Raw genomic sequence first — 57,671 nt, forward strand, 5'->3', positions numbered from 1 at the left:
GGCGGCGATCGGCGCACGCCGGATGCGCTGAAGGCCGAAGCCCATGCGATGACCGACAACCTGTTCGAAAGCTGGATCCGCACGGCCGGCGCGATCATGATCCCCGGCGGGCAATTGTCGCTGATCGCCAGGCCCCAATCGATCGCCGAGATCGTTATTGCCTGCGGCCGGCGCTTCGGCGGCATCGAAATCACCGCCATCCATCCGCGCGAGGGTGAAAACGCCGTGCGTATCCTGGTAACCGCGATCAAGGGATCGCGGGCGCGGCTGTCGCTGCGCGCGCCGCTCATCATGCACGAAGAGGGGAGTCACAAATTCTCCCCTCTCGTCGACGATTTCAACAACGGCCGGGCGGCCTATGCCAGGGTTCGACTCTCACCAGTTAGCCGGTGACGAAGTCGAAGAGCAGCTTGACGTTCAGCCCGGCGATGACGACTGCGATCACATAGGCGATGCCGCTCAGCCAGCGCGGTGCTACGAGCTCGCCCATCTTTGCCTTGCTGGCGGTGAACATCACGAGCGGGAAGACCGCGAAGGAAAGCTGCAGGCTGAGCACGACCTGCGTGAGGATCAAAAGCTGCGCCGTGCCCTGGTCGCCATACCAGATGGTGACGATCGCCGCCGGCACGATGGCGATGGCGCGGGTGATCAGCCGGCGTATCCACGGCTTCAGCCGGATTTTGAGGAAGCCTTCCATGACGATCTGGCCGGCAAGCGTCGCCGTCACGGTCGAGTTGAGGCCGCAGCAGAGCAGCGCGATGCCGAACAGAGTCGGCGCGATGGCGAGACCCAGCAGCGGCGACAGCAGCGAATGCGCCTCGCCAAGTTCGACGATATCAGTCCGTCCATGCGCATTGAAGGCGGCAGCGGCCAGGATCAGGATCGAGGCGTTGACCAGCAGCGCGAAACAGAGAGCGACCGTCGAGTCGATCGTCGCATAGGTCAGCGCCTCCTTCTTTTCGGGAACCGTATGGCCGTACGCCCGCGTCTGCACGATGCCGGAGTGGAGGTAGAGATTGTGCGGCATGACCGTCGCGCCGAGAATGCCGAGCGCGAGATAAAGCATCTCAGGATTGGTGACGATCTCGGTGGTCGGGAAGAAGCCCGTGATGACGGAGCCCCATTGCGGGTCGGCAAGCAGTATCTGCACGCCGAAGCAGATGGCGATGACGCCGAGCAGCGCGATGATGAAGGCCTCGACCCAGCGGAAACCAAGCTTCTGCAGGAAGAGGATCACGAAGACGTCGAGCGCGGTGATGAGAACGCCGAGTTCGAGCGGAATGCCCATCAGCAGGTTGAGGCCGATCGCCGTGCCGATCACCTCGGCGATGTCGGTGGCAATGATGGCGATTTCGGCAAAGGCCCAGAGCGGCACCGAAACCCATTTCGGATAGGCGTCACGGCAGGCCTGCGCAAGGTCGCGGCCCGAGGCGATCGCAAGACGCGCGCAGAGTGATTGCAGGACGATCGCCATCAGGTTGGAAAGCAGTGCGACGGTGAGCAGCGCATAACCGAATTTCGAGCCGCCGGCGAGCGAAGTCGCCCAGTTGCCGGGATCCATGTAGCCGACGGCGACCATATAGCCCGGCCCGGCAAAGGCCGCCGCTCTGCGCCACCTCGAACTGTGACGCCCGGTTCCGACTGAGCGATAGACATCCGATAGCGACGCCTCTCCGCGTTCGTGCCGCCAGCCGCTTGTTGGATTGGGATTGAGGGCGTCCATGCCATTTCCACCTGTTTATCGTCACCGCACTATGACTAATTTGAATGATAATGCAAGTCATTCGCAACAAGAAAATCATCCTCGATGTTTTGCAAACGCGGCCATTGCGTTTGTCGTTCCAGCGCATACATGGATGCCGATCGTAGATTGACGATCGGGCGAACCGAAACGAAGGATGGGAAATGGCCGGATTCTTGAGAAAATTGCTGCCGAAACGGTTCCGCAAGGATGGCGTCACCATCCCGGTCGTCAAATTGCAGGGTGCGATCATCAGTGGCGGCGGCCAGTTCCGGCCGACCCTCAATCTCGCCAATGTCGCCCCGATTCTGGAAAAGGCCTTCGCCAGGAAGGACGCGCCGGCGGTTGCCATTTCGATCAATTCGCCGGGGGGCTCGCCCGTCCAGTCCCGGCTGATCTTCACCCGCATCCGCGAGCTTGCCCGCGAGAAGCAGAAGAAGGTTCTGATCTTCGTCGAGGACGTCGCCGCCTCCGGCGGCTATATGATCGCGCTTGCCGGTGACGAGATTATCGCCGACGCCACCTCGATTGTCGGCTCGATCGGCGTCGTCTCCGGCGGTTTCGGCTTTCCCGAACTTCTGAAGAAGATCGGCGTCGAGCGCCGAGTCTATACCGCCGGCGAGAACAAGGTGATCCTCGATCCGTTCCAGCCGGAAAAGGAAAAGGACATCGAGTACCTGAAGAGCCTGCAGCTCGAAATTCATCAGGTCTTCATAGCGATGGTGCGCGAGCGCCGCGCCGGTAAGCTGAAGGATGATGCGACGGTCTTTTCCGGGCTGTTCTGGAGCGGCACCCGCGGCCTCGAACTCGGCCTCATCGACGGCCTCGGCGACATGCGCCAGGAGCTGAAGCGGCGCTACGGCCAGAAGACGAAGCTGGAGCTCGTCACCGCCAGCCGCGGCCTGCTCGGCCGCCGCATTCCCGGCGTGTCGCCGGTCTCGCTCGAGGGGGCGGGATCCGGTCTTGCGATGGGACTTGTCGAAGCGGCCGAAGAGAGAGCATTGTGGAGCCGCTTCGGACTTTGAGAGGAGCAAGAGAGGGGCATGGCACAGCTTATCACCATCCTGGTCCTGGTCTTTTCGGCCTGGTGGCTCTACCGCCGCTTCGTCTCCGATGCCCGCAAGCTCGCCGAAAAATCGCGCCGCGCCGAGAAGGAGCGCCAAACCGGCGCGATCGGCACGTTGGTCAAGGATCCCGTGACCGGGGAATACCGGCTGAAACGGGATGAGGAATAGGTCGCGGCCGTCCGCCCTTCATCCGCCTGCCGGCACCTGCTCCCCGTTCCGAAGGGGGAAGGGGACATAATGCCGCGACCTCTCCGTCCCTCGCTTGCGCAGCAGGGCACATCCCTCTCCCCGCGCGCGGGGAGAGGGTTAGGGTGAGGGCAGCCTTTGGGCAGTGTCTCTCGACATGCCCTCCCGCAAAACCCTTGACCCCTGCGGCCCACCATGGCACCTGTCGCGCCGATAATCCCTAAGCAATCGGTGCCGTTTCATGTCAGCCATCCCAGACCATATGAACCCGAAGCGCTCGTTCCAGGCGCTGATCCTGACCCTGCATAGCTACTGGGCGGACAAGGGTTGCGCGGTGCTGCAGCCTTACGACATGGAGGTCGGCGCCGGCACCTTCCACCCGGCCACCACGCTGCGCGCCCTCGGGCCGAAGCCGTGGAAGGCGGCCTATGTTCAGCCGTCGCGGCGTCCTTCCGACGGCCGCTATGGCGAAAACCCGAACCGCCTGCAGCATTATTACCAGTACCAGGTCATCCTGAAGCCGAACCCGCCCAACCTGCAGGAGCTCTACCTCGGCTCGCTCGCCGCGATCGGCCTCGACCCGCTGCTGCACGACATCCGCTTCGTCGAGGATGATTGGGAAAGCCCGACGCTCGGCGCCTGGGGTCTCGGCTGGGAATGCTGGTGCGACGGCATGGAGGTCTCGCAGTTCACCTATTTCCAGCAGGTCTGCGGCATCGAATGCGCGCCGGTCGCCGGTGAACTGACCTACGGTCTCGAGCGCCTTGCCATGTATGTCCAGGGCGTCGACAATGTCTACGATCTGAACTTCAACGGCCGCGAGGGCGACGAGAAGATCAGCTATGGCGACGTCTTCCTGCAGGCCGAGCAGGAGTATTCGCGTCACAATTTCGAATTCGCCAATACCGAGATGCTGCATCGTCACTTCGTCGACGCCGAGAAGGAATGCCGGGCACTGCTCGATGCCGGCGCGCCTGACGACAGCGCCAACCAGCGCCTGCACAAATGCGTCTTCCCGGCCTATGACCAGTGCATCAAGGCCAGCCACGTCTTCAACCTGCTCGACGCCCGCGGCGTCATCTCGGTCACCGAACGCCAGAGCTATATTCTGCGGGTGCGCACCCTTGCCAAAGCCTGCGGCGAAGCCTTCCTGCTTACCGATGCCGGCGGCGCCAATCTGTCGAAAGAGGCGGCGTGACGCAAAAACCGGCCAGCCGTATCGTCCATATCAACGGCTGGCCAGGCACCGGGAAGCTGACTGTCGGGCGCTTGCTGGCAAAACGGCTCGGCGCGCGGCTCATCGACAATCACATGCTGCTTAATCCGGCCGAAGCTCTTTTCGCCCGCAGCAACCCTCTGCATGCATCGCTGCGCGAGCAGGTTCGGCGAGCGGTTTTCGACCATGCCGTGCGGGCCGATCCGGCCGAAAGCTTCGTCTTTACCGATGCTCTTGCGGATGACGCGGATGATCGTGCGACGTTCTCCTGCTATCTAGATCTGGCGGCAGCGAGAGGCGCGGATCTGGTCGCGGTTCTCCTCGATTGCGCGCCGGAGGAGAATGCCAGGCGCCTCGTCGCGCCCGGCCGATCGGAGGCGCTCAAGCTGACGGATACGGCGAAGCTGCAGCAACTCCGGGCAAACTATAAACTGTTGCGCGGACTGGCTGAGCAAACAGTCGAAATTGATACGACGGAGCTTTCACCGGAAGGGACGGCGGCCCGAATTCTCGCGCATCTCGGTTTTTGACGATAGCCGGGAATCCTGCGTGGTCTTTGCATAAACATTGACCTCGTTGCAGGGGTTGGCGATGAGCCAAGACCCGCGCGAAGCCTTCCTGCTGACCGACGCAGGCCGCGTCAATTTCTCGAAAGAGTCGGAGTAAAAGCACCTCGAAAAAATCACCGCTTCCGCGCCTGCGCTCCTTTTGCGCGAACCGCTCGACCACTATCTTATCGCTGTTTCGATCAGGTATAGATTTGGTCTGTCTTTTGAAGAGCGGTATTCTTTATTTAAAAATCGCGTTTGAAAACTGCGCAGCCCGTGTGCCGCGGCTGTTATCATGGCTGACACCATGCGCAGTTCTTGTTCTGCTGACCTCGTGCAGCGATTTTGACAATGAGTTCGCCGTCCAGTCGGCAAACACCACGATCGAAGTCTCCACCGACGGCACCGCCTTTTGTGTCCGAAAGTTTCGACATCCTGGTCAAGAGGGCGGCAAATTACGGCGGCGTTTACGTTGACATCCCTCAACGTTTCACGGATGCGTCAGGTCGTGCTCACTGGCGAGATTTCAAACTTGCCGCAGCTCGGCGTGACGGAGAAGACGAATACTATTCCCGGGAACATAATGTGCCGGGCCGCTCGATTTATATAGGGGCGGAGCACTGCAAAAGTTGCTCTGCAGATCTGCCCACCGGCCTTACAAAGATCCAGATCGCTTATTGGCTCGGACGCCTCGTTCGTCAGGAAGGCGACCACGAGATTCTCTTCCTGCCGGCCTATATGGGCCGCGTGCACGGCCAGGCAGCGAGAAAAACGCTTACTTTGAAGCTGCCGCCGGGCGGAACGTTGCGCCCTTCGCAACAGGACCGGGCGGCGGCCTATGACGTCAGGCGCAGCGCACCGAATGAGCTCTTGGTGTCTATTCCAGCAGGCAAAGGGGACAGAGTCCTGCCCGATATCGAGATCGAATATCCCGCAGGGACCTTTGTGATTGTAACAAGCGGCAAGCGGATACAGTGGTGGCTTTCCGATCACTTTCTCCCCTTCATAAGCATTTTAGGGCCGCTGATCGTCGCTCTGGTCGCTATCCTCAAATTTCGACCGTCCTGGCTTGTGCCTGCACCATTGATAACTGTCGACACCAAAATAACGCAAAACTTATCCCCCGCTCTTGCGGCCTATTTGTTCCGGAATTGGAAGGCAGATGCGGCAAAAGCGGCCTTCCTGGCGTCCGTCTGCCAACTCGCAGTAAAGCGAATGCTTCGCATTTCCAGCCTGGATGAGGATGCGGAGGCTTCGAACTTAATCACAAAGCAAGAGCGCAAGAAGGGCAAGCCGGGTCGTTCCAGGTGGTATGCTCTTCCGGCTGCGACGCGCTTGGTATTCGGCCAAATTGAAGGAGAGCGGCCTGCCGGCGATCGGCGCAGAGTTAAAAATGCCCGGCCTGGTGTGAGGGATGAATTGCACAGAACAGTCACTGAGGAATATCAGAAGATCAGAGGCATAGATCGCTGGAGCTTGGCGGCTGCTGCATCGATTTTGGCTCTCGGCATTGCCGTCGCCTCTTTTTCGGGCCTTTTTCTTTTTTCCGCGGCCATCTCAGGGTTATTGCTCACTGTTTTTCTCGTGGTTGCTATGTTCCGCCATCCAGAGCGGTTTCCCGTGGCCACCGGTACCTTCGAGCAGTTCAAACAGGCGATGAGTTTGATAGTGGGTCTTCCGATGATGGCGATTGTTGCACTTGTCTATATCGGCACGACTGAGGTGATCAGCGAGCAGTGGCCATATCTAATGGCGATCTTGCTGCACATTGTCGGGGTGATCGCCGTCTTAGCGATGCTGCGCATACCGACGGCGAAGCAGCGGCAGATCCGCAATAACATGCTCGTTTTGAACCGCTATTTGCGCGGCAAGATAGATGGCCCTGCAATGTCGGTCGAATGCTACGAGCATTATCTGCCTTTCGCCGTTGCGCTCGACATCGAACATCGTTGGACTGAACGCTTCAATCTCTGGCAAGAAGGCCAGAAGATGGATGCCTATGCTCCCGATTGGCTGATAACCCCTTAAACATACGGATATTCATCAAAGTCTCGTCAAACCGGCTGTAGAATTGTTTCGCCAAGATGACTTTGCGGTGCCGAATCACTAACGTGCGTTCATCAAATCGGGGAGCCCATCTGCATGTTTGTGATACTCGCTATTGTCGTCGTCATCGCACTCTATGTCGTCTTCATCTACAACGGCCTGGTGCGCTCCCGGCAGATGGCGGAGGAAGCCTGGTCGGGCATCGATGTGCAGCTGAAGCGCCGCGCCGATCTGATCCCGAACCTGATCGAGACGGTCAAAGGCTATGCCGCCCATGAAAAGTCGACGCTCGAGGAGGTGGTTGCGCTGCGCAACAAAGCGCAGGCCGTGCCATCCGGCGATGTCGCGGGCAGGGCGCAGGCGGAGGGGCTGCTTGGCCAGGCGCTCGGCCGCGTCATCGCGCTCGCCGAGGCCTATCCCGATCTCAAGGCCAACCAGAATTTTGCCGAGCTGCAGGATGCGCTGGAAACCATGGAAGGCGAGCTGCAGATGTCGCGGCGTTATTACAACGGTGCGGCCCGCGATCTGAACGTCAAGGTGGAAAGCTTCCCCTCCAATCTCGTCGCCGGCCAGTTCGGTTTTGCCAAGCGGGAATATTTCGAAATCACCAATGAGGCCGATCGTGCCGTCCCCAGCGTGAAATTCTGACGATCCGGCATTTTGCCTTCGCCAGAAAGCGATTAAGAGCAAGGCAGATTGCGGCCGGTGATGGTCGCTCCATGGAAGAGTCAACGATGACACGCACAGCCAAACTCACGATCATCCCGCCTGCCGGGCCGCTTTCGGGCCGCGCCATGCCGCCGGGTTCGAAGTCGATCACCAATCGCGCACTGCTGCTCGCCGGCCTTGCCAAGGGCACGAGCCGGCTGACGGGCGCGCTGAAGAGCGACGACACGCGTTATATGGCCGAGGCGCTGCGCGCCATGGGCGTTGCGATCGACGAGCCCGACGACACCACCTTCGTTGTCACCGGCAGCGGCCGGCTCGCGCCGCCGAAGGCGCCGCTCTTCCTTGGCAATGCCGGCACGGCCACACGCTTCCTGACGGCGGCGGCCGCTCTCGTCGACGGCACCGTCATCGTCGACGGCGACGAGCACATGCGCAAGCGCCCGATCGGCCCGCTGGTCGAGGCTATGCGCGCGCTCGGCATCGATGTGAGTGCCGAGACCGGCTGCCCGCCGGTCACCGTCCGGGGCACCGGCCGCTTCGAGGCCGACCGCATCCTGATCGATGGCGGGCTGTCCAGCCAATATGTCTCGGCGCTGCTGATGATGGCGGCCGGCGGCGACCGTCCGGTTGACATCGAACTCGTCGGCGAGGATATCGGCGCGCTCGGCTATATCGATCTCACCACGGCGGCGATGCAGGCCTTCGGCGCCAAGGTCGAGAAAACAAGCCCCGTCACCTGGCGCGTCGAGCCGACCGGCTACCGCGCCGCCGATTTCGTCATCGAGCCGGATGCGTCCGCCGCGACCTATCTCTGGGCGGCTGAAGTGCTGAGCAACGGCAGGATCGATCTCGGCGTGCCGAACGATGCCTTCACCCAGCCGGATGCCAAGGCCTACGAGACGATCGCCAGGTTCCCGCATCTGCCCGCTGTAATCGATGGTTCGCAGATGCAGGATGCCGTCCCGACGATCGCCGTGCTTGCCGCCTTCAACGAGACGCCGGTTCGTTTCGTCGGCATCGCCAATCTGCGCGTCAAGGAATGCGACCGCATCCGCGCCCTGTCCACGGGGCTCAACAATATCCGAGAAGGCCTGGCCGTCGAGGAGGGCGACGATCTGATCGTCCATTCCGATCCTGCTCTCGCCGGTCAGGCGCTGCCGGCGGCGATCGACACCTTTGCCGATCACCGTATCGCCATGAGCTTTGCACTCGCCGGGCTGAAGATCGACGGCATCACCATTCTCGACCCAGATTGCGTCGGCAAGACTTTCCCCGCCTATTGGCGGACGTTTGCCGCGCTTGGCGTGACCTATCGGGATAAGGATTGAAGCAAGGCGCAGCCGCGGCAGCCGGCGGGGAGACAGGGATGGAGCGTCGGTTTTTCGGTTTTTGCCTGGCGCTGCTCCTGATGATCGCCGCCCCGGCAGCCTTTGCGGCCGAGGTGATCGACGGTTTCGCCTCCGACATTGCGCTCGAAAAGAGCGGCGCGATGACGGTGACGGAAACGATCACCGTCATCGCCGAGGGCAACCGGATCAACCACGGCATCTTCCGGGATTTCCCGCTCTATTTCACCGATGCAGGCGGCCATCGTCGCAGCGTCGATTTTGATGTGCTGTCTGTGACGCGCGACGGTGCGGACGAACCCTGGCACACGGAATCAATATCAGGCGGCATCCGCATCTATGCCGGCTCGGCCGAGGTGACGGTGGCGCCGGGGCTTCATCGCTACGTCTTCACCTACCAGACCAACCGTCAGATCCGCTATTTCGACGATCACGACGAACTCTACTGGAACGTCACCGGCAATGGTTGGATCTTTCCGATCCGGTCAGTGACCGCAACCGTGAACCTGCCGCCCGATGTCAGCGCGACTGAGACGACCTTCTTTACCGGCCCGCAGGGCGCCAGAGGAAAGGATGCCCGTGTCAGCGAAAGCGGCTCCCGGCTTGTCTTTTCCACCACCGCGCCTCTGGGGCCCAACGAAGGCCTGACCTTTGCGATCCGCATGCCGAAGGGCTCGATCGATCCGCCGGGCGCGGACATGGAAAGCACCTGGTGGCTGAAGGACAACCGCAATTATTTCATCGGCTTCGGCGGCCTGATCCTGGTTTTTGCCTACTACCTCAGATCCTGGCTGAAGGTCGGCCGCGACCCCGCCCGAGGCGTCGTCGTGCCGCGCTGGGATGCGCCTGACGGCATCTCGCCGGCGCTGGTCAACTATATCGACAATAAGGGCTTCTCCGGCGGCGGCTGGACGGCGCTTGCCGCAACCGCGCTCAATCTTGCGGTGCGGGGCTATGTCAAGCTCGAAGACCTCAAGGATTCGATCATCATCCGCGGCACCGGCAAGCCGCTCGGTAAAGAGAAATTCCAGGCCGGCGAAGCCGAACTGCTGAAAGTCGCAGGCGGCGAAGGCAGGACTCTGACGATCGACGAGGCCAATGGCGAGCGGGTGAAAACGGTCGGCCAGTCCTTCCGTTCGGCGATCGAGAGGGAGCATCGCGGCAAATATTATAATACCAACATCGGCTATACCACAGGCGGCGTCGCGCTGAGTGCGGCCGCCTTGGTGGCGCTGTTCGTCTTCGGCTCGCTGGAGCCCGATACGATCGCACTCATGCTGATCCCGATCGCTATCTCGGTTTTCATTGCCGTCTTCGTCGCCGGTTTGGTCAAGTCGCTGCACCACGGCAGATCGCTGTTTTCCAAGGTCATGGCCGTCATCGCCGCGGCGGTCGGTGTTTTCGTCGGCGTCAGCATCCTGGCGATCATGGTGCTGATGTTTGCCTCGTCGTTGGTGGAACTGCACGAGACGCCGATGCTCTTTGCCGTCGGCGGCATCGTGCTGCTCAATGTCCTCTATTTTTTCATCATGGGCGCGCCGACCCCGCTCGGCGCCCGGATGATGGACGGCATTGACGGCCTGCGACAATATCTGACTCTGGCCGAGAAGGATCGGATGAACATGGCCGGCGCCCCACAAATGTCGCCGCAGCATTTCGAGACGCTGCTGCCCTATGCAGTGGCGCTCGGCGTCGAAAAGCCCTGGTCGCGCACCTTCGAGACCTGGCTTGCGGCCGCTGCCGCCGGCGCGGCCGCAGCCTACGCGCCCTCCTGGTATTCCGGCGATTTCGACGGCGGCAGTTTTTCCGACCGCGTCGGCGGTTTCTCCTCGTCGATGGCGTCTACCATCGCCTCGACGATACCCTCGCCGCCGCCATCCAGCTCATCCTCCGGCTTTTCCGGCGGCGGCTCCTCCGGCGGGGGCGGCGGCGGTGGCGGAGGCGGGGGCTGGTAAGCTTTCCCGCTTGACCTTTCGGCGCTTGGCCCTTAACCGCCAGGGACAAAAGGAAAGGGTGGCGCATGAAGGTTCTGTTGATCGGATCGGGCGGACGCGAGCATGCGCTTGCCTGGAAGCTGGCGCAATCGCCGTTGATGAGCGAATTCTATGCCGCACCCGGCAATCCCGGCATTGCCGAACACGCCATCCTCGTGCCCGTGAATATCGACGATCATGATGCGGTCGCCGCCTTCTGCCGGGAGAAGGCCATCGATTTCGTCGTCGTCGGCCCCGAGGCGCCGCTGGTCGCCGGCCTTGCTGACCGGCTGCGTGCGGATGGTCTGGCGGTCTTCGGCCCCTCCGCGGCAGCCGCCCAGCTCGAGGGCTCCAAGGGTTTCACCAAGGATATCTGCGCCCGCTACGGCATCCCCACAGGCGCCTACCAGCGCTTCAACAACGCGCCGAAGGCGAAAGCCTATATTCGCTCTCAGGGTGCGCCGATCGTCGTCAAGGCCGACGGCCTTGCCGCCGGCAAGGGCGTGACGGTGGCTATGACGCTCGACGAAGCGCTTGATGCCGTCGACGATTGCTTCGAGGGCGCCTTTGGCGCTGCCGGCGCCGAAGTCGTCGTCGAAGCCTATCTCGACGGTGAGGAGGCGAGCTTCTTTTGTCTCTGCGATGGAAAACATGCGCTGCCGCTGGCGACCGCCCAGGACCACAAGCGGGTGGGCGAGGGCGATACCGGCGTCAATACCGGCGGCATGGGCGCCTATTCGCCGGCGCCCGTGATGACGGCCGAGATGGTCGAGCGGACGATGAAGGAAATCATCGAACCGACGATCCGCGGCATGGCCGAGAGCGGCCATCCCTTTTCCGGCGTGTTTTTCGCCGGACTGATGATCACCAAGAAGGGGCCGGAGCTCATCGAATACAATGTCCGCTTCGGCGATCCCGAATGCCAGGTGCTGATGATGCGACTGAAGAGCGACCTGCTGCCGCTGCTGCTCGCCACCGCCAACGGCACCCTCGATCAGGTCAGCGCCGAATGGAGCAACGATCCGGCCCTGACTGTGGTCATGGCCTCGAAGGGCTACCCCGGCGCCTATGAGAAGAACACGCCGATCCTCTCCCTGCCGGAAGCTGGCGACGGCGAGAAAGTGTTTCATGCCGGCACGGGCCTGAAGGACGGCGCGCTGGTTGCGACCGGCGGCCGCGTTCTGAACGTCACCGCGACCGGCGGCACGGTCGCCGAGGCGCGCGACCGCGCCTACGCCCTGCTCGACAAGGTCCGCTGGGATAACGGCTTCTGCCGCCGCGACATCGGCTGGCGGGCGATCGAGCGCGAAAAGGCGTGATATCAGGTGTAAACCGGCGCTTTCGTTAAATTTTTACTCTTTCCCCTGACGGGATGGAAACAAAGCTGCGTTAAAACACTCTCATAGTGAGACGGAGCAGCCTTCATGCGTCAGATTTTCCTCGGTGCGGCAATCCTGCTGATGGCGGGTTCGGCAATGGCCTCCTCGATCGAGGTCATTGGCAAGGCTGCGCCGCGCGCTGCCGAGGGCAGCATCGTCACCGCAAGCTGCGCCGATTGCCCGCCGCTGCAGGCCGAGATTACCAAGAAGGATTATATGGTGCCGGAATTGAAGCCCGGCGCCGTCCAGGCGACCGAGGTCCGCGATGTCGGCGGCGAAAAGAAGATTTATCGCACCGAAGCCTGGATGGGCGGTTCGCCCGTCCTCTTCGTCAGCAAGGCAACCCCGGAGGCGATGATTGCCGTCGCCTCGCCGGCCCCGGCCGCAGACGGAATTGATATGAATGCCACCGCCGCCGTCATCGGCAGCGATGCCCGGCCGATCGCCGCCGGCATGGCCGAGCAGCCGGCGCCGCTGAACGTGTCCGAATTCAAGCTGCGGTTCTAAAAACCTTCCCGCTTTTTCGGTCCTATTTGCGTGAAGAAAAAGTTCCCTGCCCCTGCCCGATCAAGGTTTCGATCGTTGGGGTTCCACGTCAGGTGGACCGGATGCACCCTCGAAGAGAAGCGGGGGTGCATTCTGTTTCGGCCTAGCCTTCGGCGGCCGCGCCGCTTTCAGGTCCCTGCGCCACGCGTTCGATCAGCCGCTCGATCTCGCGATCGGAAAACACTTCGACACCGGCCGCTTTCAGCGCCGCCGCCGTCACACCGAGGCCGGCGAGCCTGCGACCTGAAAAGCTGCCGTCATAGATGAATGCCGAGCCGCAGGACGGGCTGCCGTCGATGAGCAGCGCATAGCGGCAGCCGGCCTGCCTTGCGAGCGCCACGGCGTTCCCCGCCGCCTGCAGGAATTCTTCCGTCACGTCGCCGCCGGTGATCTCGACAACCCGCGCCGTGCCTGCCAGCACCTCTTCGCCCGTTGCCGCGCCGGCGATCTCCGCCGGCGGCCGCGGCACCGGCATGCCCGCCGACATTTCCGGACAGATCGTCACCAGCCGCCCCTCGGCCAGCCAACGCTCGATCGCCGGATGCACTATCGGCTTCGCGCGGCCATCATAGCGGACGGCGTGCCCCATAAGACAGGCGCTGACGAGAATCCTGTTTTGCATGCCTTTTGGATAACGCCACTGCGGCGACAATGCTAGCTTTGGACGACTGGTATTGCGTGATCATTCCGCGGCGGTGGCCCGAAGATCCTGACCGCACCAACGATCGCCAGAGGCATGGGTCCTCGGCTCAAGGCCGAGGACGACGGAGGGCGGGAGTCAGTTCCGCCAAACGCACCGGCATAGTGCGTCGCACTTCTTTCGCTTTCCGGAGCACGTGTGCCTCGATTGCCCTTACTCTCGATAGGACGGCACACCTCTCCTCCGTCGTCCTCGGGCCTGACCCGACGACCATGCCGCAAGCACTGCGTTCGCATCACCACAGCGTCAGATAGAGATCATCCCATTCGGGATCGATCGACTCGACCAGATCGATCTTCCATCGCCGGTTCCAGCGTTTCAACGACTTCTCGCGCTGGATCGCACTGCCGATATCCCAATGCTCCTCGTACCAGGCGAGGCGGGTGCAGCCATAACCAGGCAAAGCCCGGCGTCAGCCCTCACGATGTTCATAGATGCGGCGCTCCAGATCGGATGTCACGCCGATATAGAGCGTACCGATTTTCTGGTTGGTGACGATGTAGACATATCCCGTCATGCCGGCAGAGTGCTTGGTCGTGGATCCCAGGGTCAGGCCCGAGTGTGACGGAGGGTGGGGAGGGCGCCGGGCAAGAGGGGAGACGTCTGGCGGAATTGACCGAGCGCGTGCAGAGGCACGACAAGAGCGGGAGGTATCGAGGAGATCCAGCAAAATGGCGAGCAGATTTGGCGGCGATCGCGTGGCACAAAGGGCGGCATTACCGATAAATCACCGCCCACTTGCGGTCCTTGCTGCCAACGCTCCCCCGCCCTCCGTCGTCCTCGGGCATGACCCGAGGACCCATGGCCGCATCTATTGCGTTTCCATTAAGGGCCAGCCGAAAGCCGGCTCTCACCCCGAAATCTTCGAGAAATCCGCAACCGTTCCCGTCGCTTCGCGGATCAGCCGGAGCAAAGCGAGGCGGTTGGCGCGGATGGCGGCGTCCTCGTCATTGACCAGCACTTCATCGAAGAAGCGGTCCACCGGGCCGCGCAGCTTGGAAAGCGCTTCCATCGCCGAGCGGAAATCTTCTCCAGCCACGGCGCCCGCCGCATCCTTCGAGGCGCTTGATATGGCGGCGAACAGTTCCGTCTCGGCGTCGAGTTTCAGGAGCGCCGGCGAAACGCCGTCGGCGATGACAGTTCCCTTCTTTTCCTCGGCGGCGAGCAGCTGTGTCGCGCGCTTGGTGCCGGCGAGCAGGTTCTTGCCGTCCTCCGAGGTGATGAAGGCGGTCAGCGCTTCGACGCGACGCGCCACCATCAAGAGGTCGTCGGCATCCGGCGTCAGTACAGCATCGATAAGATCGTGGCGTGCGCCTTGGTCGCGCAGATAGACCTTGAGACGGTCGTGGAAGAAGGAGAGCAGATCGCCATCCCTCGTGGTCGCCAGAAGCGGCAGGCGAACCCTTCGTTCGAGCAGGATCCGGACGACGCCGAGGGCTGCTCGCCGCAGCGCAAACGGGTCCTTGGAGCCGGTCGGCTTTTCGTCGATCGCCCAGAAGCCGGTCAGCGTGTCGAGCTTGTCGGCAAGCGCCAGAGTGATTGCTACCTTGTCCTCCGGCACCCGGTCGGACGGGCCCTGCGGCTTGTAGTGGTCTTCGATCGCTGCAGCGACTGAGGCGTTTTCGCCCTGCAGCACCGCATATTTGCGGCCCATCAGGCCCTGCAGTTCCGGGAACTCGCCAACGGCTTCGGTGCGCAGGTCGGCCTTGGCGAGCACGGCGGCGCGATCGGTGAGCGCGGTATCGGCGCCGGTGACAGCAGCCAATTCCTTGGCCAGCGCCCGGATGCGGGCGACACGCGCGCCTTGCGTGCCGAGCTTGGCATGGAAGGTCACGTCGAGCGCGTCGAGCTTGGCCATGCGCTGATCGAGCGGCTTCTTCAGGTCGAGGCAGAACTTTGCCGCAGAAGCGGCGAGCGTCTCGAGATCCGGCAGGTTGCCCTGGTCGCGCTTCCAGAAATGCAGCGCGTCTGAAAGCCGGGCCCGCACAACCTTGCCATTGCCGTGGACGATTTCCTTGCCGCCATCATGCGCCTGGATGTTGGAGACAAGGATGAACCGGTTCGACAGCGTGTCTTCGCCCTGCTTGCGCGTGACGAAGCACTTCTGGTTGGTCTTGATCGTCAGCCGGATGATTTCCGAGGGGATGGAGAGGTAATCCTCTTCGAAGGAGCCCATCAGCACCTGCGGCCATTCGACGAGGCCGGAGACTTCCTCCAGCAGGCCCTCGTCTTCCACCAGTTCGAGCCCGTTGGCAAAGGCGATATCGCGCGCGTCGTGCAGGATGATGTCCTTGCGCCGCTCGGCGTCGAGGATGACTTTCGCCTTTTCCAGGCTCGCCGCATAATCGTCGAAGCGCCGGACAGTGATCGCCTCGGGCGCGTGGAAACGATGGCCGTATGTGATGTTGGAGGCGGTGATGCCGTCGATCTCGAATGGGATGACGACTGTCTCCTCATGCTCGGGGCCGAAGGTGCAGACGATCGACTGCAGCGGCCGCACCCAGCGCAGCGCGCCGGACTTGGAGGAGGCCTTGCCCCAGCGCATCGACTTCGGCCAGGGGAAATCGCGGATGATGCCGGGCATCACCTCGGCGACGATTTCTTCCGCCGCGCGGCCGGGCTTGGAGATGACCGCGACGTAAAAATCGCCCTTCTTCGGATCGCTGACCACCTGCGCCTCGGAAACCGACGAAAGGCCGGCGCCGCGCAAGAAACCTTCGATTGCCTTCTCATTGGCGTCGGTGCGCGGCCCCTTGCGCTCCTCGCGCACATCGGCCGAGCGCGCCGTCAGACCGTGAATGTCGAGCGCAAGCCGCCGCGGCGTCCAATATTCACGCGCACCTTCATAGGATAGCCCTGCTTCGACAAGCGCATCGGTGACGAGCTTCTTCAGATCGCCGGCAGCCTTGCGCTGCATGCGGGCCGGAATCTCTTCGGAGCGGAGTTCGAGAAGAAGGTTTGGCATGTCACACTTTTCCTTGCGCCCGCGGGCAGGGCGATCCAAAACGTTGCTTCTGCTATCAAAGAATGCCGCATCTGCACAACCGCAAAAACGGAAGAGAGCGAAGGGTCGGATGAGGGGGCCCACGGCACAATGCCGATGATCCCCATCCATTAACTTCCGCTGTGGAAACCACAGTCGGGCATTGCCTTGTCGCTTTTCGCCGCTATGGTCCCGCAACTTTCGTCGACACAGGAAATCCCATGGCCGCTGACCTCCGCTTTCTCGCAGCCCGCATTGCGGCCGAAATCAACGCTCGGCCGGATCAGGCCAAGGCCGCCATCGAGTTGCTCGACGAGGGCGCCACCGTGCCCTTCATCGCGCGTTACCGCAAGGAAGTGACCGGCGGGCTCGATGACACGCAGCTGCGCAATCTCGCCGAGCGGCTGGTCTATCTGCGCGAACTCGAAGCCCGGCGCGCTGCGATCGTCGAATCGATCACCGGTCAGGGCAAGATGACCGACGAGCTGATGGGGAAAGTCGCCAGCGCCGAAACCAAGGCCGAGCTCGAGGATCTCTATCTGCCCTACAAGCCGAAGCGCCGCACCCGCGCCGAAATCGCCCGCGAACGTGGTCTTGGCCCGCTTGCCGAGGCGATCCTCGCCGACCGCAGCCGGGAACCGGCGGCGCTCGCCGAAGCCTTCGTCACCGCTGATGTGGCCGATGCGAAGACGGCGCTCGAAGGCGCGCGCGACATCATCGCTGAAGGCATTGCCGAAAATGCCGATCTGCTCGGCAGACTGCGCGCCCATATGCGCCAGGCCGCGCTGCTGAAGGCCAAGGTCGTCGACGGCAAGCAGGCGGCGGGCGAAAAGTTCTCCGATTATTTCGACCATTCCGAACGCTGGGCGACCGCCCCCGGCCACCGCGCGCTCGCCATGCTGCGCGGCTGGAACGAGGAGGTGCTGACGCTGACGATCGAGGCCGATGCCGAGACCGCCTCACCGATGAAGCCGGTCGAACGCATGATCGCCGCCGCCTACGAGATCGGTGCCAGCCGCCCCGGCGACCGCTGGCTGATGGAGGTCGCGAGCTGGACCTGGCGCGTCAAGCTGTCCATGTCGCTGTCGCTCGATCTGATGCGCGAACTGCGCGAGAGGGCGGAGGAGGAGGCGATCCATGTCTTCGCCCGCAATCTCAAGGATCTGCTGCTTGCCGCCCCTGCCGGCTCGCGCGCGACGATGGGTCTCGATCCCGGCATCCGCACCGGCGTCAAGGTCGCCGTCGTCGACGGCACCGGCAAGGTGGTGGCGACCTCGACCGTCTATCCGTTCCAGCCGAGGAACGATGTGCGCGGTGCCCAGATCGAACTCGCGTCGCTGATCCGCAAGCACAATGTCGAGCTGATCTCGATCGGCAACGGCACCGGCAGCCGCGAGACCGAAAAGCTGGTGGCCGACATGCTGGCCGAACTGCCGGCGCCGAAGCCGACCAAGGTCATCGTCTCGGAAGCCGGCGCCTCTGTCTATTCCGCCTCGGCGACGGGCGCAGCCGAGTTTCCCGATCTCGACGTGTCGCTGCGCGGCGCCGTCTCGATTGCCCGGCGTCTGCAGGATCCGCTCGCCGAACTCGTCAAGATCGAGCCGAAGTCGATCGGCGTCGGCCAGTATCAGCACGATGTCGACCAGCAGAAGCTGTCGCGTTCGCTCGATGCCGTGGTCGAAGATGCGGTGAACGCCGTCGGGGTCGATCTCAACACGGCGTCGGCGCCGCTGCTTGCCCGCGTTTCCGGCCTGGGGCCCTCGATCGCCGACGCCATTGTCCGTCACCGCGACAGCGAGGGCCGTTTCGAAACGCGTCGTGATCTGCTGAAGGTCGCGCGGCTCGGCGGCCGCACCTTCGAGCAATGCGCCGGCTTCCTTCGCATCCCGAACGGCAAGGAGCCGCTCGACGCCTCCTCCGTCCATCCGGAGGCCTATGGTGTGGCCAAGAAGATCGTTGCCGCCTGCGGCCGCGATCTGCGCGCGCTGATGGGCGACAGTGCCGTCTTGAAATCGATCGATCCACGCCAGTTTATCGACGAGAAATTCGGCCTGCCGACGGTGCGCGACATCATCGCGGAACTGGAAAAGCCCGGCCGCGACCCGCGCCCGAGCTTCAAGACCGCAACCTTCGCCGAGGGCGTCAACGAAATTTCCGACCTGAAGCCCGGCATGGTGCTGGAGGGCACGGTGACCAATGTCGCCGCCTTCGGCGCTTTCGTCGATATCGGCGTGCATCAGGACGGGCTGGTGCATGTGTCCCAGCTTGCCGACCGTTTCATCAAGGATCCCCATGAGGTGGTCAAAGCGGGCGACGTCGTCAAGGTTCGGGTGGTCGAAGTTGACGCCAAGCGCAAGCGCATCGGCCTCTCGATGCGCCGCGACGATGGTTCTCAGCCATCTCAGCCGCGCGGTGATTCTCGCGGAAATCAGGGAGGCCGGCCGCAGAATGAAAGGCGGCCTGCGGCGCCCAAGCAGGAGAGCCAGGGTGCATTCGGCGCAGCACTCGCCGAAGCCATGAAGCGAAAATAAGAGCTTAGCCGCCATTTCGGCAAAAATGCAACAGTTTGGCAGCGTTCTTTACAGAGTGCTGAATCCGGCGCTTGTAAGGCGAAAGAGATCGCCTAAGTTGGTGTGACCATCCTGTCACATTTGCGAGGCGTCCATGGCGTCGGCTTTCTTATCGATCGTCCAGCAAATCATCCGCAAGGGTTCGTTGAAGCTTACCCTAGCCAATGGCGAGACACACGTGATCGGCGACGGCACCGGCGACCTGGTCGTTGCCCGGCTTGCCGATCAGGAGGCCGAGGACGCCATCCGCCACGACCCGACGATGAAGCTCGGGGAAATGTACATGCAGGGCCGGTTCATTATCGAACAGGGCAACATCTATGATTTCCTGTCGCTGGTGAAACAGAACACCACCAACGAAATCTTCGATTTCAAGATGGCGGCACTGCTCCTCGGCCGTATTGCCTTGCAGCAGCTGAAGAGCCGACTGCCGGTCAATCGCAACAAGCACAATGTCGCCCACCACTACGACCTCTCGGCAAAGCTCTTCGATCTGTTTCTCGATGAGGACTGGCAGTATTCCTGCGCCTATTTCGAGCCGCCGGGTATCAGCCTGGACGAGGCCCAGCTCGCCAAGAAACGCCACATCGCCGCCAAGCTCCTGCTAAAGCCAAACCAGCGCATCCTGGAGATCGGCTCCGGCTGGGGCGGTATGGGCATGTATCTGACGGAGGCAACCGAAGGCGCCGAGTTCACCGGCATTACGCTCAGCGAAGAGCAGCTCAAGGTCTCCCGCGCCCGCGCCGAAAAGCGCGGTCTTGCCGAACGCGTGCGGTTCGAGCTGCAGGACTACCGCACCATGAATGGCCGTAAGTTCGACCGCATCGTCTCGGTCGGGATGTTCGAGCATGTCGGCATCGGCAATTACGGCAATTTCTTCCGCAAGGTCTCGGATCTGCTCGACGACAACGGCGTCATGGTGCTGCATTCGATCGGCCGTCCGAAGCCGAGCTTCGGCACCAATGCCTTCATCGAGAAGTATATTTTCCCCGGCGGCTATATCCCGTCGGTCGGCGAAGTCGTGCCGCCGCTCGAAAAGGCCGGGCTGCTGGTCAGGGATATCGAAATCCTGCCCATGCATTATGCCTATACGCTGCGCCATTGGCGCGAGCGTTTTGTGGCGCGCAAGGCCGAAGCGGTAGCGCTGTACGACGAGCAGTTCTTCCGCATGTGGGAGTTTTATCTCGCCGGCTCGGAAATGGGATTCCGCTGGGATGAGCTCTTCATCCTGCAGATTCAGATCGCCAAGCACCAGTTCGTCGTTCCGGACAACCGCAATTACATCGCCGAGAACGAAGCCAGGCTGAAGGAATTCGAGGCGAGGCGCCCGCCGCTCGAAAAGGTGACCTTCTGAGCGGCGCCGGCCGGACCTGATGAAAGGACATGCCGATGAGCAGTGCTTTTCCCGAGATCTATCTCGTCCGGCACGGTGAAACCGAATGGAGCCGGTCCGGGCGCCATACCGGACACAGCGACATTCCGCTGACGGCAGTGGGCGAGGCGGCCGCCCGCAAGCTTGCCGAGCGGCTCTCAGGCCCCTCCTTTTCCGCCATCTGGTCGAGTCCGTCCGCACGCGCCCGCAAGACCTGCGCACTCGCCGGCTTCGGATCGGGCGCAGTGATCCGCGACGATCTCGCCGAATGGGATTACGGCGCCTATGAAGGCATCACGACGAAGGAGATTCTGGCGAAGCGCCCCGGCTGGCAGCTCTTTCGCGATGGCTGCCCGAACGGCGAAACGGCCGCCGATGTCGGCGCCCGTGCCGACGCCGTCATCCAGGCGCTTCGCCAGGTGGCGGGCAGCATCCTGATCTTCTCCAGCTCGCATTTCCTGCGCGTGCTCGCCGCCCGCTGGCTCGGACTGCCGCCGGAAGGCGGCGCGCATTTCGTACTGGATACGGCTTCTATCAGCGTGCTCGGTTACGAACACGATCTGACGGAGCCGGTCATTCGCCGGTGGAATCAGAGATAAGATGCCGTCAGCCGTGTGGCCCCCTCCCCGAGGGGAGAAGAGGGAGCAAGGCGCGCCAACACTGGCCAAATGAACCCTTTTGCCCAAGAGGCACTGCATCCAATGGCGTCGCTGACGCAGCGGCAATCTCCCTCTTCTCCCCAGCGGGGAGAAGGTGGCCCGAAGGGTCGGATGAGGGGGCCACACGGCACCACTTTCATTAGCGCCCTTTGGTCGCCGTGGTTAACATTGGCGTAACGACCTCACGATAAACGTAGCCATCGCCGCCCTCCGCGGCTTTGTTTTTGCGTTTTCTGGAGTGCGGACGTGTTTCATCGGTCAGTCGTATCGATCTCTTTCCTTATTGCCTTTTCATCGATCGCTCCCGCGGCCGCACAGGACAGCGGCCAGCATTTCTGGTCGGGCGACTGGTATCTGAGCGTCGGCGTCGCCGGCTTTTCCGCCCCGAAATTCGAGGGTGCGTCGCATAACGAGTTCAAGTTCAGCCCGCTGATTTCGGTCGGCCGGCAGGGCGCCGGCCCGCGCTTTTCCTCGCGCAACGACAATCCCTCCTTCGCCCTGATCGACAAGGGCGCCTTCCGCGCCGGCATCGTCGGCAGGTTCGTGCCCTCGCGCGATGCCGATGACGATCACGACCTGAAGGGCATGAAAAAGGTCAAGTGGGGTGCCGAGGCCGGCGGCTTCGTCGAGGTCTATCCGACCGATTTCCTTCGCGCCCGAGCCGAGGTCCGCCAGGGCATTCGGTCCCATGACGGCGTCGTCGCCGATCTCGCCGTCGATGCCTTCACCGATATCGCGCCCGATCTGCAGCTTTCCGGTGGCCCGCGCGCGACATTTGCGACGAGCGGCTACTACGACGCCTATTACGGCGTCAACGCCAAGCACGCGGCGGCAAGCGGCCTCGATCCCTACAAACCCTCATCGGGCATCCAGTCCTACGGCGCCGGCGCGGCCCTGACCTGGAAGGCGACGGAAAACCTCTCGGCAAGCTCATTCCTCGAATATAAGCGGCTGGCCGGTCCCGCCGCCGACAGCAGCCTGGTGCGCGACCGCGGCTCGAAGAACCAGGTCCTGATCGGCGTCTCGGCGACCTACAAGTTCAATTTCTCGCTGCAGTGAGCCAGCGTAATCGCCCGAAGCGGTTCCGGGAACGATCTGCATCAACAAAGAACCAAAGTGCCGCGGCGATCGCTCCTTGACCGGATCGCCGGGCCGCCGCTAGATGAGCGGCATGCAAGACTCCGACCATTTTAACGATCGCGTCTCCGACGCGCCTTCCGACAACTGGGTCTACCGGATCCTGCCGCCCTGGCTCTGGCCCTATGCGCAGCTCGCCCGCTGGGATCGCCCCATCGGCTGGCAGCTGCTGATGTGGCCGTGTTTCTGGTCGGCGACGCTTGCCGCCAATGCGGCGATCGACGAAGGGGTCTATTCCGGCGGCCTGCTGGTTTCCCACCTTTTCCTCTATTTCATCGGCGCCGTCGCCATGCGCGGCGCCGGCTGCACCTACAACGATCTCGTCGATCACGAGATCGACATGCAGGTGGCGCGCACCCGTTCGCGCCCGCTTCCCTCCGGCCGCGTCACACGCGCCCACGCGAAAATCTTCATCGGTCTGCAGGCGCTGGTCGGGCTTTTCGTGCTCTTGCAGTTCAACTGGTTCACCGTCTTCCTGGGCCTGCTCTCGCTTGGCATCGTCGCACTTTACCCCTACGCCAAACGCTTCACCGACTGGCCGCAATTCTATCTCGGCCTTGCCTTCTCCTGGGGCGCGCTGATGGGCTGGGCCGGTATTCTCGGCGGAATTTCGGTCGCCTCCGTCCTGCTTTATGCCGCCTCCGTCGCCTGGACGATCGGTTACGACACGATCTATGCCCATCAGGACAAGGAGGATGACGAGTTGATCGGCGTCCGCTCCACCGCCCGCCTCTTCGGCGACAGGACAAGGGCGTGGCTGATCGGCCTTTACGGACTGACGCTGGTGCTGATGTTTGCGGCCTTCGCGCTTGCCGGCGCCAATCTCATCGCGTTTCTGGCGCTGCTCGGCGCGGCCGGCATGTTCGCCTGGCAGATCGTCCGGCTCGATATCGAGGATGCCGCCCAATGTCTGGCGCTCTTTCAGTCGAACAACCGCGTCGGCCTGATCATCTTCTTCGGTCTCTTCGTCTCGCTGCTCTTCGCCATTCCCTGAATGGAGCGCGAAACGACAAAACCCGGCGCCGGTGCCGGGTTTCAAATGCTTGCGAAAACGCAATCGCGATATCGCTCAGTTGCGGGCGATGATTTCCTTGCCTTCGATCCGCATGGCGACGCCGAGCTGGCCGGTGGTGCGGCGCACCAGGAAGCGCGGACGGCGATTGGCGAAGTAGGAGTGGCGGCGGCGCGGCTTCAGATCGCCGGTGCGCAGGGCGCCGATATGATCTTCGAGCGGCCGCGCGACGCCGTCTGCCTCGACCATGAGCATCGGAATGCGGAAGGCCTCTGACCAGCTGCGCCAGTCGGCGGCGATATCGCTGAGATCATGGGCGACCAGCAGCGGAATGCAGAGCTCTGGGTCGGCATGGTGGAGTTCGAGCGTGACGGTCACCTCGCCGTCGCCATGGTCGATGGCGCGGGCGGCGACACCCTTGAAGACACGCTTCGGCAGGGCAATCGAGAGCGGCAGGCCGCTGGAGGGAAGGACTTTGCGCAGGACCGCGCCGCGTTCGTCTATGGTGATGCTGACGTCATCCGAACAATCATGGATGGCGTAGCTGACCTGCTGCGGGAAGCGGGACGGATCGAGACGCAGCGTCGTGCCAGCCCAAGCGGGCTTCAAAACGGGATTGTTCATTTCATTCTACCCTTGTCTTACCTGAGAGCCGGTTTGCGGTCTTCTCCTCGGGACTTTTCGTCCTCTATGGCCGACAATAGGCGGGCGCCCTTCCGTACAGCTTAAAAATTGCGGTTAAGAAAACTTTGCCTCCCCTGATGGTTATCAAAACCGAATCCGGCAGGGTTTCCGGAAGGTGAATGGTGTGCCGTCCCGGAATGACGCAACCCAGAGGTAAGTCTCGGGTAAGTTTTGCGTGGCAAAATGGGCTTACCGGCAGTTCGTCGTTCTTTTAGAGATTTTGCCAAAAGGGCGCTTTTGATGATTACGGCTTCCCTCGCTTATTCGATCCTGTCGAAGGATATGACGTCGAGCCTCAACAAGGTTGCGTCGCAGGCGACGGTCAAGAAGGATGCGCAGTACTACGCCGACCATATCAACAAGGTCACCTCGGTCGACGACTTCCTCGGCGACTACAAACTCTACAGCTATGCTATGAAGGCCTATGGTCTCGAGGATATGACCTACGCCAAGGCCTTCATGAAGAAGGTGCTGGAGAGTGATCTCACCGATCCCAACAGCTACGCCAACAAGCTCTCCGATACGCGCTACCGCGAATTCGCCGCCGCCTTCAATTTCAACGCACCCGAGAAGGATGTGCAGACGGATGCCCAGGAGGACGAACTCATCGGCCTCTACAAGCAGTCCTTCGTCGATGCCGACAAGGCGTCGGCCGCCGAGAGCACCTATTACAGCAACAATATCGACAGCGTGCAAACCGTCGACGATCTGGTCAACAACACAAGGCTGCGCACCTATGTGCTGAAGACGTTCAAGATCGATCCGACCTATGCGTCGAAGGATTTTCTGCGCCAGGTGCTGACGAGCGATCTCAGCGACCCCGCCAGCGTCGTCAACACCCAAGGCGGCGACAAGTACAAGGCACTTGCCGCCCAGTTCAGCTTCAATGCCGACGGCACCGTCAACGGCACGGCGCAGACGGCGGCACAGAAGGCCTCGGTCATCGAGACCTACACGCTGAATTCCCAGTCCGTCATCATCGACAATTCGGTCGGTTCCGACGTTGTCTATGTCAGCAAGACGGCGGCCGAATACAACAAGGCCTATTATACCGCCAAGATCGGCACGATCACCAATGTCGACGACCTGGTCGCCGACAGCCGCCTGACCTCCTACATCAAGACCGCCTACAGCATGGGCGCCGACTTCACTGCGTCGGCACTGCGCAAGGTCCTGACCGATACCAGCTATGCGCAGCTGATGGGTTTTACCAATGTCTACAACGCCTTCAATTTCAAGGCGGATGGCTCGACCTCGAACACGGCGCGTGTGCGGACGATCGAGCAGGCGAACAAGCTGTCGTCGGCGGCGTCGCAGACCGCCAACTACTATAAGGTGACCTCGCAATCGACCGGCATCACCAATGTCGACGACCTGCTCGCCGACGCAAACATGGCGCGCTACATCAAGGATGCCTATGGGCTCGGCACCGATTTCAGCAATGCCGATCTGAAGAACATCCTGACCGACCCGGCCTATGCCGCCGCGCAGGGCCATGCCGATATCAATGCCGATTTCAACTTCCAGGCGGATGGCTCGATCAACGGTTCGGTGATCCAGACCGAGACGCAGCGGACATCGACGACCGACAAGTCGGCGGCGAATGCCGCCCACTTCAACGCCATGATCGACAATGTCACCAATGTCGACGACCTCATGTCCGATCCCGTTGCGGTCAGCTATCTCAGAACCAGCATGCAGATTGCCGACAGCGTTTCCGATGCGACCTTGAGGACTTTCCTCGTTGATCCAGCGGCGGCCAGCGCCCAGGGCTATAGCGACGTTCACGATCTCTTCAATTTCAAGACGGACGGGTCCGTCGCCACTCTTTATGCCACGCAGACCGCCACCCAAAGCGCCAACACGACAAGCAAGGCCGACAATGCGGCCGTCTATTACCAGTCGACCATCGCCGGAATCTCGAACGTCGATCAGTTGCTGGCGGACCAGAAGCTCAACAACTTCGTGCGCAATGCCTACGGCATCCCGTCCACCGTCACCGACGTCGATCTTCGCAACATCCTGACCGATCAGAGCGGCACCGGCACCTATGCGGACGTCTCCGCCGCCTTCAACTTCAAGGCCGACGGATCGCTCGAGGATGGCTTGGCTGCACAGACGTCCAGCCAGATCACCAACACGAAAATCGCCGCCGGAGCGCGCACTGACGACTATTCTTCCCGGATGGCGACGATCGCCAATGTCGATGAGCTCATCGCCGATCCCGCCATCTCCAATTTCCTGAAGAGCACCTACAATCTACCGTTCGACATCTCGGACGCCGAGCTGAAGAGCATCCTGACCGATGCGACGGCTGCCGCAGCCGCCGGCCATGCAGATCTCAATGCCGATTTCAATTTCGCTGCCGATGGATCGCTTCCGCCCGTCAGCTCGGTGCAGACGGCCGATCAGGCGCAGACCACCAATGACAACTATATGGCGCGCTATGACGACGAGCGCGACGAGGCGATCGACGAGGTCGGCGACAACTACTCGAGAATGATGGCCGACAGCAGCAGTCTCCTGAATTTCTCCGATATCAAGACCGTCAATGATTTCCTGCGCACCAATCGTACGGCCGATTTCACCAGGAGCAACGACAATCTGCCGGATCCCTATCATGTGGCGCTGCAGGCCTTCGGCCTGACGGACCAGGATGTGCCGCGCTCGATGATGCGCAAGATCCTGACGAGCGATGCCTATGACCCGGACGGCTATATCGCCTCGCTGAAGGACGAACGCATCACCAATCTCGCCCGCGCCTTCAACTTCGGCCCGGACGGCAAGGCGGCATCACCCTTCCAGGCGCTTCCCGACGCGACCATGGCCAAATACGCCACCGACTACAAAGCGCATATGACCATGCTGCTGAAGGCTGGCCCGGTAAAGGACAAGGCGTCGAAGGACGCGACCGCCGAAGTCGATTATTTTGCCAAGGGCATGGCGAAGGTGAAGTCGCTCGACGATTTCCTCGACGACAGCCGCCTGACCGATCTGGTGCTGAAGGCGAACAACCTCGACCCGAAGGATTATGACAAGGCGACGCTGAGGAAGATCTTCACCTCAGATCCTGACGACAAGAAGAGCTACCTGAACACCAAGGCCGACGCGCGCTTCAAGGACATCGTCGCCGCCTTCAACTTCGACAAGGACGGCAATCTGACCCGCGCCAAGATCGGCACGATCCAGAACAAGGGGGCGGAGGAGAATACCCAGGAGCTCTACGTCAAGCAGACGCTGGAGACCCAGCAAGGTGAAAGCAATGACGGCGTTCGTCTGGCGCTTTACTTCAGCCGCAAGGCCTCCAGCATCACCTCGATCTATTCGCTCCTCGGCGACAAGGCGCTTTATCAGGTGATCACGACAGCCTACAGCCTGCCGTCACAGATCTCGGGCATGGACGTCGCCAAACAGGCCGATCTCATCAATCGTTTCGTCAAGCTCGAGGATCTCCAGGATCCAAAGAAGGTCGACAAGCTGCTGCGGCGCTTCACTGCGATGTATGACGTCCAGAACAGCACCCAGCAATCGCCGGCGCTGCAGATCCTGACCGGCGGCGGCTGATAGCAATCCTAATTCTTTTCGGTTTCAAGGATTTGCCCCTCACCCTAACCTTCTCCCCGTAAACGGGGCGAGGGGACGTGCCTCGCGAGAGGCCAGCGGCGGGACGGAGAGGTCGCGGAATATCCCCTTCGCCCCCTTTACGGGGAGAGGGTGCCGGCAGGCGGACGAGGGGCTGCCGCGACCGTCACCTTCAAACGTCGAGACTGACGACCTTTCCCGGATTCATGATATTGGCGGGGTCGAAGGCGCGCTTGATGCGGCGCATCAGCTCGATTTCGATCGCCGGCCGGATCGCCGCCAGTTCGTCGCGTTTCAACTGTCCGATGCCGTGTTCGGCCGAGATCGAACCGCCATGGGCGAGCACCAGCCCGTGCACGATATGGTTCATTTCGCGCCAGCGGGCGATGAAGGCGGTCTTGTCGGCGCCGACCGGCTGGGAAATATTGTAGTGGATATTGCCGTCGCCCATGTGGCCGAAGGCGCAGATGCGAGCGCCCGGCATCGCCGCCATCACGGCTTTTTCCGCTTCGGCCATGAAATGCGGGATCTTCGACACCGGCACGGATACATCGTGCTTGATCGAACCGCCTTCCGGCTTCTGCGCATCCGACATGCTCTCGCGCATATGCCAGATCGCCTTCTGCTGGGCGACGGAAGCGGCGATCGCGGCGTCCTGCACCAGCCCGGCCTCGAAGCCCTGTTCCAGCACGCCATTCATCATCCGCTCCGCCGTCTCGGCCGAATCCGATGTCGAAATGTCGACTAGCACGTACCAGGGGTAAGCCGCTTCAAGCGGATCGCGCACGCCGTCGATGTGGCGGGTGGTGATCTCGACGCCGAAGCGCGGCATCAGCTCGAACCCGGTGAGCGAGGTGCCGCAGAAGCTGGCGGCAAGATTGAAAAGCGCAAGCGCATCCTCCACCGAGTGAAGGCCGGCGAACGCCACCTGATGGCCGAGCGGCTGGGGATACAGCTTCAGCACCGCACCCGTGATGATGCCGAGCGTGCCTTCCGCGCCGATGAAGAGATCGCGCAAATCATAGCCGGTATTGTCCTTCTTCAGCCGGCGCAGGCCATCCCAGATCTCGCCGGTCGGCAGCACCACTTCGAGGCCGAGGCAGAGCTGGCGCATATTGCCGTAGGCCAGCACCGCCGTGCCGCCGGCATTGGTGGAGAGATTGCCGCCGATGCGGCAGGAGCCCTCCGAGCCGAGCGACAAAGGAAAGAGCCGCCCATGCGCCTCGGCCGCCTTCTGCACGTCGGCAAGGATCGCGCCGCCGTCGGCGACCAGCACGTTCGCCACCGGATCGACGTCGCGGACCCTGTTCATGCGCTCCAGCGACAGGATGATGTCGGATTGGCCGGCGCGTGGCGTCTGGCCGCCGACGAGGCCGGTATTGCCGGTTTGCGGCACGATCGCCGTTCCTGTCTCCGACGCGAGCTTCATGATACCGGACACCTCCTCGACCGAGCCGGGCTTCAGCAGGAGAGGGGAAGAGCCGTGATAGAGCCCGCGGTTTTCGATCAGATGCGGCGCCAGATCGGCCTCGCTGCGCAGTGCGTATTTGTCGCCGACGATGGCGGCGAAGCGGTCGAGAAGATCGGTAGAAATGGCGCTGCTCATCGGGTCGATCCTCTTTGCTTCTCTCGGTCTGTCAGTCGCGCGGGGCGGCCGCCCTTTGCAGCCGGTCGTTGATGGCTTCGCCGAGTCCGTCCTCCGGAATCGGTGAAAAGGCGATGCTCGAAACGCCGCTGGCATCGGCCCGCTTCATGTAGTCGAAAAGATTGGCCGCCGCTTCTGCAAGATCGCCGCGCGGGCTGAGATCGAGAACGATGCGTGCGTCGCGCGCGCCTTCGACCACCGCACCGCCGAACGCAATCAGCGCCTCGCCGGGTTCCACCGCGCTCGCATTGAGACGCACGCTGGCGCCCGGCGCATAGTGCGAGGCGAGCATTCCCGGCGCCTCGATGGCCGCCGATGCCTTTGTGGCGCGCAGCAGCGGCCGGCCGGCGATGCGTTCGATTTCGCGCGCCGCCAGGCCTCCGGGCCTAAGCAGCCTCACCCGGTCGCCCTCCACCTTGACGATCGTCGATTCGACGCCGACGGTGCTCGGGCCCGCATCGAGGATCAACGGGATCTTCGCGCCGAGATCGGCCTCGACATGGGCCGCACTCGTCGCGCTGATCGCGCCTGACGTATTTGCGCTAGGCGCTGCGAGCGGCCGCCCGAAGGCGCCGATCAGGGCACCGGCGAAACCCTTCGGCACACGCACGCCGACGCTGTCGAGACCGGCGGTCGCCAGCGAATGGATCGGGCTTTCAGCCTTCAGCGGCAGCACGAGCGTCAGCGGGCCGGGCCAGAAAGCTTCGGCGAGCGCCCGCGAGACGGGATCGAACTCGGCATGGAGTTCGGCCATGGCAAGGTCGGCCATGTGGCAGATCAGCGGATTGAAGCGTGGCCGGCCCTTTGTCTCGTAGATGCGGGTGATGGCTGCCGGATTGGTGGCGTCGGCCGCAAGGCCGTAGACGGTCTCCGTCGGCATGGCGATGGCAAAGCCGTCGGAAAGAGCGGCTGAGGCCGCTTCGACCGCCGCCTGCCTGTCTTCCCTGATGTCGATGATGCGTGCCATCTGCTGTCCGGAGTTAATCCCGCCAGTCATTAGGCTTTCCACCGCCGCGGATCAATCGCTGTTATAGCTGCCGGATGATTTCGCGCAGCTGTTCGCTGCGGGCGCCGAGCAGCAGGACGTTGCGGATCGCCGCCTGCGGGTCATGGGTGCGGAAGAGCAAGCCGTTGCCGCGCACCGACCGGTCGATACTCATCTTCTCCGAGGAGTCTTCGCCCGCTTTGATCGCGACGGCGAAATACATGCGGGAATAACCAACGTCGATCCGTTCGAAGAAGTTGTCGTTCTCGCCGATGTCGGAATAGAAATTGGCGATGTAGAAGGCCCAGCTCACCTCTTCGTAACGGGCGAACTTGGTCCTTGAGGCGGTGACGTGGCAATAGCCGAGATGCGGGCTGTCCTGCAGCGTCCGGTGGAAGATCATCTTCGGAAATTGGATCGAATGGTGGAAGCCGTTGATGTGCTGATGCGTTTTCTCTCCGGCCACCTGCAGCTTGCGGCCGGTCTTTGCCGCGACCTCGTCATGGGTAAGGTAGCGCTTTTCCTCGGCCAGCCAGTGCCGCCGTTGGCGCGGAATGCGGCCGGTGCGGAGGAATTCGGAGTGCGCGGCGACCGGTTGCCGATCCTGCGGGCGGCTAATTTCTTTCGCGTCGAAATAGCGGAGTTTGGCCATGGTTTACATGCTTCGTCGGTCTCGGGTCGTCAGCAGGGTAGGAGTTTATGCTTAAGGGGACGTTAAGAAGCGGATGCTGCTTCGGACGGAAGCCAGCGATGTCGCAAACGCGACAATCGTCAATATCGGAGGGTGGCCTCTTTGCCGATCCGGTCTTTACGTTATGTCGCAAATGACGATAATTGCCTGCGGAGCCGAACGATTGGGGCTCGACTGCGAAGGCCGCTTGAGCCTCGGCGCATCCTGTCGTCAATTTCGAAGCCGATGTCGCATTACAACCAAGCGGCAGGAATGCCAGGTGATTAAATGGCGCCATGAACAATTCTCCCGCAGGAGAAGGAAGCAGGCGCGCTTCCATAGCCTTTCGCTTGAAGGCGGCAGCCGGGTGCACGAGGACATGAAGATGGATATTCGCAGCAACGTTTTACGTCAGCTCAAGAACCGCCGTGAGGGCTTCAGCCTCGAGCAGCCGTTCTATATCGACGAGGATTATTTCCAGCTCGACATGGAGATGATCTATTATCGCGACTGGCTGTTCATGGGCCATGATTGCGAGCTGCCGAAGCCGGGCGCCTATTTCACGGTCCAGATCGGCCGCTATCCCGTCGTAATCGTCCGCGGCCGCGACAATGTCATCCGCGCCTTCCACAATAGCTGTCGCCATCGCGGCTCGCGCGTCTGCACCAAGGAGCACGGCTCTTCGGTGCGTCTCGTCTGCCCCTATCATCAGTGGACCTATGATCTCGACGGCAAGCTCGCCTTCGCCCGCCATATGGGCGATGATTTCGACAAGACCGGCTTCAACCTGAAGCCCGTCCATTGCGAAAGCGTGGCCGGCTATATCTTTATCTGCCTTGCCGACACCGCGCCGGATTTCCAGACGGTGCGCGACAAGATCGAGCCCTACATGGCGCCGCATCGCATCGGAGAGACCAAGGTCGCCTTCCAGAGCACGATCATCGAGAAGGGCAACTGGAAACTCGTCTGGGAAAACAACCGAGAGTGCTATCACTGCGCCGCCAATCACCCGGAACTCTGCCGCACCTATCCTGAAGCGCCGAGCGTCACCGGCACCGATGGCGGCGCCGACGATCCCGAAATCGCCGGCCATTGGGCGCGCTGCGAGGCCGCCGGCCTGCCGAGCAAGTTCCAGATTTCCCCGGACGGTCAGTTCCGCACCGCCCGCATGCCGTTGATCGAGGATGCCGAGAGCTACACCATGTCCGGCAAGCCGGCCGTCAAGCGCCGGATCGCCGACGATATCTCGATCAGCCATATCGGCACCATGCTGCTCTTCCACTATCCGACGACCTGGAACCACCTGCTTGGCGACCATGCGATCTCCTTCCGCGTGCTGCCGCTCAGCGCCAATGAGACGGCGGTGACGACCAAGTGGCTCGTCCATAAGGACGCGGTCGAGGGCGTGGATTACAATCTCGAGGAACTGACGCATGTCTGGACCGAGACCAACGATCAGGATCGCCGGATCGTCGAAGAGAATGCCTTCGGCATCCACTCGCCCGCCTACGAGCCCGGCCCCTATTCTTCCCTGCACGAGGGCGGTGTCATGCAGTTCCTCGAATGGTATTCGAACTTCATGGTGAACCGCCTGCAGGGCGACCAGGCGAAAATCTCCGCCGTCGCCTGATGCATGTCGCCAACAATTAAGGCCGGTTCAGGTCGGCCGATCTAAAACAGGAAAGCAGCCGATCCCCGGCTGCTTTCGGAACCATTCAGCCACGAGCGCGTTGCGTGGCAGGCGGTGATCGCCGTTGAATGGGAGAGAAGAATGATCTGGCTGAAAAGCAAAATCGCGACAGCAATTCTCACTGCCGCCGTCGTGCTGACGGGCTTTGCCCCGTCGCAGGCAATCCAGATGCCCACCGCCCCGCAGGTGGAGAAATCCTCCGCCGTCGAGGAGGTCCAATACCGCCGCTATTATCGTCGCGACTATTACCGGCCCGGCTATCGCCCCGGCGCCTATTACCGCCCCGGTTGGTACGGCGGCTATCGCGGCTACAGCTATTACCGCCCAGGCTATCGCCGCTACAACGGTTACTGGTACCCGCTCGCCGCCTTCGGCGCCGGCGCGGTCATTGCTGCGCCGCGCTACGTTGCGCCCGCGCCGCGCTATGGCTCGGCGCACGTCGCCTGGTGCGCCAACCGTTACCGCTCGTATCGGGCCTACGACAACACGTTCCAGCCCTATAACGGCCCGCGCCAGCAGTGCTATTCGCCCTATTGAGGTGAGGCAAGGGCGCGACGCGAGTTGCATCGGAGCAGGAGTTGGCCGGAACATCCACCCACCCTCGGATGACGGAGGGTGGGGGAGCTCTGCGTTAATACGTCGCCCGCGAAGCTTAGTGAACGACAGTGATTACCAAAATGCCAGCTTCGTGGGCGGCACGGATAAGCGCTGCTCGCGCGGCCTGCGCCGGAATCTCCCCGTGTATTGCATCTCGACAAGCCATAATTGCCGTGAGGTATTCTTCTCCATCGTCGATTGGCCAGCCAACGGTCAGCATCTCGGCGGCCTGCACGAGAGTTGCGACAAGCTTGTATTTTTCCGGCCCACTCACAACGAGCATTAGAGGGGCAAACTCTCCGGATGTGCACCACTTCATGACATTAGGTCTCCCCACGGTAAATATATTAGTAACCGTGCAAGAACCGTTCCGGACGAGGTGGCGGTACGCGCAGCATCGCGCAATTACGCTGTACCTACGGTGAGTTTGGCCGGAGCGTCACGCCATCCTCCGTCATCCTCGGCCCTGAGCCGAGGATCCATTGGCCTCCACCGCAGCGGGCATGGATCCTCGGGTCAAGCCCGAGGATGACGGAGAATGGGTTGAGCCCTGTGATAGATGCTGCAATGTATGGTAGAGAAAGGGCGGCAGCCACCGCGCGCCTCTCACATTCAAAGGATATTCACCCGCCGCAGCAGCCACCAGGCGAAGACGATCGAAGCGATGATCAGGGCGACGGCGTATTCCGTGCCGTAGTCGCCGACGGCGAAGGGCAGGTTTGCCGTGTTCATACCGAAGAAGCCGGTCACCAGCGTCGGCGGCAACAGGAAGGCGGTCATGATCGACAACAGATAGAGGTGGCGGTTGGTTTCGGAGGATTGTTTCGAATCGATTTCTTCGTGCAGCAGGCGCGCCCTGTCCTGCAGCGCATAGATATCGTGGTCGACCGTCTCCAGCCGGCTCGTCAGCCGCCGCGCCACGTCGTCGAAGCCGAAGGGCATCTCGTCTTCATCGGTCGCCGCCGCCCGGCGCATCAGTGCCAATACCGTGCGCAGATGGCGATGCAGCCGCACCACGGTTCGCCGCACCGGCGCCAGCCGACGGCGCTCGTCGCGCGGGGCGTTGTCGTAGACGATATCCTCGATCTGGTTCAGCTCTTCGGTGAGTTCGATGACGATGGCGATCAGCGTGCGCTGAAACTCGATCACCAGCAGTTCGAAGAGATCGACGGGCCGCCCAAATTTGCCCGGGTTCTTCTCGATCAGCCCGCGCGCCCGCTCGACGCTGCGCAGCGGCTGCAGCCGCGTGGTGATGATGAAGCGGTCGGACATGGCAAAATGCAGCCAGCCGAGATTGTTGGTGTCCTGGGCGAAATCGCGCTGGCAGTCGACCAGCGTGCCGTAGAGCATCTGCTCGTCGACTGTGATCGCCGCATGCGTGTCATGCGTCGTCAGCGCCGATTTCGCATCCTCGGTCAGCCCGTCCAACGTCTCGAGCAAGGCCGGCACGCGGGCGTCGACAAGGTTGAGATGCAGCCAGTAGAAACCGTTGTCAGCGGTCAGATCCGCCACCGTCGCGCTGTTGTTCAGCCGCACCGCCGTCTTTTCATCCGGCGAGAAACGATAGGCCCAGACGAAACCGGGGATGTTGACGGGCAATGTATCCATTGTTCGCCGGTCCTTTGCGAAGGCGATATCATTCTAGAAATTCTCCATGACGTCCATTTGTGCGACAGTGCAAGAGCAAACCGCCAGGGCGGGTAAACTATCGCACGGCAGGCAGGGAAATCGAAATTGACGTTTACGTAAAAATCAATTAGCCCTTTGCCTCGGAGGGGCTTTGCGCGAGGTGCGGGCCGGTCCCATGGAGGAGAAAGCATGTATAAGGCGCCCGTCGAGGAAATCGCGTTCACGTTGAAGCATGTAGCGGATATGGGCGAGGCGCTGTCGAACGGTCTTTTCGGCGATCTCGGCGAAGATCTCGTCGACGCGATCCTCTCCGAAGCGGGACGTTTTGCCACAGAGGAGGTGGCGCCGCTCGCCGACATCGGCGACCGCCAGGGCGCCCGCATGGTCGACGGCGAAGTCAGGTTGCCGGATGGCTGGCGCGATCTCTACCGCAGCTGGATCGCCGGCGGCTGGAATGGCCTGACGGCGCCGGCGGCCTTCGGTGGCCAGGCCCTGCCCAACATGCTGAATGTCGCGGCGCTGGAAATGTGGAATTCCGGATCCATGGCCTTTGCGCTCGCCCCGACGCTGACGATGGGCGCCATCGAGGCGGTCAGCGCGCATGGCAGTGCCGCGCTGAAAGACAAATATCTGGCAAAGATGGTGTCCGGCGAATGGACCGCCACGATGAACCTGACGGAGCCGCATGCCGGCTCCGATCTCGGCGTGCTGAAGGCCCGCGCCGAACGCCTGCCCGACGGCACCTATCGCATCTTCGGCCAGAAGATCTTCATCACCTGGGGCGAGCACGACGCCGCCGACAATATCATCCATCTGGTGCTGGCCCGCCTGCCGGATGCGCCGGCCGGCACACGCGGCATCTCGCTCTTTCTCGTGCCGAAATTCCTGGTGAACGACGACGGTTCTCTCGGTGCCCGCAACGATCTCTTCTGCCATTCGCTGGAGCACAAGCTCGGCATCCACGGTTCGCCGACCTGCACGATGATCTATGGCGACGGCCGGTTCGGTGGCGAAAAGGGCGCGATCGGCTGGCTGGTTGGAGAAGAGAACAAGGGGCTCGCCTGCATGTTCACGATGATGAACAATGCGCGTCTCGCCGTCGGCATGCAGGGCGTGGCGATCTCGGAGGCCGCCACCCAGAAGGCACTCGCCTATGCGAGGGAGCGCACGCAGGGCAGGGCGCCGGGTTCGACCGGCGCCGGCATGAGCCCGATCGTCGAACATCCCGACGTTGCCCGTATGCTTCTCACCATGAAGGCGCTGACCCAAGGTTCGCGCGCCATCTCCTATGCCTGTGCCCATGCGATCGACATGTCACGCCTGGCAGGCGATAGCCGCCACTGGCAGGAGCGCGCCGCGCTTCTGACGCCGATCGCCAAGTCGTTTTCAACCGATGCCGGCGTTGAGGTCGCCTCGCTCGGCATTCAGGTGCATGGCGGCATGGGTTTCATCGAGGAGACGGGAGCGGCGCGTTATCTGCGTGATGCCCGCATCGCCCCAATCTATGAGGGCACCAACGGCATCCAGGCGATCGACCTCGTCACCCGCAAGCTGCCGCTTTCCGGCGGCGATCAGGTCATGGGCTTCATCGCCGAATTGAAGGCGATCGCCGAGGCCGTCAGCCGCTCCAATCTCGACGGTTTCGGTGAGACTGCCGCCAGACTTGACACCGCGATTTCAGATCTCGAAGAGACGACCGCCTGGCTGCTGGCAGCACTTGCCGATGGGAGGGCTCCCGAGGCGCTTGCCGGCGCCACCCCCTATCAGCGCCTGTTCGGCCTGGTGCTCACCGGCTGTTACCTCGCCAAGGGTGGTCTGGCCGAAAGCGGCGACGGCAAAGGCGAGGGCCGCATCGCGCTCTGCCGCTTCACCGCTGAAAACCTGCTTGCCGAGACCGCGGCCCTTCGCGACCGGGTCGTCAACGGCGCGGCGAGCCTCGCCGCCGCCCGCATCCTGCTCGCCTGAGGAGATCCCGATGACACCTGAGAAAAACCTAATGACCGACCATATCATCGTCGAGCAGCCTTCCGCCCATCCCGGCGTTCAGCTCATTCGCTTCAACCGGCCGGAAAAGAAGAACGCCTTCACACGGGCGATGTATCGCACCATGACCGATGCGCTCACCGCTGCCAATGCGGACGCGAATATCAGGGTGACGGTCTTTCTCGGCACCGAAGGCAGCTTCTCAGCCGGCAACGACATCGGCGATTTTCTTGCCACTGCAATGGGCGGCAGCATGGGAGACGAGCTGATCGATTTCCTCTACGCGCTCGCCAGATCCGAAAAGCCGCTGGTGTCAGGGGTCGACGGCCTGGCGATCGGGATCGGCACCACCCTCAACCTGCACTGCGACCTGACGATCGCCTCCGACCGCAGCCAGTTCCGCACGCCTTTCGTCGACCTGGCCTTGGTGCCGGAAGCGGCTTCCAGCCTGATCGCGCCGCGCATCATGGGCCACCAGCGCGCCTTTGCCATGCTGGCCGCCGGCGAGGCCTTTAGCGCCGAGGAAGCCCGCGAGGCCGGCCTCATCTGGAAGGTCACGACGCCGGACGAGGTGGAGAATGCCGCACTTGCCGCGGCCACGAAACTCGCCGCCAAGCCGCCGGAAGCCTTGAAGATCGCCCGCGATCTCATTTGCGGCTCCCGGGAAGAGGTCATCGCCCGCATCGATGTCGAGGCCCGCCATTTCGCCACGCGGCTGAAAAGCGCCGAGGCCCGGGCGGCCTTCGAAGCCTTCATGCGCCGCTGAGCTCTGCCGAAGTACCAGATGGATACCGATCAGGCCGGCGGCACATCGAAGACTTCGCCGGCCCTGAGCGGCCGGAAGCGGTGCGAGGGAATATCGTGCTCTCTCATCGCCTCTTGCAACGCTCTTACCGGCGCGTCGACCGCTTCATTCGTCAGTTGGAACGTCGCGAAATGATGCCCCGCCACATAGGCCGCATTTGCCAGCTTCATCCCCACCACGGCCTCCTCAGGATTCTGGTGCTGCCCTTTCATGAACCATCGCGGCTCATAGGCGCCGAAGGGTAAGATGGCCAGGCGAAAACCGCCATGTTTTTGCTGTGCCGCTTTGTAATTGATGCCGTGGTGAAAGCCCGTATCGCCGACGTGGTAGATCTTGCCGGCTGGCGTCGACAAGACGAACGACGCCCAGAGTGCCATGCGGCGATCGGCGCCGCCACGGGCGGACCAATGGTGGGCAGGCTCCGCATCGATGCTTATTCCGGCGTGCGAGATGCGCTCGCCCCAATCCATCGATGTCGTCTGTAGACCGGGCACGGCACGGCGCATGATCGTGTCGTTGCCGAGAGGCGTCACGACAAGCGGCTTATGCGTGGCATGCAAGCGCTTCAGTGTTGCGATATCAAGATGGTCATAATGATTGTGCGATACCAGCACGAGATCGATCGACGGCAAATCATCAAAGGCAATGCCCGGTTCGACGACGCGCCTGGGTCCGGCAAAGGTGAAGGGGCTGACCCGCTCCGACCACACCGGGTCGGTGAGAATATTGAGACCGGCGACCTGCACGAGCATGGTTGCATGCCCAACCATCGTCACCCGCAGATCCTCGCCGTCGACGCGGGGAACCGGCTTGGCGGCCGCAAATGGACTTGGAACCGATCGTGGCCAGCGCGCACGGCCACCGCCGAATTGCCAGCGCAAGAGCGCGCGGAAACCAAGCGGCTCGATACCTTCGGGATTGAAGAAGTACGTGCCGTCGAAGTGATCGGACACTGGGCCCCCATAGTAGGGATTGCGTCTTTTGGTCTTGCGCATTCGGAATCGGTTTCCCTGGCCGGGGATATGATTACTTTAAGCCAGTCGGCTTGAAATCTGAATCCTATCCTCAATGAAGGAGTCAGGCCGAGGCCGGAAACTCATTGACCTTGCGCAGCAGGCCGTCGACCAGCCGTTCGGGGAGGTAGCGGCGAAGCGAGCGGACCTGGCGCGACTGCTTGCCGGCGGAATAGCGCAGCTTCGGCTTCTTTGCGGTTGCGGCTTTCACCACCATATCGGCGACGACCTCAGGTGCATCGCCCGTCTCCACCCATTTCCGCATCAACGCTTCACTGCGGGCGCGCTCCCAAGCATAGACCGCAAGAGGTTGGTCTGCTCGCGTCAGGTTTTCCTCGAAGGATGTCCTGGTGACGCCGGGTTGGACGAGAACAACACGAATGCCGAAGTTGCGCACTTCATGATCGAGCGATTCCGAATAGCCCTCGAGCGCATGTTTGGTCGAGGCATAGAAGGCGTTGTACGGAGCCGGGATGAGGCCGAGGATCGAGCTCATGTTGATGATCCGGCCGCTTTTCTGCTTCCTCATGACCGGCAGTACCGCATTGGCGACGCGCGCTACGCCGAAGACGTTGACGTCGAAAAGCCGCTGGGCCTGGGCGATGGAGGATTCTTCCGCGCCGCCGATGAGGCCGATGCCGGCATTATTGACGACGAGATCGAGCCGGCCGGTTTGCCGGACGACCTCCGCAACAGCCGCCTGCACCGAGGCGTCATCGGCCACGTCACAGATCAGCATCGTTATCCCCGGCCTTTTGGCGGCCGGTTTGCGGCTGGTCCCGAACACGCGGTAGCCGGCCTTCACCAGAGACTCCGCCGTTGCGAGGCCGATGCCTGAGGATGCACCGGTGACCAGTGCAACGCTTCTGTTTTTGTCGGTCATATTGTCAGCTTTCAAAAGAGTGGATCATCGTTGGCCGTTCTGTTACTATCTTTTTGATATCGTGTCACTATCGAAAAGATACCGAATGAAAAATAGTTCGATTCCGCAATGCCCGGTCGCCCGCGGCCTTCAATCCGTCGGGGATGCGTGGAGCATTCTCGTTTTGCGCGACGCCCATTCGGGCCTCACCCGTTTCGACCAGTTCAGGAAGAGCCTCGGCATCGTGCCGACCATGCTGACCAAGCGTCTCAAGGCGCTGACGGAGGACGGTCTGCTGGAGAAGCGCCTCTATTCCGAACGGCCGCCGCGCGAAGAATATGTCCTCACGGAAGCCGGTCGCGATTTTCTGCCTGTGCTGATGATGATCGGGGCTTGGGCGCACCGCCATTGCGATGGCGAACTCGCCCGCTATGTCGATGTCGAGTCAGGATCGGAGATCGAACCGATCGCAATCGATGCCGTTACGGGTGCAAAGCTCGGAACGCGGCCAATGCGCATGAGTTTGCAGCCGGGAAGCGAACCGGGCGATTGATGAGATGTTCTTGACGCTCCGGATAGCGCGATCGCATTGACCGCGAAGCGTGAGGCAACGGCCTACTTCTCCAGCGTCGCCACCACCTCGACATGCGAGGTCCAGAGGAACTGGTCGATCGGTGTCACCCCGGTGATGCGGTAGCCGCCCTCGACGAGGATTTGAAGGTCGCGGGCCAGCGTCAGCGGATTGCAGCTGACGGCTGCGATCTTCTTCACGCCTGAGCGGGCAAGTTCCTTGCACTGAAACTCCGCGCCGGCGCGTGGCGGGTCGAAGACGACCATGTCAAAGGGCTTGAACTCCTGCGTCATCAAAGGGCGGCGGAAGAGATCGCGTTTTTCGACGCTCACCGGCTTCAGCCCCTGCGTCTTGCGGGCGGCCTGGTCGAGTGCGGCGAGCGCCGTTGCCTCGGCCTCGACCGCATGCACCCGGCCGATCCGCGCCAGCCGCAGCGAAAACGTGCCGGCGCCGGCAAAGAGATCGGCGATTCGCTTGGCCTTGCCGGCATGGGCAAGCACCAACTCCGCCATCGCCTCTTCCGCCGGCTTGGTCGCCTGCGCGAAGCCGCCGGGCGGCGGCGAAACCTCGACGCCGCCGAAATCGATAAGCGGCTTGGCCGGCTCGACGAGGATTTCGCCGTTGACGGTCACGCGGGCGATGCCGCGCAGGCCGAGCACGGTCTCGATCGCCTTGCGCCGCTGCGGGTCAGAGAGTTTCTTGATGTCGTCGGCCGCCAGATCGAGGCCGGAAAGCGTCTCGAGCACCGCGACCCGGAAGGGTTCGGCGCTGGTCGCGAGCGTCGCGGCAATCGCCTTGATCGCCGGCAGTCGGGCGACGATCCCTGCCGACGAGATCGGACATTCCTCGATGGCGACGATGTGATGGCTTTCGGCCTGGTTGAAGCCGATCAACATATCCTTCTCGGTCTTGCGCGCCGCAAACACCACGCGCCGGCGTTCGCCCGGCCGGGCCGGAACGATTTCACCGACCTCAGGCGTCAGCCCCTTGGATTTGAGTGCATCGACCACCAGCTGCCGCTTGAAGGCGCGGTAGGGGGCATTCGCCAGATGCTGCAGCGTGCACCCGCCGCAGGTGCCGTTGACGCCGTCGGGACCGAAATGGCGGCAAGGCGGCTCCTGCCGGTCGGGCGAGGGCGTCGTGATCGACATGATCGTGCCCTGGCTTTTGACGCGGGCGATCGCCACTGTTTCCCCGGGAAGGGAAAAGGGCACATAGACCGGACCGGCGGCGCTGCCGGCAATGCCGTCGCCCTGGGCGCCGAGCTTCTCGATGGTGACGGTTTCGGTGCTCACGGTTTCAATCCTGCCAACAGATACTCCCGATTGCCGTCGCCGCCTGATATCGGGGAGGGGATGAGGCCGAGGCTGTTCCAGCCCATATCCTCGGTGAACCAGCGCTCCAGTTCCGCAGCGACGGCGGGCGCAGACGAGGGGTCCTTCAACAGTCCGCCCTTGCCGATCGCCTCGCGTCCCGCCTCGAACTGCGGCTTGACAAGCAGCACGGCGATGGCGCCCGGCGAGGCGACATCAAGAGCCGGCGCCAGCGCGAGCTTCAGTGAGATGAAGGAGACGTCGGAGACGATGAAGCTGGCGGGGTGGCCGATATCCTCGGCGGTCAGGTTGCGGGCGTTGAGGCCTTCCCGGTTTGTCACCCGCGGGTCGCCTGAGATGCGTGGATGCATCTGCCCATGGCCGACATCGATCGCCGTGACATGCGTCGCACCCCGCTGCAGCAGCACCTCGGTGAAGCCGCCTGTGGACGCGCCGATATCGAGACAGTGATGGCCGGCCGGGTCGAGCCGGAAATGGTCGAGGGCGCTAGCAAGCTTCAGCGCGGCGCGCGAGACGTAATCCTGCGCCGGATCGTCGATGGCAATATCGGCGTCGGCGCCAAAGAGCGCGCCGGCCTTCGTCACGACTTGGCCGGCGATCCGGACGGTGCCGCGCTGCACGGCGTCGCGCGCCCGCGAGCGGCTGGCAAAGAGGCCGCGGGAGACGAGCAGCTGGTCGAGGCGTTGGCTGTTTTGATCGGACATCGGCTGTGAATGACCGGCAAAGCCGCCGGTTGCAAGCATTTTGTTCCAGGATCGCCATGACCGTCGGAGCTTTCGGACGCCGGAAGCAGATAATCGTCGGGCTCGCCATTGCTGCAGCGCGTATTTAAGCAAATTTAAAGCCTGCCCGCATAGGGTCGGCTCGATTGCAGCGGTTCGTCCGAACCGCTTCGTGCCATGAAGGCGCAGGCGTCTTTCGCCGATCATGTTTCCGATTCCAAGTCTCTGCGGTTGCGTCTTGCGCGCGACCGTCTCTCGCCGCGTCGACTGTCGCCAGGAGAAAATCAACGATGTCCGCTAAAAACATATCCTTGAACGGGAAGCTTGCGGCGACGTTCGCAGCCCTCATTCTTATCTTCATGTCCGTCTCCGCCTTCGTGTATTCCAAGGCGACGGCGTCGGCTGCCGCGTCCGCCGAGCAGGAAAAATCGGAGCTGCTCGTCAACCAGATCGACGATGCGCTGCAGGCGATGCTCGAGCAGGCGGTCAATCTGCGCGGCTTCATCCTCTTCCGCAGCGACAGCACTTACGGCGACGTTTTCGCCAACCGCGAGCGCATGCTGAAGGCGATCGCCGCCGCCAAGCAGACGGCCGCGGCCGAGCCGCAGCTGCTCGAGATGATCGACGGCATGCAGAAGGCCGCCGACCTCTATTTCCATGAACTTGCCGAGCCGCAGACCAAGGCGCGCAAGGAAACCGACATGCCGATCGAAGAGGTCGTCAAGATCGGCGTCAACGCCACCAAGGGTCAACTCGACGGTTTTCGCCAGGCGTCCGCCAAGATCAAGGCCACCGCCCGCGAAAAGTCGAACGCGCTCGCCGCGATCCGCGCCGATGCCAACAGCGATCTGAAGATGACGCTGATTGCCGGCGGCATCGTCGCCTCGCTTGCCGCCGCCGTACTCGCCTGGCTGATGTCGCGCACTATTGTTCGCCCGGTCGTCGGCATGACCGCGGCCATGGATCGCCTTGCCGGCGGTCAGAACGATATCGAGGTGCCGGCTGTCGAGCGCGGCGACGAAATCGGCCGCATGGCCCAGTCCGTCCTGGTGTTCAAGCAGGCGGCGATCGAGAAGCTGCGCCTTGCCGGCGAGACCGACAGCATGCGTGATGACGCCGAGCGTCAGCGCCAGGCAAGCGACGAGCGGAAGGCGCGCGAGGAAGGCGAACTGCGTTATGCCGTCGATGCCTTGGCCGGCGGCCTTGCCGGCCTTGCCGTCGGCGATGTCGCCGCCCGCATCCAGACGCCCTTCGCGCCGCAATATGACAGCCTGCGCAACGACTTCAACAATGCCGTCGAAAAGCTGCAGGCGGCACTCCAGTCGGTCGGCCGCAACGCCTCGGCGATCAATGCCGGTGCCGGCGAGATCCGCTCGGCCGCCGACGATCTTGCCCACCGCACCGAGCAGCAGGCTGCCGCCGTCGAACAGACAGCAGCGGCCTTGGAAGAGGTGACGACGACGGTGCGCGACAGCGCCAAACGCGCCGAGGATGTCGGCAACCTCGTCGAGCGCACCCGCCTCGGCGCCGAAAAATCCGGCGATGTCGTCCGCAGGGCGGTCTCCGCCATGCAGCAGATCGAAAAATCCTCGGGCGAGATCTCCAACATCATCGGCGTCATCGACGACATCGCCTTCCAGACCAACCTCTTGGCGCTGAACGCCGGCGTCGAGGCAGCCCGCGCCGGGGAAGCCGGCAAGGGCTTTGCCGTCGTCGCCCAGGAGGTGCGCGAGCTCGCCCAGCGCTCGGCCAAGGCGGCAAAGGAGATCAAGGACCTGATCACCACGTCAGGCACGCATGTGCAGACCGGCGTGTCGCTGGTCGGCGAGACTGGCAAGGCGCTGGAAGCCATCGTCGCCGAGGTGCAGGAGATCAACCGCAACGTCAACGCGATCGTCACCGCCACGCGCGAACAGTCGATCGGCCTGCAGGAGATCAACACCGCCGTCAACAACATGGACCAGGGCACGCAGCAGAATGCGGCTATGGTCGAAGAGCAGACCGCCGCAAGCCATGCGCTCGCCCAGGAGGCAAGCGCCCTGGACGAGCTGCTGCGCCAGTTCAAGCTCGGAACCCCAGCTGCCGCTCCGGCCCAGAAGACGGCCGCTGCGACGCCTGCCTCCCGCCCGGTCGCCTCACCGGCCCGCGCACTCGCCAGCAAGGTCACCAAGGCCTTCGGCGGCAAACAGGCGAGTGCTGCGGTTGCGGTTCAGGAGGACTGGACGGAGTTCTGAGGGCGGCTTTCGGAAGGACGTCAACGAAAGGGCGGCGCAGAGATGTGCCGCCTTTTTTCATGATGAGATGGCCATGGTACGGCCCGTGGCCCCCTCATCCGACCCTTCGGGCCACCTTCTCCCCGCCGGGGCGAAGGATGATGCCGCGACCTCTCGATTCCCTCTTCTCCCCAGCGGGGAGAAGGTGCCCATACGGCGGATGAGGGGGCCACACGGCACACCCTCTCGTCGATAATTATCCCGCAACCCCCACAGCAACCCCACGCCCCAGGGCCCTGAACACCGTCGATACGATCCCGGCGCGATCGAGCCCCGCATGGGCATTCATCGCTTCGGGCTTCGCCTGCTCCATCCAGATATCGGGCATGACGAGCGAGCGGATCTTCAGGCCGTTGTCGAGCAGGCCCTCGCTGGAGAGATATTGCATCACCTGGCTGCCGAAGCCGCCGACCGAGCCTTCCTCGACGGTGATCAGCATTTCGTGGTGGCGGGCGAGCTGGCGGATCAGCTCGTGGTCGAGCGGCTTGGCGAAGCGTGCATCGGCGACCGTCGTCGTCAGGCCGGCGGCTTCGAGATCTTCGGCGGCAAGCAGACAGTCGGCAAGCCGGGTGCCGAAGGAAAGCAGGGCGACCTTGGTGCCTTCCTTGACGATGCGGCCCTTGCCGATCTGCAGGATTTCGCCGCGCGCCGGCATGTCGACGCCGACGCCTTCGCCACGCGGATAACGGAAGGAGATCGGCCCGGCGTCATAGGCGGCGGCCGTGCGTACCATATGTTTCAGCTCGGCCTCGTCGGCCGCCGCCATCACCACGAAGCCGGGCAGGGTGGCGAGGAAGGCGGTGTCGAAGGAGCCGGCATGGGTCGGGCCGTCGGCGCCGACGAAGCCTGCGCGGTCGATCGGGAAACGCACGGGCAGTCCCTGGATCGCCACGTCGTGCACGACCTGGTCGTAGGCGCGCTGCAGGAAGGTGGAATAGAGCGCCGCGAACGGCTTGTAGCCCTCGGCCGCAAGGCCGGCGGCGAAGGTCACGGCATGCTGTTCGGCAATGCCGACATCGAAGCAGCGCGACGGAAAGGCTTCGGCGAGCTTGTCGAGGCCGGTACCATTCGGCATGGCGGCGGTGATTCCGACGATCGTGTCGTCGAGGGCGGCTTCCTGCACCAGCGCTTCGGCAAAGACGCTGGTATAGCTCGGCGCATTCGGCTTGACCCGCGCCTGCGCGCCGGTGATGACATCGAACTTGTTGACGCCGTGATATTTGTCGGCCGCGGCTTCGGCCGGCGGATAGCCCTTGCCCTTCTGGGTGACGACATGGATCAGCACCGGGCCGCGCGCATTGTCGCGCACGTTGCGCAGCACCGGCAGCAGGTGATCGAAGGAATGCCCGTCGATCGGCCCGATATGGTAGAAGCCCATCTCCTCGAACATCGTGCCGCCGGTGACGTAGCCGCGCGCGTGCTCGACGGCGCGAGTGATGGCGCGATCAATGTTCTTGCCGAGATAGGCCGTCAGCTTCTTGCCGAAGTCGCGGAAGCCCATATAGGTGCGTCCCGAGGCCAGGCGGGCGAGATAGGCGCTCATCGCCCCTGTCGGCGGCGCGATCGACATGTCATTGTCATTGAGGATGACGATGAGGCGGGCATCGAGCGCACCGGCATTGTTCAGCGCCTCATAGGCCATGCCGGCCGACATCGCCCCGTCGCCGATGACGGCGATGACGCGCCGGTCATTCTTGTCGAGATCGGCGGCGATCGCCATGCCGAGGCCGGCCGAGATCGAGGTCGAGGAATGCGCCGCCCCGAAGGGATCATATTCGCTCTCCGCCCGGCGGGTGAATCCGGACAGCCCGTTTTCCTGCCGCAAGGTCCGGATGCGATCGCGCCGGCCGGTCAGAATCTTGTGCGGATAACATTGATGGCCGACATCGAAGATCAGCCGGTCGTCAGGCGTATCGAAGACGCTGTGAATGGCGATCGTCAGCTCGACCACGCCGAGACCGGCGCCGAGATGACCGCCGGTGCGCGACACCGCGTCGATCATTTCGTCGCGGACCTCGCGGGCGAGCTGCGGCAGGTCGCGATCCTCCAGCTTGCGCAGGTCGGCGGGGTAAGTGACCTGGTCGAGCAGAGGAGTCTTCGGCGGATGTGTCACGGGCGGCGCTCTTTCTTACTTTTCCTTGTACCGCTTTATTCGATTAGAACGAGGCAAAACAAGTGATTTCAGGAACCGAAGCTTTTCACCTTAGAGCATGGCGGAAAAATGTGTGAGGGGTTTCGGGAGTTATCAAATTCTATTTCCGTAAGTTGCATTCGCCTGATCTTGGCCCGGTGCCGCCCCGATTTTCCGCCCCGCCGGTCGAACGTGCAAAGGGGCGGCGAGCTGCTTGAATAATGGTAGCAATGTTGCCGCGCCGACTGGGGGATCAGGTCATGGGAACGATTGTTGCAGCGCATGCCTATGTGAACAGCGAGGTCGCCTGTGTGGCCTGGGATCTCGACGCCAAGATCGACGGATAACCTCGGCTTAGAAGTCGTGCGCGTCTATCTCGACGAGCAGGGAAACGTGGCGAAAAAGTCTTCCGCGCCGTCGAGGCGGAGTTGAAGCGCCAGGGCAAGAAGGGCTGGTCTGGCTTTCTCAATGTCGATGACAGCTGGCAGGACGGCTATGTGAACCGCACCAGGGTGCGCTGACGCGGTATTTCGCAGCGGCCTGAATTCAGCCGCGGATCGGGCGTCGCGAAGGGGAAAATCGCTCCGCGGCGCGCATCGCCTTTGCCGTCAGCCTTCCGGCAACGGCACGAATTCCTCTTCGTCGCCGGGGACGATGTCGAAGCGGCCGGTGCGCCATTCCTCCTTGGCCTTTTCGATCCGCTCCTTCGAGGAAGAGACGAAATTCCACCAGATATAGCGCTTCGAGTTTAGCGCTGCGCCGCCGAACAGCATCAGGTGACAGCCCTCGCTGCCGGCTTCGAGCGTGATCGGATCGCCCGGCCGGAAGACCAGCAGCTGATCGGCGGCGAAACGGTCGCCCGATATGACGACCTCGCCGGAGAGCACGTAGACGGCGCGCTCCTCATGGGCCGCGCCGAAGGGAAAGCGCACGCCGGGCTGCAGGTTGAGATCGACATAGAGCGTGTCGGAGAAGGTGCCGACCGGCGATGTCATGCCTTCGAACGAGCCGATGACGACGCGCCCGCGCACGCCTGATGTTTCGATCAGCGGCATCTCGGTCTTTTCCGTATGGGCAAAGGAAGGATCGATCTCCTCTTTGTCGTCGGGCAGCGCCAGCCATGTTTGCAGCCCCGACATCAGCAGCGGGTGGCCGCGCAGATTGTCGGGCGTGCGCTCGGAATGGACGATGCCGCGGCCGGCGGTCATCAGGTTGATATCGCCGGGGCGGATGACCTTTTCGGTGCCGAGGCTGTCGCGGTGGCGGATCTCGCCGTCGAAGAGATAGGTGACCGTCGACAGGCCGATATGCGGATGCGGCTTGACGTCGAGCGCCTCGTTGGGCTTCAGGATCGCCGGTCCCATGCGGTCGAAGAAGATGAACGGCCCGACCAGCCGCCGCTGCCTTGTGGGCAGCGCGCGCCGTACCTGGAATCCGCCGATGTCACTGCTGCGCGGGATGATCAGGTTCTCGATCGCATCGCAGGCGAAGGCATCGCCGGGGAGGGGATCTTTGCCGGGAAAGAAGGACATGACGGGTCTCCGCTTACAAGGACATCGACCACAGATAGTCCCTGCAGCGCCGCGCGTCCAATTTGATGTGCCGAAGAGGCTCCATGAAGTCAGATCGCGGTGAAGCCGTTGTCGACGAAGAGGTGGGCGCCGTTGACGAAGCTCGACTCGTCGCTGGCGAGATAGAGGGCCGCCCGCGCCACGTCTTCCGGCTCACCGATCCGTCCCTGCTGCGCGGCGATGGCGGCATCGGAGACATCGACGCCGAGCGCCTGAAGGTCGGCGACCTCGCGCAACCCGTGCGGCGTGCGGATGAAGCCGGGGCAGACGGCGTTGCAGCGGATGTTGCGGTCGCGGAATTCGACCGCGATGGCGCGGGCAAACATGTGCACCGCGCCCTTGGTCGTGTCGTAAAGCACTTCCATCGGCGTGGCGGCGACCGCCGAGATCGACGAGGTGCAGACGATCGATCCACCGCCGGCGGCAATCATCTTCGGCAGCACGGCCTTGGTCATCAGGAACATCGAACGCACATTGACCGCGTGCAGCCAGTCCCATTCCTGAAGCGTCGTCTCGAGAAAGGGTTTGATGACGATGGTGCCGGCATGATTGAACAGAACGGTTACCGCGCCGTAGCGTTCCTCGACGCCGGCGACAGCGGTATTGACGGCCGCTTCGTCGGAGACATCGGCAGTCCAGCAATCGGCCTCGCCGCCGGCATCACGGATCTGCTTCACGGTCTCGGCCGCCGCTTCGCCGTTGCGGTCGATGATGGCGACGCGCGCGCCTTCGGCCGCAAACAGCTTGGAGGCAGCACCGCCCATGCCAGTCGCGCCGCCCGAGATGATGGCGACCTTGCCCTTCAATCTATCCGTCATTTGTCTGTCCCCTCGTGGTTCTGGAGGGGATCATAGATCGGCCGCAAGCCGATCGCCAAGCGCCTTCGATCCGCTCAGGCCCCGTCCAGAGGCTCGACGCCCTGCGGCTTGCCGGCGCGGTCGAGCCGGATCTTCTCGATGCGGTTTTCGGCGGCCGAAAGAAGCGTCTCGCAATGTTTCTTCAGCGCTTCGCCGCGCTCATAGATCTCGATCGATTCATCCAGCGCCACGTCGCCGCGTTCCAGCCGGGCAACGATGCTTTCGAGTTCGGCGACCGCCTTTTCGAAGGAAAGGCCGGACACTTCCGGCTTGGCGCTGTCAGTCATTCTCAACCCTTCATCATTCGCAGAATATGCATGCCCGCCGATTCGGCGAGACCCTCGAGATCATAGCCGCCTTCGAGCAGGCTGACGACCCGGTTCTTGGCGTGCCGGTCGGCCAGTTCCAGGACGCGGCCGGTCGCCCAGTCGAAATCTTCGCCCGTCAGGTTGATCAGCGCAAGCGGATCGCGGTGATGCGCGTCGAAGCCGGCGGAGATGATGATCAGATCCGGCCGGAAATCGTCGAGCGCCGGCAGCACGCGCGATTTGAACGCCTCGCGGAAATGGTCGCTGCCGACATTCGGCGAAAGCGGCGCATTGACGATGGTATTGTGCTTGCCCCTCTCCTCCTTGGCGCCGCTGCCGGGATAGAGCGGCATCTGATGCGTCGAGCAGAACAGCACGGAAGCATCGTCCCAGAAGATGTCCTGGGTGCCGTTGCCATGGTGGACGTCCCAGTCGACGATGGCGACACGTTCGGCGCCATGCCTTTTTTGCGCGTGGCGGGCGGCGATTGCCGCATTGTTGAAGAAGCAGAAACCCATCGCCGTCGTCTTTTCGGCATGGTGCCCGGGCGGGCGGGCGGCGACGAAGACATTGTCGGCGGCGCCGGAAAAGACGTCGTCCACCGCCGCCATCGCGCCGCCGATCCCGGTCAGCGCCGCCTGCAGGCTTTTGGCGCTGGCATAGGTATCGGCCTCCAGCTGGTTGATCCGATCCTCTTCCTCGGGGATTTCCCGCATCACGGCTTTTAGATGTTCTTCCGGATGCGCCAGCAGCACCGCATCCTCGCTCGCCTGTGGCGCCTGCCGGCGCTCCAGCCGGGCGAAATTCGGATGTTCCAGCGCCATGTTGATGGCGCGGATCCGGTCCGACCGCTCCGGATGGCCGGAAGGCGTCACATGTTCCAGGAAGATCGGGTGTTCATAAAGACGGGTGCTCATGGAGACACTCTATCGGTCGCTTGTGTCATGTTCCACAGCAGATGGGACATCGCCTGATGATTTCAACAAGCGCTCTGCCGCACCCTCTCGCCGGCGGCGGCATTATAATTTCCTGTCATCTCAGCCGTTTACTTCAAAAAACCTCGTGCTACTGTCGTTGACGGGGAATTTTGCAGGCAGAGTTGTTGATGAGTCAGTCGAAACGCCCGGGTGTGACGGAAATACATGTGCCGTTTCGCGATGTCGATATGAATGGCCGGATGTTCCTGGCTTCCTATATTTCCTATGCCGAATCCGTCATTGCGAGCTTCTGGTCGGCGCGGCCCGAGGTCGAGGACGAACCAGTCTATAGCGCCAGCAAGATTACCTGTGTTCTCCACCGCCCGCTGCATTATGATGAGCCGGCCCTTTTTACCGCCGCCGTTGACAAGATCGGCGTGCGCTCCATCGGTTTCCTCGTTTCGATCGACACCGGCGAGGAGCGCGCCGCCGAGGTGGAAATCATCTGGCAGGCCCGCAGCGGCGAGGATCAGCAGCCGGCCCCGCTGCCGGAGGAAACGCGCGACTGGCTCTATCGGTTTTTGGATTAGAGCAATTCTATCTGGCTGCCATGCTCGCGACCAGATCGCTGAACCTTTCTCCCTGAATGCCGACATGCGTGCGCAGCAGGCGGCGGGCTTCATCTCCATCGCCGGCGAAGATCGCATCGACGATGGCGCAATGTTCCGCGAAGGAGGTCGACAGGCGATTGCGCACCCGCAGTTGCAGACGGCGATAGGGGCGAAGGCGCCGATGCAATTGGGCGCATTGCTCCTGCAGGAAATCGCTGCGGCTCGCGGCGTAGATCGCCTTATGAAATTCCTCATTGTCGTAATAATAGGCATCGCTGTCACCGGCAGCGGCGGATTGTTCGCAGCGGCTGTGGGTGGCGGTGATCGCCTCGCGTGAGGCCTTGTCCAGCCGGCGGGCGGCAAGCGATCCGGCCAGGCCCTCGAGCTCGGCCATGACCTCGAACATCTCGTAAATGCGGTGCGGGCCTGGATCGATCACGATGGCGCCGCGACGCGGACGGATTTCGATGAGGCCGATGGCGTCAAGCTGCATCAGCGCCTCGCGCACCGGCGTCCGCGACACGCCGAACCGATTGGCAAGTACGGTTTCATCCAGCCGCTCGCCGGGGGCGAATTCGTAGGAAAGTATCGCATTTTCAATCTCATCCCGGAGCCACCGGCCGACATTCTCGGACATTTCTCGCGCTTCCTTCATACATAACTGCCAATCTTGTATACACAAAGGTTGACGTCGTGTACGAAGAATGGCAATGTACATACTACAGACGAAGCCCTGCGTTGGGAAGCAGTGTCCAAAGGCCACACAGCACCATTAGAAGACAGGAGAATGGCATGCCCGAGGCGTCTTTCTTCACCGACATGCTGCAAAGCATTACGGATCACGGACGCCAGCTGCTGTTTTCCGGCTCTCGCAATACGCAGGCCGCCGCCAAAGCCGATCTCGAGACCCTCTGTGAAATGCTGCTGTCGAGCCGGGGTGAAGCCTCCGGCATGGCCCTTGCAGCCGAGATCCTCGATCGCTGGGGCGCGCTCGGGAGCGAGGGTGCGCAGAAATTCTTCTATATGCTTCAGCAAAAGTTCGGCCCCGACACCGCCAGGCTCGATCGGGCGATTGAAGATTACCGCACGGACAAAAGCTCAGCCGCGGTCATCGCGCTCCACCAGGCAGCAGAGCCGCGGCGGCAGGAGTTGCTGCGCCGATTGAATCACGCGCCGAACGGCACTGCCACGCTCGTCCGCATGCGTCAGCAGCTGCTTGCTTCCAAGGACCGATCCGAAGCCTATCACGCGCTTGATGCCGACTTCACGCATCTGTTCGGTTCCTGGTTCAATCGCGGCTTTCTGACGCTGCGGCCGATCGACTGGACGACGCCGGCCTATATTCTCGAAAAGATCATCCGATACGAGGCCGTGCACGAAATTGCCGGCTGGGAGGAGTTGCGCCGTCGTCTGGCGCCGGCCGACCGTCGATGCTTTGCCTTTTTTCACCCTCGACTGGCGGATGAGCCGCTGGTCTTCGTCGAGGTGGCGCTCACCCGATCCGTGCCGAAGGCGATCGCAGATGTGCTCGACGAGGGGAGGGAGCAGATCCATGCCGACGAGGCGACGACGGCCGTCTTCTATTCGATCTCCAACTGCCAGGATGGTTTGCGCGGCATCTCCTTCGGCAATTTCCTGATCAAGCAGGTCGTCGAAGATCTGCGCAAGGACCTGCCGGGCCTGAAGAATTTCGTGACGCTGTCGCCCGTCCCGGGCTTTGCCCGCTGGCTTGCCAGCGTGCGCGCGACCGGCGATCGGTCTCTATCCGGAGCGGCGCTGGAAACGCTGACCCTGCTCGACGATCCGAACTGGCCGGGCCGCGAGAGCAGCGCGGCCGAAGTGGAGCGTGTGTTGCTGCCGCTGGCGGCCCGCTACTTCCTGACTGAACGCACGCCGGAGGGCCGCCCCGTCGATCCCGTCGCCCGCTTCCATCTCGGCAACGGCGCCCGGCTTGAAAGGGTGAATTTTCTCGGCGATCGCTCGCCGAAGGCGATGCAACAGGCGCACGGTCTGATGGTCAACTATCTCTACAAGCTTGATGACATCGTCGCCAACCACGAGGCCTTAGCGCAGCGCGGCGAAGTGATTGCCTCGCCCGCCGTCAAAAGCCTGCTCAGCCAGAGCGACGAAGGCCGCCGCGGCGGCAATGGCCAGCAAGGCTCTCGAGCCTTCGCGCAACTGATGAATTCCACGCTTGGAGGAGGGCGAAAGTGAGCAACCATCTTTTCGACGCCATGCGGGCCGCCGCACCCGATAACGCACCGTTCATCCGGATCGATAGCACCCGCACATGGACCTATGAGGAGGCCTTCGCCCTTTCCAGCCGCATTGCCGGCGCGATGGACACGCTCGGCATCCGCCCCGGCGACCGGATTGCGGTGCAGGTGGACAAAAGCGCCGAGGCATTGATCCTCTATCTCGCCTGTCTTCAAAGCGGGGCGGTCTACCTGCCGCTCAACACCGCCTATACGCTGGCCGAGCTCGATTACTTCATCGGCGACGCCGAGCCGCGTCTGGTGGTGGTTGCCTCGGCCGCTCGCCAAGGCGTCGAGACGATCGCCAAGCGTCACGGCGCGATCGTCGAAACGCTCGACGCCGACGGCAGCGGCTCGCTGCTCGATCTGGCGCGCGACGAGCCGGCCGACTTCGTCGATGCGTCGCGCGCTGCCGATGATCTGGCCGCGATCCTCTACACCTCGGGAACGACGGGACGCTCCAAGGGGGCGATGCTCACGCATGGGAACCTGCTCTCGAACGCCCTGACCTTGCGGGATTACTGGCGCGTCACATCAGACGACCGGCTGATCCATGCCCTGCCGATCTTCCATACGCATGGGCTGTTCGTCGCCACCAACGTCACGCTGCTCGCCGGCGCCTCGATGTTCCTGCTGTCGAAATTCGACGCCGACGAGGTCATTTCACTGATGCCACAGGCAACAATGCTGATGGGCGTGCCGACCTTCTATGTGCGCCTCCTGCAAAGCCCGCGTTTCGGCAAAGAGGCGGCAGCCAACATCCGCCTCTTTATATCAGGCTCGGCGCCGCTGCTTGCAGAAACCCATAGCGAGTTCCAGGCCCGGACCGGTCACGCGATTCTCGAGCGTTACGGCATGACGGAAACCAATATGAACACCTCCAACCCCTATGACGGCAAGCGCATCGCCGGCACGGTCGGCTTACCGCTGCCTGGTGTGACGGTGCGCGTTACCGATCCCGCCACGGGACAAGTGCTGCCGCCGGAGGAGACCGGCATGATCGAGATCAAGGGGCCGAACGTCTTCAAGGGCTATTGGCGCATGCCGGAAAAAACCGCGGCCGAATTCACCGCCGACGGGTTCTTCATCAGCGGCGACCTCGGCAAGATCGACAGCGACGGCTATGTGCATATCGTCGGCCGCGGCAAGGATCTGGTGATCTCCGGTGGCTACAACATCTATCCGAAAGAGGTCGAAAGCGAGATCGACCGGATCGAAGGCGTTGTCGAGAGCGCCGTGATCGGCGTGCCGCATCCGGATTTCGGAGAAGGCGTCACGGCCGTCGTCGTGCGCAAGCCTGGCGTCGTGCTGGATGAAAAGAGCGTTGTCAGCGCCCTGCAGGATCGTCTTGCGCGCTACAAACAACCCAAACGCATCATCTTCGCCGAGGACCTGCCGCGCAACACGATGGGCAAGGTTCAGAAGAACATCCTGCGGCAGCAATACGCCGATCTCTACACCCGGGCGTAAGACGGCCGCCCTCTGGGAGGAGGGCGGGTCGGCATCCGCATCAATCCTGCAAACAGCAAACCACGGCGCTGGAGGCGTCGGAGGGAGGGGAATCATGGGTATTGAAATACTGGCCATAGGCATGCTCGTCGCCATGTTCGTCGTTGCGACGATCCAGCCGATCAACATGGGCGCGCTCGCCTTTGCCGGCGCCTTCGTGCTCGGCTCCATAACCATCGGCATGAAAACCACCGATATTTTCGCCGGCTTTCCGAGCGACTTGTTCCTGACGCTGGTCGCTGTCACCTACCTCTTCGCCATCGCGCAGATCAACGGCACCATCGACTGGCTGGTCGAATGCGCCGTCCGGCTGGTGCGCGGACGCATCGGCCTGATCCCATGGGTGATGTTCCTCGTCGCCGCCGTGATTACCGGTTTTGGCGCTCTGGGGCCGGCTGCGGTCGCCATTCTCGCGCCGGTCGCGCTGAGCTTTGCCATCCAGTATCGAATTCACCCCGTCATGATGGGGCTGATGGTGATCCACGGCGCACAAGCGGGCGGCTTTTCGCCGATCAGCATCTATGGCGGCATCACCAACCAGATCGTTGCCAAGGCCGGTCTGCCTTTCGCGCCGACATCGCTGTTTCTCTCCAGCTTTTTCTTCAATCTGGCGATTGCAGTGCTGGTCTTCTTCGCGTTCGGCGGCGCAAAGGTCATGAAGCAAGTGCCCGCGGCATCCCTTGGCCCCTTGCCCGAACTGCATCCCGAGGGCGTGTCGGCGTCGATCAGAGGTCACGGCGGCACGCCGGCAAAACCGATCCGGGAACATGCCTATGGCACGGCGGCCGATACTGCTGCGACGCTGCGTCTGAACAATGAAAGAATTATCACGCTGATCGGACTGATCGCGCTCGGCATCGGCGCGCTCGTTTTCAAGTTCAATGTCGGCCTTGTCGCCATGACCGTCGCCGTCGCGCTGGCGCTGTTGTCCCCGAAGACCCAGAAGGCGGCAATCGACAAGGTCAGCTGGTCGACCGTGCTTTTGATTGCCGGCATCATCACCTATGTCGGCGTAATGGAGAAGGCCGGTACGGTGGACTACGTCGCAAACGGCATATCCAGCCTCGGCATGCCGCTGCTGGTGGCGCTCCTGCTTTGCTTTACCGGCGCCATCGTCTCGGCCTTTGCATCCTCGACCGCGCTGCTCGGCGCCATCATCCCGCTTGCCGTCCCGTTCCTTATGCAGGGACATGTCAGCGCCATCGGAGTGGTCGCGGCCATCGCGATTTCGACGACGATCGTCGATACCAGCCCATTCTCCACCAATGGTGCGCTTGTGGTCGCCAATGCGCCGGATGAAAGGCGCGAGCAGGTCCTCAAGCAGTTGCTGGCCTACAGCGCGCTGATTGCCATCATCGGCCCGATCGTTGCCTGGCTGGTGTTCGTCGTGCCGGGGCTGGTTTGACGGCGTCCGCCGCGGTCCTTCGCTCGCGGCGGCCCGGGCACGCACGTTGAGGGGAAGGTATTCCGAGTTACACGGCCCCCGATTCGAAGGCGCCGACCGGAAATATAGTGCCGGAGAAGCTATAACATGCTTGAGTTGTAGTATTTCACGTTCAGCCCGGAGCGTCTGATATTGCACATGCGAATTCCGTTGCAATTGCGAAGACAACACTGTTCTATATTTTGAAGACGCTTTCATTCGCAGCTGTTGAAAATCGATCATGATTCAATCGAATGACGACTCGTCTCTTCTGACGGATATGATCTATGGAAGTCTCTTCGGCGAGTGCAGCTGGCAGGATTTTCTGGATCGCCTTGCGCAGACATCGCCGGGCGGCAAAGCGGCGCTTCACTATCATGATCTGACCGCGTCCGTTGCCCATGTTCCCTTCATGTCGGGCTTTTCGCAATCCGAGGTCGACCAGTTCATGAGCCACTTTGCCTCGGTCAATCCCTGGCTTCCGAGACTGGATCTCGTGCCCGTCGGCCAAGGCCTGTGCGGTGACGAGATCGTTCCGCGCGAGGAACTGATCAGATCGGAGTTTTACAATGACTGGCTGAAGCGGCAGACCGGATGCGAGACGAGCATCGGCGTCTCGATCATACGCGAGGAAAATCGCACCTTCATCCTGTCGACCGCCACCTCCTCGACCGACCCCGATCTCAACAGGGAAGCGGCCAAGCTCTACACGCAGCTCGCGCCGCATCTAAAGAGGACCTTCGACTTCATTCGCAAGCGCGATCTCTTCGCTCCGCACGAGCAGGCAACGCAGGCCCTGTTCGACAGCATCGGCGTCGGATTGATCTATGTCTCGGAGCAGCGGAAGGCCCGCCGCTGGAACAAGAGCGCAGAGGCGCTGTTGGCCGCCGACGTGCCTGCGCAGATCGCCGCCGACGGAACCCTCGCGCTTCAATGCGAGAAATCAGATGCGGTGCTTGAATTCCTGACTTCCAGAAACGGCGTGCAGACCCAGCCGCACACGGCAATCGTCAAGGGTGTAAACCAGGATAATTATCGCATCACCCTCGTCCGATTGCATTCCGATGCATTTACCGAGTTTCTCGAGGGGCCGACCGTGGCGGTGATCGTGGAACCGATCGTCGCGACGCCTCTCAATGAGCGGCGGAACTTGCTAATGCAGCTATATAAGCTGACGGCCACCGAAATCTGGATCGCGTCGAGCATTGCATCGGGGCAATCGCCCCGAGAGGTGGCGATAACCGACGATATCAGCTACGAGACGGTCAGAACCCACCTCAGAAACATCTATTCGAAGCTCGGGGTGAATTCCCGCGTCGGCCTGGTGTCGCTGCTGATGCGGTGAATTCTAGGGGTGCAAGTCCGGCGTGATCTGGCCCCCGGTCGCTCAACTCAATATTCCGAACCGCTTGTGTTTTTCAGGTCGTGACGCTCAGTTCCCTTGAGTGGCGGATTGAAGACGCTGACCAGGATTAGGTCCTCGTCCTTGCCGCCCCGCAAATAGTGGCGATCATGTTTGTCGAGAACATAGATATCGCCGACGCGGATGGGGAAAACATTGCCGTCCATGTCCTCGACCTCGCCTTCTCCCCTGATGCAGTAGCAGGCTTCCAGATGGTTGCGGTACTGCAGCAGGGCTTGCGTGTTGGCGCGAACGACAGTGTGGCAGACCGTGAACCCCATGCCGTCATCCCTCGTCAGCAGACGGTGGCTTGTGCCATTGCCCCAGTCGACGAAACGCTCGGTCTGCTCCACGTCTTTCAGGCTTCTCACAAACATGTTCTTCTCCTCGAAAATGGCGGAGATGGCTCGATCTCCATGATCCATTAGGCCCTGAAATCCGTGCTTGCTTCAAATGATCTAAATTGAGAAAACTGTTAGAATAATTTACATG

At 62.4% G+C, this 57,671-nt stretch carries 49 protein-coding genes and 1 pseudogene (1 of these 50 running past the window's edge); 29 read left to right on the plus strand and 21 right to left on the minus strand.

All coding sequences use genetic code 11. The features are described from left to right. Positions 1–393, plus strand: the final stretch of a protein-coding gene (locus GGI60_RS22750; RefSeq protein ID WP_183918694.1) for a tRNA1(Val) (adenine(37)-N6)-methyltransferase. It extends 405 nt beyond the left edge of the window; 393 of the gene's 798 nt are visible here — the last part of the coding sequence; the start codon falls outside the window, past its left edge; it ends in the stop codon at positions 391–393. Here GGI60_RS22750 and GGI60_RS22755 read toward each other — a convergent pair. Then, positions 383–1,723, minus strand: a complete 1,341-nt coding sequence (locus GGI60_RS22755) for an Nramp family divalent metal transporter (RefSeq protein WP_183918695.1) — start codon at positions 1,721–1,723, stop codon at positions 383–385. The two genes, GGI60_RS22750 and GGI60_RS22755, sit on opposite strands and share 11 nt — an antisense overlap. A gap of 182 nt (positions 1,724–1,905) precedes the next feature. Here GGI60_RS22755 and GGI60_RS22760 point away from each other — a divergent pair, with 182 nt between their 5' ends. From GGI60_RS22760 to GGI60_RS22805, 10 genes are all read left to right on the plus strand, one after another. Continuing rightward, positions 1,906–2,766 carry a S49 family peptidase gene (locus GGI60_RS22760; protein WP_183918696.1) on the plus strand — a complete coding sequence of 287 codons (861 nt, stop codon included), beginning with the start codon at positions 1,906–1,908 and terminating at the stop codon, positions 2,764–2,766. A gap of 18 nt (positions 2,767–2,784) precedes the next feature. Continuing rightward, on the plus strand, positions 2,785–2,976 hold the full coding sequence (locus tag GGI60_RS22765) for a hypothetical protein (protein ID WP_003584596.1): 192 nt from the start codon (positions 2,785–2,787) through the stop codon (positions 2,974–2,976). 259 nt (positions 2,977–3,235) lie between these two features. Next, entirely contained in the window at positions 3,236–4,192 is a 957-nt protein-coding gene (locus GGI60_RS22770) for a glycine--tRNA ligase subunit alpha (protein ID WP_064827045.1), read from the plus strand. Further along, complete coding sequence (locus GGI60_RS22775) at positions 4,189–4,740, plus strand: AAA family ATPase (RefSeq protein ID WP_183918697.1); 552 nt, start codon at positions 4,189–4,191, stop codon at positions 4,738–4,740. Before GGI60_RS22770 ends, GGI60_RS22775 begins: the two co-directional genes overlap by 4 nt. 432 nt (positions 4,741–5,172) lie before the next feature. Then, positions 5,173–6,786, plus strand: coding sequence for a DUF2207 family protein (locus GGI60_RS22780; RefSeq protein WP_409527273.1), 1,614 nt, complete (start codon positions 5,173–5,175; stop codon positions 6,784–6,786). Positions 6,787–6,900: 114 nt separating this feature from the next. Then, positions 6,901–7,452 (plus strand): LemA family protein, encoded by a 552-nt coding sequence (locus GGI60_RS22785; RefSeq protein WP_183918698.1) that lies wholly within the window; start codon positions 6,901–6,903, stop codon positions 7,450–7,452. Between the two features lie 86 nt (positions 7,453–7,538). Beyond that, the gene (locus tag GGI60_RS22790; RefSeq protein WP_183918699.1) at positions 7,539–8,801 is read left to right on the plus strand and encodes a 3-phosphoshikimate 1-carboxyvinyltransferase; all 1,263 of its coding nucleotides are present in this window, start codon (positions 7,539–7,541) and stop codon (positions 8,799–8,801) included. Between the two features lie 38 nt (positions 8,802–8,839). After that, positions 8,840–10,774 carry a DUF2207 domain-containing protein gene (locus tag GGI60_RS22795; RefSeq protein WP_183918700.1) on the plus strand — a complete coding sequence of 645 codons (1,935 nt, stop codon included), beginning with the start codon at positions 8,840–8,842 and terminating at the stop codon, positions 10,772–10,774. A 65-nt stretch (positions 10,775–10,839) separates the two neighbouring features. Continuing rightward, complete coding sequence (gene purD / locus GGI60_RS22800; RefSeq protein WP_183918701.1) at positions 10,840–12,111, plus strand: phosphoribosylamine--glycine ligase; 1,272 nt, start codon at positions 10,840–10,842, stop codon at positions 12,109–12,111. Between the two features lie 105 nt (positions 12,112–12,216). After that, positions 12,217–12,678: a plant virulence effector HPE1-like domain-containing protein gene (locus GGI60_RS22805; protein ID WP_183918702.1), complete on the plus strand. Its 462-nt coding sequence runs from the start codon at positions 12,217–12,219 to the stop codon at positions 12,676–12,678. A 142-nt stretch (positions 12,679–12,820) separates the two neighbouring features. Here the strand turns inward: GGI60_RS22805 and GGI60_RS22810 are convergent, their stop codons facing one another. The 3 genes and pseudogenes from GGI60_RS22810 to glyS form a co-directional block, all read right to left on the minus strand. Beyond that, on the minus strand, positions 12,821–13,339 hold the full coding sequence (locus tag GGI60_RS22810) for a DUF523 domain-containing protein (protein WP_183918703.1): 519 nt from the start codon (positions 13,337–13,339) through the stop codon (positions 12,821–12,823). 313 nt (positions 13,340–13,652) lie between these two features. Further along, positions 13,653–13,934 (minus strand): annotated as a pseudogene (locus GGI60_RS22815) (GIY-YIG nuclease family protein). Positions 13,935–14,267: 333 nt separating this feature from the next. Next, entirely contained in the window at positions 14,268–16,382 is a 2,115-nt protein-coding gene (gene glyS / locus GGI60_RS22820) for a glycine--tRNA ligase subunit beta (protein WP_183918704.1), read from the minus strand. Positions 16,383–16,621: 239 nt separating this feature from the next. Here glyS and GGI60_RS22825 point away from each other — a divergent pair, with 239 nt between their 5' ends. The 5 genes from GGI60_RS22825 (at position 16,622) to ubiA (ending at position 23,132) form a co-directional block, all read left to right on the plus strand. Further along, positions 16,622–18,931, plus strand: a complete 2,310-nt coding sequence (locus GGI60_RS22825; RefSeq protein ID WP_183918705.1) for a Tex family protein — start codon at positions 16,622–16,624, stop codon at positions 18,929–18,931. 133 nt (positions 18,932–19,064) lie between these two features. Beyond that, positions 19,065–20,324, plus strand: a complete 1,260-nt coding sequence (locus tag GGI60_RS22830; RefSeq protein ID WP_183918706.1) for an SAM-dependent methyltransferase — start codon at positions 19,065–19,067, stop codon at positions 20,322–20,324. A gap of 35 nt (positions 20,325–20,359) precedes the next feature. Beyond that, positions 20,360–20,941 (plus strand): histidine phosphatase family protein, encoded by a 582-nt coding sequence (locus tag GGI60_RS22835; protein WP_183918707.1) that lies wholly within the window; start codon positions 20,360–20,362, stop codon positions 20,939–20,941. Between the two features lie 306 nt (positions 20,942–21,247). Continuing rightward, positions 21,248–22,060, plus strand: coding sequence for a MipA/OmpV family protein (locus GGI60_RS22840; protein ID WP_183918708.1), 813 nt, complete (start codon positions 21,248–21,250; stop codon positions 22,058–22,060). A gap of 112 nt (positions 22,061–22,172) precedes the next feature. Beyond that, complete coding sequence (gene ubiA / locus GGI60_RS22845) at positions 22,173–23,132, plus strand: 4-hydroxybenzoate octaprenyltransferase (protein ID WP_183918709.1); 960 nt, start codon at positions 22,173–22,175, stop codon at positions 23,130–23,132. Between the two features lie 75 nt (positions 23,133–23,207). On the opposite strand, the gene GGI60_RS22850 is transcribed toward ubiA, so the two are convergent. Beyond that, the gene (locus tag GGI60_RS22850; protein WP_038687219.1) at positions 23,208–23,774 is read right to left on the minus strand and encodes a DUF6101 family protein; all 567 of its coding nucleotides are present in this window, start codon (positions 23,772–23,774) and stop codon (positions 23,208–23,210) included. A 300-nt stretch (positions 23,775–24,074) separates the two neighbouring features. Between GGI60_RS22850 and GGI60_RS22855 the strand changes: the two genes are divergently transcribed. Next, a complete protein-coding gene (locus GGI60_RS22855; protein ID WP_183918710.1) occupies positions 24,075–27,398 on the plus strand; it encodes a DUF1217 domain-containing protein in 3,324 nt (1,107 codons plus the stop codon). A gap of 190 nt (positions 27,399–27,588) precedes the next feature. Here the strand turns inward: GGI60_RS22855 and GGI60_RS22860 are convergent, their stop codons facing one another. The 3 genes from GGI60_RS22860 to GGI60_RS22870 form a co-directional block, all read right to left on the minus strand. Further along, entirely contained in the window at positions 27,589–29,022 is a 1,434-nt protein-coding gene (locus GGI60_RS22860) for an FAD-binding oxidoreductase (RefSeq protein WP_183918711.1), read from the minus strand. A 31-nt stretch (positions 29,023–29,053) separates the two neighbouring features. Continuing rightward, positions 29,054–30,028, minus strand: coding sequence for an L-threonylcarbamoyladenylate synthase (locus GGI60_RS22865; RefSeq protein WP_183918712.1), 975 nt, complete (start codon positions 30,026–30,028; stop codon positions 29,054–29,056). Between the two features lie 61 nt (positions 30,029–30,089). Continuing rightward, positions 30,090–30,698 (minus strand): DUF6656 family protein, encoded by a 609-nt coding sequence (locus GGI60_RS22870; protein ID WP_183918713.1) that lies wholly within the window; start codon positions 30,696–30,698, stop codon positions 30,090–30,092. 403 nt (positions 30,699–31,101) lie between these two features. Between GGI60_RS22870 and GGI60_RS22875 the strand changes: the two genes are divergently transcribed. Then, complete coding sequence (locus GGI60_RS22875; protein ID WP_183918714.1) at positions 31,102–32,346, plus strand: aromatic ring-hydroxylating oxygenase subunit alpha; 1,245 nt, start codon at positions 31,102–31,104, stop codon at positions 32,344–32,346. Positions 32,347–32,487: 141 nt separating this feature from the next. Next, positions 32,488–32,943: a BA14K family protein gene (locus GGI60_RS22880; protein ID WP_183918715.1), complete on the plus strand. Its 456-nt coding sequence runs from the start codon at positions 32,488–32,490 to the stop codon at positions 32,941–32,943. Positions 32,944–33,058: 115 nt separating this feature from the next. On the opposite strand, the gene GGI60_RS22885 is transcribed toward GGI60_RS22880, so the two are convergent. Further along, positions 33,059–33,322, minus strand: a complete 264-nt coding sequence (locus GGI60_RS22885; protein WP_183918716.1) for a DUF982 domain-containing protein — start codon at positions 33,320–33,322, stop codon at positions 33,059–33,061. A 293-nt stretch (positions 33,323–33,615) separates the two neighbouring features. After that, positions 33,616–34,611 (minus strand): transporter, encoded by a 996-nt coding sequence (locus GGI60_RS22890; protein WP_183918717.1) that lies wholly within the window; start codon positions 34,609–34,611, stop codon positions 33,616–33,618. A 210-nt stretch (positions 34,612–34,821) separates the two neighbouring features. Here GGI60_RS22890 and GGI60_RS22895 point away from each other — a divergent pair, with 210 nt between their 5' ends. Both GGI60_RS22895 and GGI60_RS22900 read left to right on the plus strand, forming a co-directional pair. After that, positions 34,822–36,597 carry an acyl-CoA dehydrogenase gene (locus tag GGI60_RS22895; protein WP_183918718.1) on the plus strand — a complete coding sequence of 592 codons (1,776 nt, stop codon included), beginning with the start codon at positions 34,822–34,824 and terminating at the stop codon, positions 36,595–36,597. Positions 36,598–36,628: 31 nt separating this feature from the next. Continuing rightward, a complete protein-coding gene (locus GGI60_RS22900) occupies positions 36,629–37,381 on the plus strand; it encodes a crotonase/enoyl-CoA hydratase family protein (RefSeq protein ID WP_183918821.1) in 753 nt (250 codons plus the stop codon). A gap of 29 nt (positions 37,382–37,410) precedes the next feature. On the opposite strand, the gene GGI60_RS22905 is transcribed toward GGI60_RS22900, so the two are convergent. Continuing rightward, positions 37,411–38,415, minus strand: a complete 1,005-nt coding sequence (locus tag GGI60_RS22905) for an MBL fold metallo-hydrolase (RefSeq protein ID WP_183918719.1) — start codon at positions 38,413–38,415, stop codon at positions 37,411–37,413. Positions 38,416–38,497: 82 nt separating this feature from the next. Continuing rightward, positions 38,498–39,316, minus strand: a complete 819-nt coding sequence (locus GGI60_RS22910; RefSeq protein ID WP_183918720.1) for an oxidoreductase — start codon at positions 39,314–39,316, stop codon at positions 38,498–38,500. 85 nt (positions 39,317–39,401) lie between these two features. Here GGI60_RS22910 and GGI60_RS22915 point away from each other — a divergent pair, with 85 nt between their 5' ends. Continuing rightward, positions 39,402–39,848, plus strand: coding sequence for a winged helix-turn-helix transcriptional regulator (locus tag GGI60_RS22915; RefSeq protein ID WP_183918721.1), 447 nt, complete (start codon positions 39,402–39,404; stop codon positions 39,846–39,848). Positions 39,849–39,910: 62 nt separating this feature from the next. Here GGI60_RS22915 and GGI60_RS22920 read toward each other — a convergent pair whose 3' ends face one another. Both GGI60_RS22920 and GGI60_RS22925 read right to left on the minus strand, forming a co-directional pair. Further along, positions 39,911–41,161 carry a class I SAM-dependent RNA methyltransferase gene (locus tag GGI60_RS22920; protein ID WP_183918722.1) on the minus strand — a complete coding sequence of 417 codons (1,251 nt, stop codon included), beginning with the start codon at positions 41,159–41,161 and terminating at the stop codon, positions 39,911–39,913. Further along, positions 41,158–41,943 (minus strand): TlyA family RNA methyltransferase, encoded by a 786-nt coding sequence (locus tag GGI60_RS22925; protein WP_409527274.1) that lies wholly within the window; start codon positions 41,941–41,943, stop codon positions 41,158–41,160. The genes GGI60_RS22920 and GGI60_RS22925 overlap by 4 nt, the downstream gene beginning before the upstream one ends. A gap of 269 nt (positions 41,944–42,212) precedes the next feature. On the opposite strand from GGI60_RS22925, the gene GGI60_RS22930 reads away from it, so the two are divergent. After that, positions 42,213–44,156 carry a methyl-accepting chemotaxis protein gene (locus GGI60_RS22930; protein ID WP_183918723.1) on the plus strand — a complete coding sequence of 648 codons (1,944 nt, stop codon included), beginning with the start codon at positions 42,213–42,215 and terminating at the stop codon, positions 44,154–44,156. Between the two features lie 235 nt (positions 44,157–44,391). Here GGI60_RS22930 and dxs read toward each other — a convergent pair whose 3' ends face one another. Next, complete coding sequence (gene dxs / locus GGI60_RS22935) at positions 44,392–46,308, minus strand: 1-deoxy-D-xylulose-5-phosphate synthase (RefSeq protein ID WP_183918724.1); 1,917 nt, start codon at positions 46,306–46,308, stop codon at positions 44,392–44,394. A 239-nt stretch (positions 46,309–46,547) separates the two neighbouring features. On the opposite strand from dxs, the gene GGI60_RS32515 reads away from it, so the two are divergent. Next, a complete protein-coding gene (locus GGI60_RS32515; protein ID WP_281414046.1) occupies positions 46,548–46,673 on the plus strand; it encodes a hypothetical protein in 126 nt (41 codons plus the stop codon). A gap of 261 nt (positions 46,674–46,934) precedes the next feature. On the opposite strand, the gene GGI60_RS22940 is transcribed toward GGI60_RS32515, so the two are convergent. From GGI60_RS22940 to GGI60_RS22955, 4 genes are all read right to left on the minus strand, one after another. Beyond that, positions 46,935–47,858 carry a pirin family protein gene (locus tag GGI60_RS22940; RefSeq protein ID WP_183918725.1) on the minus strand — a complete coding sequence of 308 codons (924 nt, stop codon included), beginning with the start codon at positions 47,856–47,858 and terminating at the stop codon, positions 46,935–46,937. 89 nt (positions 47,859–47,947) lie between these two features. Then, positions 47,948–48,715 (minus strand): SDR family NAD(P)-dependent oxidoreductase, encoded by a 768-nt coding sequence (locus GGI60_RS22945; RefSeq protein WP_183918726.1) that lies wholly within the window; start codon positions 48,713–48,715, stop codon positions 47,948–47,950. Positions 48,716–48,789: 74 nt separating this feature from the next. Further along, entirely contained in the window at positions 48,790–49,041 is a 252-nt protein-coding gene (locus GGI60_RS22950) for an exodeoxyribonuclease VII small subunit (RefSeq protein WP_003545921.1), read from the minus strand. 2 nt (positions 49,042–49,043) lie between these two features. Then, the gene (locus tag GGI60_RS22955) at positions 49,044–49,979 is read right to left on the minus strand and encodes a histone deacetylase family protein (protein WP_183918727.1); all 936 of its coding nucleotides are present in this window, start codon (positions 49,977–49,979) and stop codon (positions 49,044–49,046) included. Between the two features lie 188 nt (positions 49,980–50,167). On the opposite strand from GGI60_RS22955, the gene GGI60_RS22960 reads away from it, so the two are divergent. Continuing rightward, the gene (locus tag GGI60_RS22960) at positions 50,168–50,569 is read left to right on the plus strand and encodes a thioesterase family protein (RefSeq protein ID WP_183918728.1); all 402 of its coding nucleotides are present in this window, start codon (positions 50,168–50,170) and stop codon (positions 50,567–50,569) included. Positions 50,570–50,576: 7 nt separating this feature from the next. On the opposite strand, the gene GGI60_RS22965 is transcribed toward GGI60_RS22960, so the two are convergent. Further along, a complete protein-coding gene (locus GGI60_RS22965) occupies positions 50,577–51,227 on the minus strand; it encodes a GntR family transcriptional regulator (protein ID WP_183934853.1) in 651 nt (216 codons plus the stop codon). A gap of 155 nt (positions 51,228–51,382) precedes the next feature. On the opposite strand from GGI60_RS22965, the gene GGI60_RS22970 reads away from it, so the two are divergent. The 4 genes from GGI60_RS22970 (at position 51,383) to GGI60_RS22985 (ending at position 57,122) form a co-directional block, all read left to right on the plus strand. Next, complete coding sequence (locus GGI60_RS22970) at positions 51,383–52,804, plus strand: malonyl-CoA decarboxylase (protein WP_183918730.1); 1,422 nt, start codon at positions 51,383–51,385, stop codon at positions 52,802–52,804. Beyond that, positions 52,801–54,315, plus strand: coding sequence for a malonate--CoA ligase (locus GGI60_RS22975; RefSeq protein WP_183918731.1), 1,515 nt, complete (start codon positions 52,801–52,803; stop codon positions 54,313–54,315). Before GGI60_RS22970 ends, GGI60_RS22975 begins: the two co-directional genes overlap by 4 nt. Positions 54,316–54,409: 94 nt before the next feature. Next, complete coding sequence (locus GGI60_RS22980) at positions 54,410–55,759, plus strand: SLC13 family permease (RefSeq protein ID WP_183918732.1); 1,350 nt, start codon at positions 54,410–54,412, stop codon at positions 55,757–55,759. A gap of 259 nt (positions 55,760–56,018) precedes the next feature. Next, entirely contained in the window at positions 56,019–57,122 is a 1,104-nt protein-coding gene (locus GGI60_RS22985) for a helix-turn-helix transcriptional regulator (protein ID WP_183918733.1), read from the plus strand. A 47-nt stretch (positions 57,123–57,169) separates the two neighbouring features. On the opposite strand, the gene GGI60_RS22990 is transcribed toward GGI60_RS22985, so the two are convergent. Further along, positions 57,170–57,556 (minus strand): ectoine synthase, encoded by a 387-nt coding sequence (locus GGI60_RS22990; protein ID WP_183918734.1) that lies wholly within the window; start codon positions 57,554–57,556, stop codon positions 57,170–57,172. Positions 57,557–57,671: the final 115 nt, after the last annotated feature.

This window comes from Rhizobium lentis (assembly GCF_014200175.1).
Taxonomy (GTDB): Bacteria; Pseudomonadota; Alphaproteobacteria; order Rhizobiales; family Rhizobiaceae; genus Rhizobium; species Rhizobium mulingense.

What these genes read in the sequence shown, in the direction of transcription:
- GGI60_RS22755 (WP_183918695.1), bottom strand. Translation starts at nt 1,723, where the DNA reads ATGGACGCCCTCAATCCCAATCCAACAAGCGGCTGGCGGCACGAACGC.
- GGI60_RS22760 (WP_183918696.1), top strand. Translation starts at nt 1,906, where the DNA reads ATGGCCGGATTCTTGAGAAAATTGCTGCCGAAACGGTTCCGCAAGGAT.
- GGI60_RS22765 (WP_003584596.1), top strand. Translation starts at nt 2,785, where the DNA reads ATGGCACAGCTTATCACCATCCTGGTCCTGGTCTTTTCGGCCTGGTGG.
- GGI60_RS22770 (WP_064827045.1), top strand. Translation starts at nt 3,236, where the DNA reads ATGTCAGCCATCCCAGACCATATGAACCCGAAGCGCTCGTTCCAGGCG.
- GGI60_RS22785 (WP_183918698.1), top strand. Translation starts at nt 6,901, where the DNA reads ATGTTTGTGATACTCGCTATTGTCGTCGTCATCGCACTCTATGTCGTC.
- GGI60_RS22790 (WP_183918699.1), top strand. Translation starts at nt 7,539, where the DNA reads ATGACACGCACAGCCAAACTCACGATCATCCCGCCTGCCGGGCCGCTT.
- GGI60_RS22795 (WP_183918700.1), top strand. Translation starts at nt 8,840, where the DNA reads ATGGAGCGTCGGTTTTTCGGTTTTTGCCTGGCGCTGCTCCTGATGATC.
- purD (WP_183918701.1), top strand. Translation starts at nt 10,840, where the DNA reads ATGAAGGTTCTGTTGATCGGATCGGGCGGACGCGAGCATGCGCTTGCC.
- GGI60_RS22805 (WP_183918702.1), top strand. Translation starts at nt 12,217, where the DNA reads ATGCGTCAGATTTTCCTCGGTGCGGCAATCCTGCTGATGGCGGGTTCG.
- GGI60_RS22810 (WP_183918703.1), bottom strand. Translation starts at nt 13,339, where the DNA reads ATGCAAAACAGGATTCTCGTCAGCGCCTGTCTTATGGGGCACGCCGTC.
- glyS (WP_183918704.1), bottom strand. Translation starts at nt 16,382, where the DNA reads ATGCCAAACCTTCTTCTCGAACTCCGCTCCGAAGAGATTCCGGCCCGC.
- GGI60_RS22825 (WP_183918705.1), top strand. Translation starts at nt 16,622, where the DNA reads ATGGCCGCTGACCTCCGCTTTCTCGCAGCCCGCATTGCGGCCGAAATC.
- GGI60_RS22830 (WP_183918706.1), top strand. Translation starts at nt 19,065, where the DNA reads ATGGCGTCGGCTTTCTTATCGATCGTCCAGCAAATCATCCGCAAGGGT.
- GGI60_RS22835 (WP_183918707.1), top strand. Translation starts at nt 20,360, where the DNA reads ATGAGCAGTGCTTTTCCCGAGATCTATCTCGTCCGGCACGGTGAAACC.
- ubiA (WP_183918709.1), top strand. Translation starts at nt 22,173, where the DNA reads ATGCAAGACTCCGACCATTTTAACGATCGCGTCTCCGACGCGCCTTCC.
- GGI60_RS22850 (WP_038687219.1), bottom strand. Translation starts at nt 23,774, where the DNA reads ATGAACAATCCCGTTTTGAAGCCCGCTTGGGCTGGCACGACGCTGCGT.
- GGI60_RS22855 (WP_183918710.1), top strand. Translation starts at nt 24,075, where the DNA reads ATGATTACGGCTTCCCTCGCTTATTCGATCCTGTCGAAGGATATGACG.
- GGI60_RS22860 (WP_183918711.1), bottom strand. Translation starts at nt 29,022, where the DNA reads ATGAGCAGCGCCATTTCTACCGATCTTCTCGACCGCTTCGCCGCCATC.
- GGI60_RS22865 (WP_183918712.1), bottom strand. Translation starts at nt 30,028, where the DNA reads ATGGCACGCATCATCGACATCAGGGAAGACAGGCAGGCGGCGGTCGAA.
- GGI60_RS22870 (WP_183918713.1), bottom strand. Translation starts at nt 30,698, where the DNA reads ATGGCCAAACTCCGCTATTTCGACGCGAAAGAAATTAGCCGCCCGCAG.
- GGI60_RS22875 (WP_183918714.1), top strand. Translation starts at nt 31,102, where the DNA reads ATGGATATTCGCAGCAACGTTTTACGTCAGCTCAAGAACCGCCGTGAG.
- GGI60_RS22880 (WP_183918715.1), top strand. Translation starts at nt 32,488, where the DNA reads ATGATCTGGCTGAAAAGCAAAATCGCGACAGCAATTCTCACTGCCGCC.
- GGI60_RS22885 (WP_183918716.1), bottom strand. Translation starts at nt 33,322, where the DNA reads ATGAAGTGGTGCACATCCGGAGAGTTTGCCCCTCTAATGCTCGTTGTG.
- GGI60_RS22890 (WP_183918717.1), bottom strand. Translation starts at nt 34,611, where the DNA reads ATGGATACATTGCCCGTCAACATCCCCGGTTTCGTCTGGGCCTATCGT.
- GGI60_RS22895 (WP_183918718.1), top strand. Translation starts at nt 34,822, where the DNA reads ATGTATAAGGCGCCCGTCGAGGAAATCGCGTTCACGTTGAAGCATGTA.
- GGI60_RS22900 (WP_183918821.1), top strand. Translation starts at nt 36,629, where the DNA reads ATGACCGACCATATCATCGTCGAGCAGCCTTCCGCCCATCCCGGCGTT.
- GGI60_RS22905 (WP_183918719.1), bottom strand. Translation starts at nt 38,415, where the DNA reads ATGCGCAAGACCAAAAGACGCAATCCCTACTATGGGGGCCCAGTGTCC.
- GGI60_RS22910 (WP_183918720.1), bottom strand. Translation starts at nt 39,316, where the DNA reads ATGACCGACAAAAACAGAAGCGTTGCACTGGTCACCGGTGCATCCTCA.
- GGI60_RS22915 (WP_183918721.1), top strand. Translation starts at nt 39,402, where the DNA reads ATGAAAAATAGTTCGATTCCGCAATGCCCGGTCGCCCGCGGCCTTCAA.
- GGI60_RS22925 (WP_409527274.1), bottom strand. Translation starts at nt 41,943, where the DNA reads ATGCTTGCAACCGGCGGCTTTGCCGGTCATTCACAGCCGATGTCCGAT.
- GGI60_RS22930 (WP_183918723.1), top strand. Translation starts at nt 42,213, where the DNA reads ATGTCCGCTAAAAACATATCCTTGAACGGGAAGCTTGCGGCGACGTTC.
- GGI60_RS32515 (WP_281414046.1), top strand. Translation starts at nt 46,548, where the DNA reads ATGGTAGCAATGTTGCCGCGCCGACTGGGGGATCAGGTCATGGGAACG.
- GGI60_RS22940 (WP_183918725.1), bottom strand. Translation starts at nt 47,858, where the DNA reads ATGTCCTTCTTTCCCGGCAAAGATCCCCTCCCCGGCGATGCCTTCGCC.
- GGI60_RS22945 (WP_183918726.1), bottom strand. Translation starts at nt 48,715, where the DNA reads ATGACGGATAGATTGAAGGGCAAGGTCGCCATCATCTCGGGCGGCGCG.
- GGI60_RS22950 (WP_003545921.1), bottom strand. Translation starts at nt 49,041, where the DNA reads ATGACTGACAGCGCCAAGCCGGAAGTGTCCGGCCTTTCCTTCGAAAAG.
- GGI60_RS22955 (WP_183918727.1), bottom strand. Translation starts at nt 49,979, where the DNA reads ATGAGCACCCGTCTTTATGAACACCCGATCTTCCTGGAACATGTGACG.
- GGI60_RS22960 (WP_183918728.1), top strand. Translation starts at nt 50,168, where the DNA reads ATGAGTCAGTCGAAACGCCCGGGTGTGACGGAAATACATGTGCCGTTT.
- GGI60_RS22965 (WP_183934853.1), bottom strand. Translation starts at nt 51,227, where the DNA reads ATGTCCGAGAATGTCGGCCGGTGGCTCCGGGATGAGATTGAAAATGCG.
- GGI60_RS22970 (WP_183918730.1), top strand. Translation starts at nt 51,383, where the DNA reads ATGCCCGAGGCGTCTTTCTTCACCGACATGCTGCAAAGCATTACGGAT.
- GGI60_RS22980 (WP_183918732.1), top strand. Translation starts at nt 54,410, where the DNA reads ATGGGTATTGAAATACTGGCCATAGGCATGCTCGTCGCCATGTTCGTC.
- GGI60_RS22985 (WP_183918733.1), top strand. Translation starts at nt 56,019, where the DNA reads ATGATTCAATCGAATGACGACTCGTCTCTTCTGACGGATATGATCTAT.
- GGI60_RS22990 (WP_183918734.1), bottom strand. Translation starts at nt 57,556, where the DNA reads ATGTTTGTGAGAAGCCTGAAAGACGTGGAGCAGACCGAGCGTTTCGTC.